Below are 56248 nucleotides of genomic sequence, written 5' to 3' on the forward strand. Positions count from 1 at the left end.
GGTGTTCCGCGGTTTTGACACACCTTCGGTTCTGGGCCGCGTGCCCCCTCTCAACGGGACTTGGCCAAGCGTGGAGTTCTCGGAAACCGATAAGGAAATCCGGGTGACGGCCGAAATCCCGGGCCTCGATGAGAATGACATCGAGGTCATGCTGGATGATGGTGTCCTGACGCTTCGCGGCGAGAAGAAGGCAGAGACCGAGGACAAGGATCGCCAGTTCAGCGAACGCTATTATGGGCGCTTTGAGCGGCGCTTCAGTCTCGGCCGTGAGGTTGAAGATGACAAGGTCGCGGCCGCGTTCAAGAATGGTGTGCTCACCGTGACACTGCCAAAGACCACAAAGGCGCAGGCAAACGCCAAGCGCATTGCGATCAATGGCAGCAAATGACTGTCGCGAAAGAGTGCCGGGGCTCGACTAGCCCCGGCACTCGCAGATAGCGAGATGGTCAAATGACGTCCATTGAATGCCCATCTGCTTCGGGGGTATTTCGACCGGAAGGAAAAGGATAACCATGACACGCCAAGACGTTGTCTCGGTCCTCGGGCCTGTAGACGACGTGACAATTGCGGAGATCATCGCGTCCGGTGCCTCGCTCGAGGAATTGAGAGAGGCGTGGGCCTGGGCCTTTGGTGACGAGGCGCCGATGAGCCAGGGGCGACCGCTGCCGGGAACACGGGTGGCAGCGCTAATCGACCTGATCGAGCCCGATGACGAAGGCGACGTGGCAGATCCGGCATCCGGGCATCGGTAGTTGATCAGAGATGCATGGATCGCCACGCTATTCCAGCGATTCCAAGCGCGCCGTTTAAGGTCCGAGGATGCTTGCGGACTTGGGCGGCCTCGCCCGACAACGGCGTGTCGTTGGCATGACAGTTCGCGAGGCCGTCGCTGCAAGTGTCTTGCCAGCTTCGAGCCCTTGTTCCTGAAAGACTGCGAAGACGACTACTGGCCGACGTGTAGGCGGCCCACGAGAAGGCGGAGGGGCGACCTGCACTAGCCTGTCAGTTCATTTGCAAGCAGCCAGGTCCTTCAATGCCTTGTCGGCATTGGCCTTGCTTGTATACGTCTTATTGCCGGCATCGGTCAGTTTGCGCCGTCCGGTTTTTTTGGTCACCACCTCACTCTTCTTGGTCGCCGCATCCTTGGCTACCCAGTACTCCTCCTCCCCATGGCACTAGTGACGCGTCGACCGATGCGGCGGCGGTACGACCTGCCGCCGCAAGCGAAATCAACCGTCAATTTCTGTAGGATGGTCTGCAGCGCTAATCTTAGGCCCTGTCATCCAAGGCGGCGCCACGGGAATATCCTCAATGACACCGACCCTGCGTGCCCAAGTCGTGAATGTCTTGTGTGCCGCATCGACGGACTTTCGACCATCATATGCCGAGTAGCAAGTGTCACTCGCCGCTGCGTGAAGCAGGCCGCGCCTTTCGAGGGGCCATTCCTCAAGAAACTCTATCGCATCCATGACACAAGCGATCCTTCTGAGAGCGAAGCCATCGTCTCGTACGAAGATCGTCTGTTTGAACATTCCATCTTCCATGTGACCTCCCTTCAAACTGCGTGACAACCGATCCTGCCTCGCCTGCGTGTGGCAAGGATCTCAGTTCCGGCAAGTCGACGAGCTTGGGCGAATACCATAGCAAACAGGGCAGAGTTCGACTTGAGATCCGCCAAGCCGCCGCCGGACATAGTACCGGACATAGTAAAGAGATTGGAGACACCTCTTTTAGGTTCAAGGGGTGTTGGCAACCAGACAGCCAGAACCTTCTTCAAAGCACCGTGACAACAACAAAGGGCGTCTCTCCTGTCGCCCGTTCAGGCGTTAAGTCTTTGCGGGCGTTCTCGAGCCTGCCATTCCTCGCGGTCACAGCCTACCTCGGCGCGACTGTCGTCCAGTCGGCGAAGTGCATCCATCACGGCGTCGAACGTCACCGGGCTAGCAGCGCCGGTGGCTTTCGCAGCGCAGGCATGGAGTCGACGGCGCAAGCATCAGAAGCCCATGAGGCAAGAATGGCGCGCTTTTCCTGAGTGTCGAGCGTGCGGTCGCCCACCACCTCATTGGGGTGACTAAAGTGCCGCGCCGGAAACAGCAGGCGGTCAAGCGAAGGATCAGAGGCCTCAGGGGCGATCGAGGGGATGTTTTTCGGGAAAGTTCGTTCCATCGATAGTCTCCACTTCCTAACAAATCTCCTTGGCATCGGTTTTGCGCTCGAGCCCTTTTTCAGGACTCCAGCGCCGAAAAAATTTCGTAGAGTCCCTGCGGAATTTCAAGATCTGAAAGTCGCGCGTCCTAGCGAAAATAGCTGCATGAATTCATGTCACTAGCGCTCTTGTATGCAGAGTGCCAAAATTTTTCCAGCGACCCCTTGAAACTCGAAAATTCCAAAACTAGCTCGATATCCGCGCGATGCCTGAAAAAGGGTCGTGGCGCCCCGCACCGGCCCGATATCGCCGGTCCGGTGTGGAGGAACCTCAAAAATCTGTTTGTCCCGAAGGAGAACGATATGACGTTCCGTCCATTGCATGATCGTGTCCTGGTCCGCCGCATCGAAGCCGAGGAGAAGACGGCCGGCGGCGTCATCATCCCCGATACCGCCAAGGAGAAGCCGCAGGAGGGCGAGGTGATTGCCATCGGCCCGGGCGCCCGCGACGAGAGCGGCAAGCTCACGCCGCTCGACGTCAAGATCGGCGACCGCATCCTGTTCGGCAAGTGGTCCGGCACGGAGATCAAGCTCAACGGCGAGGATCTGCTCATCATCAAGGAAACCGATGTGATGGGCGTGATCGACCGGGCCGCGACGATCAAGAAAGCCGCCTGATCGATGCTTCAGCGCCACAGCAACCCAGTCAATGAAGCTGCCTATTGAAGGAATGATCCAATGGCTGCCAAGGAAGTGAAATTCCATTCCGACGCCCGTGAGCGCATGCTGCGCGGCGTCAACATCCTCGCCGATGCGGTGAAGGTGACGCTCGGCCCCAAGGGCCGCAACGTCGTCATCGACAAGTCGTTCGGCGCTCCACGCATCACCAAGGACGGCGTCACCGTCGCCAAGGAGATCGAGCTCGAGGACAAGTTCGAGAACATGGGCGCCCAGATGGTGCGCGAGGTCGCCTCGAAGACCAGCGACCTTGCCGGCGACGGCACCACCACTGCAACGGTGCTTGCCCAGGCGATCGTCAAGGAAGGTGCGAAGGCCGTCGCCTCGGGGATGAACCCGATGGACCTGAAGCGCGGCATCGATAAAGCCGTGGAAGCGATTGTTCAGGAGTTGAAGACCAACGCCCGCAAGGTGACCAGGAATGACGAGATCGCCCAGGTCGGCACCATCTCGGCCAATGGCGACGCCGAGATCGGCCGCTTCCTGGCCGAAGCGATGCAGAAGGTCGGCAACGAAGGCGTCATCACCGTCGAGGAAGCCAAGACCGCCGAGACCGAACTCGAAGTCGTAGAGGGCATGCAATTCGATCGCGGCTATCTCAGCCCGTACTTCATCACCAATCAGGACAAGATGCGCGTCGAACTCGAAGAGCCCTATGTGCTGATCCACGAGAAGAAGCTGTCCAATCTGCAGGCACTGCTTCCGGTGCTGGAAGCCGTCGTTCAATCGTCCAAACCGCTGCTGATCATCGCCGAGGATGTCGAGGGCGAGGCATTGGCCACCCTGGTCGTCAACAAGCTGCGAGGTGGGCTGAAGGTCGCCGCCGTCAAGGCGCCCGGCTTCGGCGACCGCCGCAAGGCGATGCTGGAAGACATCGCCATTCTGACCGGCGGCACGGCCATCAGCGAGGATCTCGGCATCAAGCTGGAGAACGTCACGCTGGAGATGCTCGGCCGCGCCAAGAAGGTGGTGATCGAGAAAGAGAACACCACCATCGTCGACGGCGCCGGCTCGAGGAGCGACATCCAGGGTCGCGTCAGCCAGATCAAGGCGCAAATCGAGGAAACGACCTCCGACTACGACAGGGAAAAGCTGCAGGAGCGGCTGGCCAAGCTCGCCGGCGGTGTCGCCGTCATCCGCGTCGGCGGCTCGACGGAGGTCGAGGTCAAGGAGCGCAAGGACCGTGTCGACGATGCCATGCATGCGACGCGCGCTGCGGTCGAGGAAGGCGTGTTGCCGGGTGGCGGCGTGGCGCTTCTGCGTGCGGCCAAGGCACTGGACAGGGTGCAGGCCGAGAATGAAGACCAGAAGCATGGTATCGAGATCGTGCGCCGCGCGATTGAAGCGCCAGTGCGCCAGATCGCTGAGAACGCCGGCGCGGAAGGCTCGATCATCGTCGGCAAGTTGCGTGAGAAACCGGAGTTCGGCTGGGGCTGGAACGCACAGACCAACGCGTTCGGCGACCTCTACAACGAGGGCGTCATCGATCCGGTGAAGGTGGTGCGAACCGCACTCCAGGATGCGGCATCGGTTGCCGGCCTGCTAGTAACGACGGAAGCGATGGTTGCCGAGAAGCCGAAGAAGGAACCCGCCGTTCCGGCAATGCCGGCTGGTGGCATGGACTTCTGATGGCAACGGCTGTGTCCGCGCCCGGTGGGCCCGGACACCCTGACAAATGGGTAGAGCCATGAACGTGATGAACTTGAACGTAATCCCGCCGCCGGCGCGTGCGGCCACCGATCTGAACTACGAAGCAGACCTGAAGGTTGCGCTTGACCCGATACTGGTCGACTTGCTCGACAGAGCGGAGGCCGCGGGTTGGGACCGGCGCAAAGCAGCATACACGGTGATGTTTCTGGCCGCGCGGAATCTTACCGACAGCAAAGGTCCTCCTGGAAACGGGAGTTCGGCAGGCTAAGGCGCGACGCCCGCAATCTATCGCGCACGCGCCGTGGGAAAGGCTTCCGATCGATTGAGCTAATCGCGTGAAACGGAGGAAAATATGGAACACAATCAATTTCAGCATCCCGTGAGGGTGCTGGTGGGTCTTGGGTTTCCGACCGACATTCAAAGCGTAAAAGACGCCTTCGTCCTGTTGGATGAATGGCCGCCATCGAAGCGAAACTCTGCTCATGGCGTCGCGCTCAATGCCTGTCGGGCAGCCCTCGCCGGCGAGGTGGATGCCGAAACCGCTCGCAGCACATTTGTTGCCTTCGCCCGCCGCATGGATTTGCTTGTACAGGCCGCAGGCGACATCGTCGCGGCCGAGGCAGTTGGCGCTTTCGGAGCGGCTTCGAGAGGCCCCTACAACAAGTCGATGTAATCGGTCTGCGGGAGCGCACAAAGCTATGAGGGATATTCGATTTTCCGAACCAGTGAGACTGCGCGTGAGACCCTCGAGGGAGCGGGTGGTTGCCAGCAGTTGGGAAGCACTTGAGTGCCTTCATGACCAATGGCCGGAATGGGCGAGAGGACCAAGCTATCGAGCTGCCCGCCGCACCTGCCGCGACGCCTTGGACGGATGGCGGGCTCCGCAACAAGCAAGACGGGCATTTTTGAAGGCGGCCCGTCGTGCAGGTTTGATCCAGGTCTCATAGTGAGCCCGGCGCTGAGGTAAGTCTTTGCTTTGCGAGCGACGCAATCTGACCGATTGCACGCCTCCCTCGGATCTGCAAGGAGCGGATATGACCCGGCGGCCCAGGTCGGAACCAGCCTGCACGTCGTTGTCGCCGCCTATCGCAAGCATCGTTCCCAAGCCTTTAGAAAACGGCGAGTCATGAGCTGACGAGTGCCATCATTTGCCGGACAGGACTGACGAAAAGGCCCCCAAAATCATTTCGCCTACAACTTATGGACTTACGCGATAGCGCTCAATTCAAACTGGAAGAATTGAGCGTGTATGGGGCAGAAATGCACGTTGCACCGACCGCGATCACCGGACTTCACTGGGGCGAGACGTCACGGATGGTCTGAGCGAGCAAGCGGACGCTGGAAGCAATCGCGCTGTCGGGAATTCGGCCGTAGCCGATGAACAAGCGCCGTGGCCCGGCCGCGGTTTGAGAATATCGTCCGAGCGCTTCGGTCGCCACGCCCCGTTTTCGCAGAAGCGCGACGATGTCGGCCTCACCGGCTCGACCAATGGTTGCGGGCAGTCGCACCGTTACGTGGAGACCCGCTGCCGCGCCCTCAACCTCGACGTCCGGGAGTTCGTCCCTCAAGCAGCTCAGCAGACTGTTGCGGCGATCACGGTAGATACGGCGCATCTTCCGCAAGTGCCGATCATAGGCGCCTGACTGCAGAAGGTGCGCAAGTGCGTCCTGATCGATGCGCGGAGGTCCTTCGCTCCAGCGCCGCAGCTCGCGGTTCATCGGTGCGATCAGCTGCGGCGGAACCACGAGCCAGCCGAGGCGCAGCGCCGGCGCCAGTGTCTTGCTTGCGGTGCCTGCATAGACGACCCGATCGGCAGCGAGGCCCTGTAGTGCCCCGACCGGCGCCTGATCGTAGCGGAACTCCGCATCATAGTCGTCTTCAAGAATATAGCGGTCCGTTTCATGAAGCCATTTCACCAGGCGCTGTCGCCGAACCGCGCTGAGCACGCCGCCAACCGGAAACTGGTGCGACGGGGTAACCAGCGCGCCATCGGCGCCGGTCGCGATGAGCTGGTCGACGTCGATCCCATCCTCGTCCACCGGCACGGGGACTCGCAGGAGCCCGGCTTTGTCGACCGCGACCCAATCGCTGTAACCCGGATCCTCGACCGCAACGCTGCGCGCTCCGACGGCATGCAGGACAACACAGGCCAGGGCGCGCCCTTCGGCAAAGCCGCTGGTGATGAAGATGCGTGAGGGGTCGGCGATGAGGCCGCGCACGCGGCCGAGATAATCGGCGAGCGCAGCCCGGAGGACCGAACTCCCGCGAAGGTCGCCATAGCCGAGATCGCTCGCCGGAAGGGTCTGGAGCACCTGCCTGACGGCGCTCAGCCAGGCCTTGCGCGGGAAATGCCCTACGTCCGGCATGGCCGGCCGCAGATCGTAGCGGATCACCTCATCGGCGGACCGCTGCTCTGCCGAGGCGGCGACGTTCGCCAAGCCGGCGGCGACCATCGGCCGTGCGCCCTGACGCACGGTCAGGAATCCCTCGGCGGCGAGTTGCGCATAGGCGTCGACCACAAGTGGGCGCGAGACACCCAGTTGGGCGGCGAGCGCGCGGGTCGAGGGAAGGAGGACGCCCGGGCGCAAGGCCCCGGTTCGAATTCGGGTCAGCAGGCCGCGGCGCAGCTGACTGCCGAGGCTCTCATTGATCGAGCGGTCAAGGCTGAGAGCGATATCCGCGTTCAAACTGGTCAACTAAATTCCTCAACAACTGGCCATATCGTCAAGACCAGTAGCACGGTAAGCCAGGCCTCGTCATCTGTGAGGACAAGACCATGGCGACAACCGCAATTACCGCACCGCGGGCACGAACCGCTCCTGAGCCGATTTTGACGGCTCCCATGCTGAGCATTGCAGGCGTGATGCTTTCGGCAATGAGCAGCTTCTATCTGCTTCTGTCGGCCATTCCCGCGCATGCGTCGGCTGTCGCAGGGACCAGCGGCGCAGGCGCCGCAACCGGCGCCTTGATGGCAGCCACCATCGTCGGCGAAATTGCCGCGCCACAGGTGATCAACCGCGCCGGTCGTAAGAGCGCGCTTGCGCTCGCCCTCGGCTTGCTCGGTCTAGCCTGCCTTACGGCCTTTCCTGCTTCGCTCGCGCTGCTGCTCCTCAATTGCGCAGGTCGCGGGCTTGCACTTGGCGTGCTGCTCGTCGCCGCCTCCGGTCTCTCGGCCCAGATTGCACCGCCGTCGCGGCGTGCCGAAGCCATGAGCATATCTGGGGTCGCGTCTGCGGTTCCGGCGATCGTGGCCGTTCCCCTTGGCCCTTGGGTGCTGACGAATCTCGGTGCACCGGGGACAGCCGTCTGCGCGGCGGCGCTTGCCTTTGCCGCCATTGCCGCGACCGCGGTTCTTCCTTCCGAGCGGAAGATCGAAACGCACGAGGCCCATCGCCTTCCGCCTTTGGGCGTGGCGATCGGGCCGGCAATCTCGCTCGGCTGCGGCGCGGTCCTTGTCGGTGCAACGGTCACCTTCCTTCCTCTCGCCCATCCGGAGGCGACCAGCGGGACGATCATGCTGGGCCTGCTGCTTCAGGGTTTGGGCGCAACCGTTGCCCGCTGGCTTTCGGCACGGCATGTCGACAGGCACGGCACGCGCCTGCCTATGCTCGCTGGCCTCGCCGCGTGTGTCGTCGCCGCAATCGGCCTGGCGGCCACGGGCGAGGCAGAGGTGCTCTGCGGCATGCTCTTGAGCGGGATAGCCTTCGGCGTGCTGCAAACCGCGACTCTCGCCGAGCTGCTCGCCCGCGCGGCTCCCTCGCAGGTGGATGGCGCAGGCGCACTGTGGAACGGCGCTTATGACGCGGGCCTCGGTATCGGCGGAATTGCGTTCGGCGGCCTTGCGACAGCGGTCGGGTTCAGCACGGCGTTCGTCGCGACAGCTGGCGTTTTCACGCTCGTTGCGCTCCTCCATCTCGCCACAACGAAAGGGAACCATGCATGCTGAGGCGCCAATTTCTTTCCGATATTGTCTGCGGACTTCATGGCCGGCTGGATGCGATCCCTGAACTGAATGGGGCCGCAACGCACCAGGGGCGCCGGCTGATCGATGTTCGCCACAGCGACGTTCATGCGCCGGTCGCTACCGGCGCGCTGAGGCGCCGTAGCCAATCCGTTTCGCAAAAAGGGCGGCGGGTGACCGGCGATGGTTGGCGCAATCGAGCATTCCTCGCCGACGGCAGGTGGACAGATTTAGACGGCGCGATCCTGATGGGTCCGCCCGTGTTTTGGCATCCAACATAAGGAGCGACTGACATGAGAAAACTAATGGTTTCGAGTTTCATCTCACTCGACGGCATCGTCGAGTCGCCGATGACCTGGGCGTCACGGTTTTTCGACGACGAGGTCAGGGCGTTTGCCCTTCGGAAGCTGGACGATGTCGAGTTCTTCCTTCTCGGCCGCAAAGCCTATGAGTACTTCGCTCCGGTTTGGCCTAACGCGACCGGAAGCGCCTACATGGATCGAATCAACGGGCTGAAGAAGCTGGTGGCGTCAACGACGCTCGACGAGGTCGGGTGGAATGCATCGCTTATCAAAGGCGATGTGGCCGAAGGACTTGCCATGCTCAAGAGGCAGGCCGGCGGGCATATCCTGAAATACGGTATCACGGAACTGGACAGAACGCTGTTGGACAACAACCTCGTCGATGAATACGACCTTTTAGTCTTGCCTACCAAAGTCGGTCAGGGCAAACGCGCTTTTGCGGACATCGATGCGGACAAAATAAACATGGAACTCGTCCGCACGCACCGCTTCGCCAATGGTGTCGTGGCGCTCACATATCGACCGCACTGACTGCTATCCGAACAGCGAAAGCCGCTATCTGTGGGCGGCGCCTAGCCTCGCCCCAGATCCATTGGGTTTGTTCCGATACCCTTGATCGCACAACTAGCCGAGCCAATACGACAGCACAGATGCAATTATGGGACGACGTTTTGGCGATCCGCATTTTGGTCGACGGCCGAGAGAATCTTCTCGAGAGATGGCGACTGTCGACGGCGCTCCTCCGGCACCCACTGAAGAAAGCCGCCGATACGCCGTTGAACCTTGGTCAGGTGCCCAGCGGCGATGTCGCTCAGACGATGATCAAGAAAAGGGTTGTCGAACCGCTCAAGCGTGGTGGCTACGTATGCTGTCGCTTCCTGCTCCAGGCCCCGGGCCTTGAAGCCAGGAACGACCTCGGAACCATAGATCTCCGTCAGCAAGCTGCGATATCCATCGACTTCCAGCATTTCGCGCACCGTCAGGTTGGGTCTCAGCCCATCGGCCATCCAGTATTGTGCGAGCACCGTGTGACCGAGGTTCAAGATGTGCAGCTTCAGTCTCTCGATGCGGTCGAGATCATCGACAAGCGCGATCGCGGGGTGACGGCAAGGCAGCCTCAGCCCAGCTTGCTTTTCAATCGCCCATAGCGCGTATGGCTCCGCGACTGCCCCGACGGGCTCGATGGCCGACGAGACGATGCGGTCGACCAGCGAGTTGGCAAAGACGCAATCGTCGGCGATGAACGACAAAAGGGCGTCGGAGGCGCCGCTTCGCTTGGCCAAAGCGATCAACGCTTCCTTCAGCGTGTCGCCATTGCGCGGAACCAATTCGGTTGGAAGCACCACGACGGGCCTTGCCGACACCGCAAATCGGTGCGCGAGCAGAACGAGCAATTTTGCCGGATATCCCGCCGGCGCCGGGCCGCGGGCGTGGGTGAGGTTGACGACGAGATCGGATGGAATGGTGAGGCCCGCCTCCGTCGTGTTCGAAACAACGAATTCCGCTTGTTCCGCAAACAGCGTGGTCAACCGCGACCAGTCAAGTTCGGCATCAAGCGCGCGCCGTATGCTCTTCACGCGGATTTCATGCTCGACGCGGTGGCCCTTCTTCAGCCCGCGGATGACAACCGGGTAGCCCTCATCGCGGGCGAGCCCCTGCAAACGGGCTCGGCCGCTCGCCGAGCCGCTGATCGCGACCACCGTGATGGGTCCGACCGCATCGCCTGCCGACAGCGCCTCGTGCACGAAGAGCGCTGCGTGCGCCTGCAGAAAGCGGCTCGTGCCGAACTGGAAAATGGGCGTGACGATTTCGTTGGTCAACGATCTTCCTCGTTCTCTAGAAGCTTGGTGAGGGTACGCATCGGCCGCCGGTCCAAATATGATCCGTCTGCTGCGGGTCCGACAATCAGCGTTTGCTTTAAGTCAGCCAAGTTCCGCCACGCCGATAACGGCCTTGATCAGGCCGGATTTCTGCCGAGCCCAGATCGCGATATCGCGGGGGCTGTCATGCAGGGTGGTGCGGTGGGTGACGAGTTGGTCGATTGGTATTTTTCCGGCGTGGATCGAGGCGATGACGTGCTGGAAGTCGGCGTGCGTCGCGTTGCGACTGCCGATCAGAATCATTTCGCGCTTGTGGAATTCGGGATCGGAGAAGCTAACCTCGTCCTTGATGACGCTGACCAATATCATGGCGCCGCCATGGGCCACGTAGCTGAATGCGGCTTGGATCGAGGCCTTGCTGCCGCTCGCGTCGAAGACGAGGTCAAAACCGTCACCATCGGTTCGCTCCCGCACCAGCTCGACAGGCGAGGCCGATGCATTGTCGATGACAGGAAAACCGAGTTGACGTTCGGCGAAGTCGAGCCGCTCCCTGCTCATGTCCATGATCGTCACCGCCTGGCCTGCAAGACGGGCAAACAATGCCGTACCCAATCCAATCGGCCCAGCGCCGATGACCAGCGTACGGACGCCAGCAGCAAGCTTGGAGCGCCTCACCGCGTGGGCCCCGATCGCCAGAAATTCCACGGCTGCCGCGTCAACGGCTGAGAGTCCTGCGGCCGGGTAAAGGTTGCCGGCAGGCACCAACAATTGTTCACACATGCCACCGTCGCGATGAACGCCCAACACTTCTATCGACACGCAGCAATTGGGCTTGTCGTGACGGCACGCAATGCATTTGCCGCAGGCGAAATAGGGATTTACGACGACCCGTTCTCCGGCCTCGATGGCGACGCCTTGACCAACCGCCTCCACAGTGCCGGAGAGTTCATGCCCCATGATCCGCGGATAGGCCAGGTAGGGGTGCTTGCCTTCAAAGATATGGTAGTCGGTGCCACAGATGCCGACATGGCTGATGTTGATCAATGCCCATCCGGCTTCCGGCCGCCCCGGCGCCGGGCGATGTTCGAAGATCAATTCGCCGGGCTTTCGGCATACGAGCGCTTTCATTCGGGCATCTTCCTGAAATGTTCCAAAAAAAGACCCGGCGGTTGGGGTAGCCGCCGGGCCGAGGTGTGAGTGCCTATTCGAAGTCCTTGACGTTCTTCAGCGTCACGAGCCCGGCGCCGGTATCCACATTTGCCTCCACAGCTTCCCCACGGATCGCCTTGACGACAGTGTCGATGCCCAGCTCGCCCATCTTTGCCGGAAATTGTGCAACACTGGCATCTTCCGCGCCCGACTTGATGGCTTCGATCTCACCGCAGCAGGCGTCGAAGCCGACCAGGATGATCTTGTCGTTGGCAATGCCCGCATTGCTGATCGATTTGACGGCTCCCGGGATTGGCGGGCCGCAGGCCGAGTAGATCGCCTTGAGGTCGGGATTGGCGGTCAGGATGTCTTCGGTCACTGACGTTCCAAGTTCGAGCGTGCAATTGGTTGCGCCCTTGCCAACCACCTCGACCTTGACGTCGCCAAGGCCCTCCATCATCCCGGTGACCCGGTCGTCCAGCGCCGGCACACCTGGGACGCCTTGCAGAATGCCGATCTTGTCGCCGCTCTTGAGCACGGTCTTCAGGTACTCTCCGGCGATCTTGCCGCCGTTGAGATTGTTGGTCGAGACCAGTGCGGTCTGGCCCTTCCAGTTTGGGATGCTGTTGTCGACGAGAACCACCTTGATGCCTGCAGCGACGGCCTTGTCGAGCGCCGGTGCAACGGTCGGATCGACCGGAGTGATCGCCAGACCCTTGACGCCTTGCGTGATCATGGACTCGATCAGAGCGATCTGACCCTCAATGTCGGTTGCTGCCTGGCCCTGGCCGGTGACCAGTTCGATCTCGGGATGGGCGGCCGCGTATTTCTTGGCGGCGTCCTCCATGGTCGAGTAGAACGGCACCGGGAACTTCGTAATCAAGCCGACCTTGGTCTTGTCGGCGGCAGAAGCGGGCATCGCAAACGCAATGGCGATCGCCAGCCCAGCGAACAGTTTTCGGTTCATTGGCATTCCATTCCTCCCTTGGAATTTGAGGCGTCTTCCGGCGGAAGTCGCTTCAGGCATTTGCGGACCGGAACGGCCCCCAAATCTCGAACGGATCAGGCTCCAACGATCATGGAAACCAGCTCCTGCTTGTTGTCCTTGGTCGGAACAAGTTCACCAACCTTGCGGCCCTGGCGAAGCACCACGGCGCGATCGGCAAGCTCGACGACATGCTCCATATTGTGGGTGATGAGGATGACTGCGTTGCCCTGGTCACGCAGGGCAGCAACGAGGTTGAGCACCTGGCGTGATTCGCGCAGGCCAAGTGCTGCGGTCGGCTCGTCGAGGATCACAACCTTGCGGGCAAAAACGGTCGACCGCGCCACTGCGATGGCTTGCCTTTGGCCGCCCGACATCATGGCAACGACGGCGTCGAGCCGCGGCAAGGTGACCTTAAGGTTTGCCAGCAGAACGCGGGTCTCGGCATCCATCTTGCGCTGTTGAAGAAATCGCAGGCCGCGCGGAAGCCATGGCGGCCAGGCCAGTTCGCGACCGGCAAAGAAGTTCTGTCCAGGCGTCAGATTGTCGAACAGCGCCAGGTCCTGGTAGACGGTCTCGATGCCGGCGAAGCGCGCATCCGCGGGGGAGCGTACCTGCGTCGGCGCACCGTCCAGAAGGATCGCGCCGGCATCGAGTTGGTGCACCCCGCTGATGCATTTGGTCAACGTCGACTTGCCGGCGCCATTGTCGCCGAGAAGCCCGAGGATCTCGCCGCGCCGGACCTCGATGCTGACATCGTCCAGCGCCATGACCGAGCCGAAACGCTTGGTCGCGCCACGCACCGCCAGCACAGGACGGTCGGCAGAGGCTGTATGATCGACGCTGGCCGCAACGGCACTCATGACTGCCTCCCGGCCTGCATGACGCGCACACGCCCTTCGAGGTAGTTGCGCAGCACGTCGGACTCGACCGCTATGACAATGACCACGCCGATGACGATGAGCTGGAAGAAGACGTTGACGTTAAGCAGATTCAGCGCGTTGCGGATGACGCCGATCATGATGGCACCGATCAAGGCATGGCCAAGATGGCCGCGGCCGCCGAGAAAACTGGCACCGCCGATGATCACCGCCGCGATCGTGTCCAGTTCCAGCAGATTGCCGAACAAGGGCGAACCGGCGTCGGTACGGCCGGCGAGGATGACCGCGCCGATGCCGGCGCACAGCCCTGAGATCACATAAACCGAAACCAGGACCCAGGACACGGGAATGCCCATGCGCACGGCGGCGTCAGGTCGGCCGCCGACGGCATAGATCCAGCGCCCCCAGACCATCGTCTTGGCCATGACGAAAAGGACCGCTGCAACGCCGGCAACGACGAAGACCGAACCCGGCAGACCCCAGACCGCCTCGCGGCCCAGCGCATCGATGGCCTCCGGCATTCCAGGAATGGCGCGCCCATCGGCCAATTGGAGCGCCAGGCCCTTGGCGATGCTCAATGTCGCCAGCGTAATGATAAAAGGATGCGGCAACCGGCCGAAGACATAGAAAAGCCCGTTGATGGCCCCGACCGCCGCCCCGCAGCCAACCATCACCGCGATCACCGCGACTGCGGGAGCACCGGCGTGAAAGCTGAGCGCGCCGACGACGGAAGCCAGTGCAACGTTCGAGCCTACGGAAAGATCGATCCCGCGTGTCAGGATGACCAGATGCTGCCCCATTGCGACAACCGAGATAACGGCGGTCTGGGCGAGGATGTTGCTGAGGTTGCGCCCTGTCAGGAAATAGGGTGACAGAAAGCTAAGCAAGACGATCAGCAGCACCAGGATGACGACCGGACCAGCACTCAGCAGGGCCAGCCCAAGCGCAAGGCCTGGAACGGCTTCCTGCTTCCCGGACTCCGGCAATGCGGCCTCGCCGGCAGTGGTGCCGGTGTTTCCCGATTCAGGCAAAGTTCTCCTCCCCGCCGAAAGCTCGTCGAGCCCTCGCCGTCAAAACTTTTGCTGTATTTCAGCTTCTTCTTATCGATAAAAAACAACCACCATCACTTGGTCAAGTTGTTTTTTATGGATAAAGTTCATGCTAGAAAGGACAAGGTGTTGCTCCGAGGAAGAACCGATGCGAACCGACACTGTGTACAAAAAGGCCTTCAACCGCGCCGCCACCATGCTGCGGGATGGACAATTAAGCGGGGAGCTCCCCTCCGAAAATGAGCTGAGACGGCGGATGGGAGTGAGCCGTACGACCGTTCGAAAGGTTCTGGGAGAACTTGCCCACCGCGAACTCGTCGCGGAGCGCGGCGGCGTCCGGACGGCAGGCCGCGCGGTCGAGGATAGCGACTACTATCCCGACGCCGAAACCACGTCGCGGGCCAACCATGTCGAACAGCAGTTCATGGAGTGGATGCTGCGGGGTGACACCAGGCCTGGCACCAGTATCAACGAGCTCGAACTTGCCCGGCAGTTCGGTGTCGCGACCAACGGTATTCGTGAGTTCCTGATCCGGTTCAGCCGATTTGGGCTGCTCGAGAAAAGGCCGAACACCGGCTGGCTTTTCAAGGGCTTCACGGAGGATTTCGCTCTTGAGCTGTTCGAGATCCGGGTGATGTTCGAGCTGCGCTCGGCGCATCTCTTTTCACGGCAACCCAACACGTCTCCGCTGTGGGATAAGCTCGCCGCGCTCAAGGTCGCACATACCGAATTGCTGAAGCGGATTGAAAGCCGCTATCACGACTTCTCCGGCCTCGACAACCGCTTTCATCGGCTCATAAACGAGGCTTCTCCGAACCGCTTCATCGACGATTTCTACGACATCATCAGCTTCATTTTTCACTACCACTATCAGTGGAACAAGCATGATGAACAGCAGCGCAACCAAGCTGCGATTCTGGAGCATCTGGCCTATATCGATGCACTCGAAAGCCGCGATCCCGAGCGCATCAGACGGGCCTGCCAGGCGCATCTCGCTTCGGCAAAGGCAACGCTGATGCGCTCGCTGGTCTGAACTTTGTGGATGGCGGAAGCTCCGCTGAGGAATCGATGCATCCGTCAGGAAGTTGGTGGACCGTCGCTTCAGCCTCGGCGAATGCATTGGCGATGCCGTTTCCAGTGCTTTCCATAAACCCGACCCGATCGTGAACGACCGGTCGTCTCAGAGTCAGCCCTTGCGCTCCTGAAGGCTGTTGCCGCCGTCGACCACCAGCAGGGCGCCGTTGACGTAGCTCGCGCCTTCCGATGCCAGGAACATCACCGCTGCGGCAACCTCGTCCGGTCGCCCGGCCCGCGCCGGTGGCGTGTGCAGGGCAGCTTGCCGTTCCATCTCGCTCGACGAACCTGTTTCGATCCAGCCGGGCGCCACGGCGTTGGCCGTGATGCCGCTTTTTGCCACTTCGAGCGCCAGCGTGCGCGTCAGGCCGACCATGCCGGCTTTGGCGGCGGAATAGGCTGATGTGCCTTCGAAAGCCACCAATGGCCCGGTGACCGACGCCACATTGATGATACGCCCATAGCCTGCCTTTACCATCGCCGGCAAAAACGCCCGGGTGACCAGGAAGGCCGTCTTCAGGCTGACGGCAATCCCTTGGTCCCAGTCGGCCTCCGTCATGGCGAGAAACGCCCTGTCGGCCGAGGGCGATGCCAGCGAGCCCATGCCGGCATTGTTGACCAGGATGTCGACAGCGCCGACATCCGCCCGCAGCCGCGCGACTTCGACTGCGATGGTGAGATCGGCGACCGCGGCTTTGGCATTGATGTCTTCGGCGCAAAGCTCGGCGGCGCGATCGAGTACACGCGCGCTGGCACCGCTCAGGAAAACGGCATGACCGGCAAGGCCAAGCTGCCGCGCGATGGCAAAGCCGATGCCGTCGGCAGCACCCGCCCCTGTGATCAGCGCACGCTTGTTGGTAGACGAAGGCAAGGTCAAATCAGGCTCCCCTGGTTGCGCGGCCGCTGCCTCACCGCGCACTTGGCGGCCGTGCCGCGAAGATTTGCTCGCAACATTCCGCGCCACTTTGCGTTCTCGAAATGCCGAAACCGGTCGCTCAGTGGTGTCCGCTCTGCTGCCGGAAGCTTTCTCCTCAGACTTCATCCGACTAGGATGAGACCACAGGCCGAACTATGCAAGAGTGCGATCTTTCTAAGGAAAATCAATGGTTTAGCGGATTGTTAGCCAGCCCATATCCTTCGTACGATCTCGTATGGTCTGGCGAACCCGAAAACAACGAACGAGATTGATTACTGGCTCGACATACCAATTTAGCCCGAGTGGCCCAGGACTCACTTTGTGATTGGCCGAAATGTGGCCGGACACGGACGGCCCGCTTTCGGAGCAGCCCAAAGAGAATGCGGTAGTTTGGGCCCGAGATCGCCCTTGGCCGAGGATTGCATTCTCCAGGGGACGGTGGACGAATGAGATAGGGGCAACCTTTCGGGTCGCGAACCCTAAGGCCGACGCGGTCCCGGGCTTATCGATGATGATGGGTTGCAGAGAGCGGGCAGATCAAACAGCCAATCTTAAGATGTGACGAAATCACGGTAGATCGACCTGGGTGAGCGCTACCGATTTTCGACGAGAAGACGTCTCGTGCCGCATGAGAAAGCGTTCAAGGACGCGGACAATCGCGATCAGCAGCAGGTTGATCACCAAGTAGAGCACCCCGGCAATGGCGAATATCTCGAAGATCGCGAAGGTCTGGCTCATCAGCCGCTTGGCGTAACCGGTGATTTCGAGCACCGTGATCGTCGAGGCGAGGCTGGTGCCTTTGACGACAAGGATCAGCTCGTTGCCATAGGCCGGCAGCGCCTGGCGGATGGCGAGCGGGAACTCGATGCGGCGGAACCGCAGCATGCGCGACATGCCGCACGCCTGGGCTGCTTCGACGAGACCGACCGGAACCGACATCAATCCGCCGCGCAGGATTTCTGACGTGTAGGCGGCCGTATTCAATGCAAGCGCCAGCACGGCGCAGCGTGCGCCGTCGCTGATCACCCACCACAAAGCCGCATTGTCCTTGATCAGCGAAAGCTGGCCAAGCCCGTAGTAGAATATGAATATCTGCACCAGCAGCGGAGTCCCGCGAAAAACATTGCTGTAGTATTTGGCGAAACCTGACAACAGCCGGTTCGACGACAGCCGCATCAGTGCCAGACCGAGGCCCAGATTGAAGCCGATCAGCACCGAAACGAAGGTCAGCGCTGCCGTGACCCATAGGCCCTTCAGCAGAACGGGAACCGCAAGCTGGATGAGGTCTATCATACCGCTTTTCTCGTCCGCAGCCTGACCAGGCGTTCGATCCCGTCGAAGCCGGCCTGGCTTACAAGGGTGATGAGCAGATAAACCGCCGCCGCGATCAGGTAGAAAATAAATGGATGGCGCGTGGAATTCGCGCCGATGAAGGAAACGCGCATCAACTCCTGAAGACCGACCACGGAAACCAGGGCCGTATCCTTGATCGTCGTCTGCCAGACATTGTTGATGCCGGGAACCGCGATGCGCAGCATCTGCGGTGCGATGATGCGGCGAAAGATCCGCCAACCCGACAGTCCCAGCGCGCGAGCGGCCTCGATATGCCCATCGGGGATCGCGCCGAGCCCCCCGCGCACGACCTCGGTCGAATAGGCGCCGGAGATCGCGCCGATGGCGATGACCGCGATGACGAACGCATAGCCGCTCTCCGCGACACCGGCATAGCCGAACGCTGTCACGACCTTGGTCACGAATTCAACCGAACTGAAGAACAAGAGATAGATAATGAGCAATTCGGGCACGCCACGCACCAGCGATGTATAGGCATCGACCAACAGTGAAAGCGGAAATATCCGGGCCCATTTGATGAGACCGCAGACGATGCCGATCACCAGACCGGCCGCCATGCTGACGAGACCGACGAGGATCGTTATCGACGCGCCGCGCAGTATGGCGGTGACCCAACCCGCTTCCCAAACCTGCCAGAGACCGAATTCCATCTGAGTTCCCTAGATGTGCCGCGTGAATGAGACGCATGCGCCCGGCAGCCCGGACGCATGCGAGAGCTTTTCAGCGTTTATTTGCAGGGCCGGGAGATGTCGGTCTTGAACCATTTCTGGCTGGCCTTGCCGACCGAGCCGTCGGCGATCAACTCGCAAAGCGCCTTGTCGATCTTGGCCTTGAGTTCGGTGTTGTCCTGCGCGATGCCGACGCCAATGCCTTCGCCGAGCGTCGGATCGAAGGTGCTCTTGATCTCGACGCCGATCAGCTGAAAATTCTTGCCATCGGGCTTGTCCAGGAAGTCCTGCAAGGCGGATTGATCGGCGAAAGCGGTATCGATGCGGCCGCTCGCCAGGTCGATCTGCATCTGGTCGAGCGTGTCATAGGTCTTGAGATCGGCATTCGGTGCGCGCTTCTCGACGAAATGTGCGTGGGTCGTGCCGGCCTGCACGCCCACCTTCTTGCCGTCCAGCGATTTCAACAGCGTGTCGACATCAGTGATGGCGGCGAGATCCGAACCCTTGGCCGCCACGAACATGTTGGCCAGTTCGGCATAGCCGACGCTGAAATTGATCTCTTTCTTGCGGTCGGCGGTGATCGACATGCCCGAGATGATGACATCGAAGCGCTTGGCCTTCAGTGCCGGGATCAACCCGTCGAACGCCTGCACGACGAAATGGCACTTCACGTCAAGCTTGGTGCAGAGCAAGGCGCCGACATCGGCGTCGAAGCCGGTGACATTGCCGTTCGCGTCGGACATGCTCCATGGCGGGTAGGCGCCTTCCGTGCCGATGGACAGCTCGCCTTCGGCCGCCAATGCGCTGCCCATGGTTCCCGTGAGAAAGGCGAGCAGCGTCAAGACTTTCAGTTTCATGTCAGTTCCCCTTGTTGTTGGTCTTCATTGCAGTTGTCCGGTCCGAACCGGACGCTTCGAGGATGCGGCTTCCTCACAGTGTCCGGGCCAGGAATTGGCGCAGACGCTCGGAGCGCGGACTGCCGAACAGCTCCGCTGGCGCACCCTCTTCCTCCACCTTTCCCTGGTGGAGAAACAGAACCTTGTGGGAGACCTCGCGCGCGAACTGCATTTCATGCGTCACGAGGATCATGGTGTTGCCTTCCTCCGCCAGCTGGCGGATCACCCGCAGCACCTCGCCGACCAGCTCGGGATCGAGCGCCGAAGTCGGCTCGTCGAAGAGGATGACCTTGGGCCGCATCGCCAGCGTGCGGGCGATCGCCGCCCGTTGCTGCTGGCCGCCGGATAACTGGCCGGGATAGTGGGCGTGCTTGTCGGCGAGCCCGACCTTCTTCAGCAAGGCGTGCGCGTGTTCGATGGCCTTCTCGCGCGGTTCCTTCAGCACGTGCCGGGGCGCCTCGACGATGTTTTCCACCACCGTCATGTGCGGCCATAGATTGAAGTTCTGAAACACCATGCCGACGCGCGCGCGGATACGCTCGACCTGCGCCATGTCGGCCGGACCAAGACGGCCGTTCGACACCGGCTTCATCTTGATTACCTCGCCGTCGATGGCGACCTTTCCGCCGTCCGGCTGTTCCAGAAGATTGATGCAGCGCAGGAATGTACTCTTGCCCGAGCCTGACGAGCCGATCATGGAAATCACTTCGCCGGCGTGAGCGGTAAGATTGACGCCCTTCAACACCAGAAGCGAGCCGAAGCTCTTGTGAAGCTCGTCGATCTGTACGGCCGGCGTCGTGATCTTTGCTTCGTCAGCGGGCGCCGGATCGGCAACCTCAGCGCGAACGGTGGGTGGCGACGGTTCGCCCTTGATGGCTTCGTCCTGATCCAGCTCGACCGCCTTCAGGTCCGCCAGCGCACGGTCGAAATGGCGCAGACTGCTGGACAGGCAGGCGCGCTGCCAATCCGGATCATCCGGAATGAAGGCCGAGCGCAGCGTCTCCCGGATCCGCTTGCCGAGCGGCGAATCGAGCTTGCCGAACAGATGCAGCCAGTTGTCGGCCTGCACCGCTTCCATGACGGCAGGCCCCTCCAGGGTGCCGCATTCGACGACAAGCGGCAGCACGCGCGCGTTCGGCATTGCCTTGCGCACGGCGTCCGAGACATAGCCAGTCGCCGTCGCCGCGATGCCGGTGCCTGTCTTGGCGCCCGGGCCTGTCAGCACGGTCGTCAGCGCTGGCCCGAAGATGGATTTGCCCCAGGCAAGACCGGCATGCTCGGAACTCGCCACCGAAAGCAGTGCCGGATAACCGTAAGGCCCCGCTCCCGTATGCAGGTCGAAGACGATGGCCTGCCGCGCCTTGGCGGCAAAGGTCTTCAGGATTTCGTTCAACGTCCGATTCGACCAGACAGGGCCGCCGCCGCCATAGAACATCCCGTCGGCGAACTCATATTGGCCTGCCTCGATAATCGCCGCCAGCCCGGCGTGCCCAAGCCTCTTGCGCGCCGCCGCGAGCTTCTCGTCAGCCGCTATTCGATCCGGCCCTTCCCACTCGCGGTATGCCACGGCGTCGTGGAGACCGGCATAGCCGTTGTTGACCGGAGCACTCGCCGACCAGTCGATGAAGTTGCGGTTGAGGTCGACATTGTCTTCGTTGACGCGCCGCAACCACGCCGTGCCCCAGGGATTGATGAGATGGATGGCAAGGATCGCGATGTCGTCAGGCAAGCGCCGCAGGTTTTTCTGGCCAAGCCAGGCGGTCTGGCAGGTCGAGCCGAACGGTCCCTCGACGCCATGCGTGCCCGAGATGACCACGATCAGCTTGCGCGCATCGCGTCGGCCCAGCAGCGCCACATCTGTCGCCAGCGTCTCGCCATCCGGTCCGTTCAGCGGATGGACATACTCGGACAGTTCTGCGCCCGCCCGCTCCGCCGCTTCGCGAAAGCCCTGGCGCAAGGCGGCAAAGTCGCCGGGATAGGCTAGTGCCGGCTCATCATGGCGCGTCGCTGATCCCACGGGACGTCGGGTGGTTGCGGTCAATCCGTTCATTCCCTGCGGTTGCGGCATGGGGCTACTCATCGTCGAGGTCGCTCGTGTTCTTGGGGGGCAATCGGTTCTCATTGCCGGAAGGGGATGGGCTTGAGGACCGAACGAACCAGGCATCGCGGGGAAGCACCTTGTCGGGGTTCATGATCGACCGCTCGTCCAGCGCTCGTTTCACGCGCTCCATCGCGTCGAGCTTTGTCGGGTCAGCTGTCGCCAGCAGGGAATGGATGCGTTTTGACCCAACTCCGTGCTCGGCGGAAAAGGAACCGCCAATCTCCCCGAGCTGCTGATAGAGGACGCGCTCGACAGCGATCGCCACGTCAGGCGCCAGCGGGCCCCTCCGGTTGAGGATGATGTGCAGGTTCCCATCGGCGAGATGTCCGAAGACATAGGGTGCAAGATCCGGTTCGACGGCGGCGAGCCCGGGCAGGATTCTGTCGAGATAGGCCGGAATTTCCGACAATGGGACAGACACGTCGAAGGAAGGCGCGTGGGGATGAGCGCGGTAGAGCACGCTGGTGTCCTCGCGCAGCCGCCACAGGTCGTCTTCCTGCCGCCGCGAGTCGGCGATGATGCCGGTCGCTTCAGGATACTGCTGCATCGTCTCCAAATAGATCCGCTCGAAGTCCTCGCGCAGCGCGCTTTCGCGCGCGCCGCCAAGCGACAGCAGCAGGAACAGCGGCTGATCGAGCGGCACACTGCGTTCAGACCATTCATGCGCGGCGGCGGCCAGGCTGAAATACGAGGTCCACATCGCCTCGGCCGCGCGCAGATGCCCGGCATCCGATTCAAGCGCCAGCCGAGTTGTCCGCAGGGCCGCCTCGACCGATGGCAGCCCGAACAGCGCGGTCGCTGTGGCGCGCGGTGAAGGATCGAGCTTGACGGCCACTCGGGTGACGATGCCGAGCGTGCCCTCGGCGCCGATAAAGAGATGCTTCAGATCATAGCCGGCGGAATTCTTCACCACCCGTGTCAGGTCGGAATAGACCGATCCGTCGGCCAGCACGGCCTCGAGGCCAAGCACGCGGTGGCGCATGACGCCGTTGCGAAAGGCCATCACCCCACCGGCGTTGGTCGACACCATGCCGCCGATCGTCGCCGAGCCGCGCGCGGCAAGGTCGATGCCCGGCTCCAGCCGGTGTTCGCGCGCGGCCGTCTGCAAGGCTTCGAGGGTGACGCCGGCACCGACCACCGCCACGCGTTCAAGCGGATCGAGCCGCTCGATGCGATTCATGCGCGCCATGGAAAGAACGATCTCGCCTGGCCACGAAACGTCGCCGCCGACCAGGCCGGTCTTCCCGCCTTGCGGCACCACCGGAACCTCGTTCTGGCGGCAGATGCGCACCACCGCCGCGATTTCGGCGGCCGATGAAGGCGTGACGACGATGCCGGCGCCGCAATCCGCGTCACTGGTGCGTACGTTCGCGGCGCCAACGGCCTCGCGCATCGCGTCGACAACCAAAAGCGGGACCGCCCGTTCGTCGGGTATCGTTTGCCTTGGAGACACGAGGCCGCTCATTGCGCCATCAACCCCTGAAGCGCTGCGATCAGCCGGTCATTGTCAGCCGGCAGCCCGATAGTGGCGCGCAGATAGTGCTCATAAACGGCTTCGCGCCACGCCTTGACAATGATCCCCTGCTCCAGGAGGGCAGCGGCAAGGCTCGAACTGTCGCCTTTGCAGTCAAAGAAAAGGAAGTTTGTCTGCGACTGCGCGACCCGCAGGCCAAGGCCGGCAAGCCCGGTGGCGGTGCGCACGCGCTCGGCCCTGACGCGGTCGGCCGACGCCTTCATCCAGCTTTCGTCGGCGAGTGCAGCGATGGCCGCGGTCTGCGCCGCCGCATTGACGTTGAATGGCGTCTTGGCGGCGGCAATCACTCTTGCCAGCTCGAGGCCGGAGCAGACGGCATAGCCGACGCGCAGCCCCGCCAGGCCATAGGCTTTCGAGAACGTCCGCAGCACCACATGGTCGATGCCGCTGCCGCGCAGGACCTCGATGCCGTCGGGCGCGCCGGCATCGGCGAATTCGAAATAGGCTTCGTCGAGGACAAGAAGGGTGCCTGGCCGTACCGCGCCGATCAGCCGTTGCAGGCTGGAATGGTCGAGCCCCGGCCCAACCGGATTCCAGGGCGAGGATATGAAAACGAGACGCGGCCTGGCGGCGATCGCCGTTTCAAGCGCGGCAAGGTCGAACCCCATTTCGGGTGTCATCGCCACCTTGATGACATCGGCCCCTGCCGCCAGGGGCTCTATCTCATGCAAGCCGAAGCTCGGCACCGTGGTCACGACAGTGGTGCCCGGCACCAGGACGGCGCGCGAGATGGCGGCGATCATCTCCTCGGAGCCGTTGCCGGCAACGATCAGCCCGGGATCGACACGAAGTCTTTCGCCAAGTGCTGCTCGCAACGCCGTGCAGGCCGGATCGGCATAGCGCCATGGTTCGAAGGATGAGGAGGACAATGCGGCCATGACGGCCGGAGAGCAGCCATCCGGGTTCTCGTTGCTGGCCAGCCGGGCAATGTCGTGACGGCCACTCAGCTTCCGTGCCATCGCGATGTTCATGCCTGCATTGTAAGGTGGCAAGGCCGCGATATGCGGATTGAGCGGCAGGCTCGACGCTGGTTTGACCGACTGTTCCAAATCCCGACTTCCGTTTCCCCGCGCCCAGACGCGGCATCAAGATCTTGTCAAATATCCAGGACGACTGATCCGCTCGGCCTGGAGCAGCACAGCAGCACTTCGCCTGCTCCCAGCTCGTCCAGGGGTTCTTCAAAATAGGCGACTTCACCCGAAACCAGCCGCGACTTGCATGTCCCGCAGATGCCGGACCGGCAGCTGAATTCCGGCGCCAGACCCTGGTCCTCGGCAAAGTCGAGGAGCGATGCCACCTTGCCATCCCAGACCGCCGTCAGGCCCGATTTTCGGAACTCCACAGTGGCCACCTCGCCCGCCGGCTCGATCCGTGCCTGCTGCGCCAGCGCGGGAGGGGCTCGGGCGGCATCAGGCTCCAGCACTGTTGCCGGGCCGAAAAATTCGTATGCGATGCGAGGCTTCGGCACGCCAAGCCCGCGCAGCATGACGTAGACCGCCCGCATGAAAGGCGGCGGGCCGCAAAGGTAGAAATCATAGTCGTCGATCGGCAGCAGACGCTGCAGCACGTCCTTTGAAATCATGCCTTCGCTGTGGAAGTGCCCGCGGGCCCTGTCGCGCTCCGACGGAAACCGGTAACAATAGTGGGCGCGCAGACCAGGCCGTGTTGCGACAAGGCCCGCGACTTCATCACGCAAGGCATGCACATCGCCGTTCTCGCAGGCGTGAATGAAGACGGCACGGCGATCCGGCATTGCAGCCAGCGCATGCAGCATCGATACCATCGGCGTCAGCCCAACGCCGCCGCTGAGCAGCACCACCGGACGGCTGCTGGCCTTGTCGAGCACGAAATCGCCGCGTGGCCCTTCGGCCTGGAGTACATCGCCAACGTCGATCCGGTCATGCAGGAAGCACGAGCTTGCTCCGTCGGGCAGACCCGGCGCGGGTGCTGCTTCACGCTTCACGCTGATCCGGTAGCGACCCTTAGCGGCCGGGGAACAGGAGACGCTGTAGTTGCGCAGCACATATGCCTTTTCGCCGGCTCCCTGCGGCATAGGTATCTTGAACACCAGGAACTGCCCTGGCTCGAAGTCGCGCCAGTCCTCTGGATTGACCGGCTCGATATGGAACGACGTGATGATGGCGCTTTCGCGCACCTTCGCGACCACCTTCAGGTCGCGAAATCCGCTTCTTGCGATAGTGTCGCGAGCGGTGAATGCGTTCATTCGGCGGCCGCCAATTGCTGACCCTCGCTGGCGATCAGCTTGGCCAGGTTGCGGCGGAAGCGCAGTGGCCCGACATCGATCTTGAGATCGAGATTGGGTGTGCGCTTGTTGGCCATGCCCTTGTGCACCGCATTGAGCACGGTGCGATCCTCATCGAAAGCGCCGCGCACGGAGGTGGCGAACTGGCGCGAAACCTCCAGATCGTCCGGGGCGAAATTGCGCATCTGGAACCAGTAATATTTGGTCTGGTTCTCATCGACCGGCGTCATGAAATTGTAGCTGTCCATGAGGAACACGTCCTCGTGCAGCGGCTTGCCTTCGCCGCCGGTGCGGGCGGGCACGAAGATCGCCTTGATGATCGCGTTGGAGGGGTAGCGCACCTCATAGTGCTGCTTGCGGTCGCAATTGCCGGAGAATTTGAGGAAAGGCGCATAGAAGGGCGCCGGCGCGGCATCGACCACCCAGCGCCATACGGTCACGCCGTCGGCGCCCACGGTGGTTTCGAGCGGTGCATCCTCCATGGCCTGGACGCCGCCGAAGGACGACTGGTGGACCCACGACACATGCGAGGGGTCGAGCAGGTTGTCGGTCATGTAGAGATAGTTGCAATCGAGCGCCATGGACTCGCCGCGATTGACGCCCCATGCCGGATCGCCCCAATGGTCGACGGCGAAAATCAGCGCGGGGTCGGCCTTTGACGCCTCGCCCATCCAGACCCAGAGCAAGCCGTAGCGCTCGGCGATCGGATAGGAACGAACGCAGGCGACATGCGGTATCTTTTCGGCGCCCGGCACCCGCGTGCAAGTTCCCGTGCTGTCGAAGGTCAGGCCGTGGTAGCCGCATTCGACCGTATCGCCCTTGATGCGGCCCATCGACAGCGGCAGCTTGCGGTGCGGACAAGCGTCTTCGAGTGCAGCCACCGCGCCGTCGGTGCGGCGGTAGAGGACAATGTCCTCGCCAAGAATCCGCGTCGGCACCAGCCGGTCGGCAACCTCATGGTCCCATGCGGCAACGTACCAGCAGTTTCGAAGAAACATGGCGTCCTCCCAGGCTTGTGAACGCCCAAACGAATATCTTGCGGACCGGGGACGACATAGGCCTTGCATCTGCGTTCTATTTTAGAAAAACTAAACCAAGCTGACCCGAGGATCGTTGCCCAGGTGAACAAGACGCCCCCGCTGCGTGCGATACAGGCCTTTGAGGCGTTTGGCAGGCGTGGCAGCGTGACGGCCGCGGCAAACGAGCTCGGTGTATCCGTTGGCGCTGTCAGCCAGCAGATTCGCAAGGCCGAGGATGCCTTGGACGCACGGCTTCTGGAACGTCGCGGCAGGAGCGTCGCCCTTACAGCGCTGGGCCGCGTCTACCACGCGGCGGTTTCCATCGGCTTCGAAAAGATACGCGAGGCCCAGGATGTCATCGAACGGGCCCGTTTCGCCGACACTTTGACCATCTCCTGCCTGCCGTCGCTCGCCAGCAAATGGATCGGTCCGCAGCTTCTGGATTGGCAGATCGGCCATCCCGGCGCCACCGTGCGGCTGGTCGGCGCCGAGACAGAGCCAAGGCTGAGCGCCGAACAGGTCGACTTCCGCATTTCCTACGGCACCAAATATCGTGATTTCGAGCACTACACCGAGTTGTTCACCGACTGGGTGGTGCCGGCCTGCTCGCCCGCGCTGCTGGCGAAACATCCGGTCCGTAAGCCCGCCGATATCCTCGATCTGCCACTTCTCAGTATCGAATGGGCGCGCGACCATCGCTCGCCGCCTACATGGGCGGAATGGGCGGCAAGCATCGGCGCGGTGCACCGCAAGACATCAGGTGAAGTCGCCTTTTCCCTGTCGAGCGCCGCGATCGATGCTGCGGCCAACGGCAGGGGCTTCGTGCTGGCACAACTGTCGATGGCCGCCGACGACATCGCCTCGGGAAGGCTTGTGGCGCCGTTCGACAAGCGTATCAGGCTGCCGGAGCCCTATTTCCTGGCCTGGGACCGGGCAATGCTGGAGAAACCTTTTGGGCCGGAGCTGCGAACCTGGATTGTTTCAATTTCCAAGCGGCTTGGCGCAACCTTGGCAGGTTTAGCCGAGCGCTGATCTCGGGACGCACATTCCGTTCTGTTCTCACAAAGACCGAAGGTCGGATGGTCGCTGACTGAATGTCCGAAAGGCCCAAGTGGTCGGAAAAGCCCCGTCGCGCATCCGCCCTTTGCGATCGAGTTTTAGCCGACGCTCGACCTCGGCCCGCAGCCTGAAGCCGCGCCGCCATGTCCGTTCTCGCCACATCAATTCAACCTCGATGATCACGACAAGGGCAAAACTGCTCGCCCTCCCCGAGTTCTGACGGACGATCATCGGCAACGTCTTGACGCTCGCTGCCGCCATCGCCGCCTTCAACCCGCTGTGCGCCTGTCCAATCCCGAACGCGTCCCGACTGGCTCCTCAGGCGCATTAAAGACTAACGTCGTGAGCAGGACAGCGGCAGCGAGGACCCTGTAGTACCGGGCGTCGAATCCGAAGAATTTGAAAACAAACGGGGCGATGATAGACACCACCCCGACGGCCCGATTGACGCAAAGTCGAATAACAACCTACCCGAGAGTTTGGCTTGCCAGGGCATAGCTCTCCGGTCTGGTCGCACCGCCGACGGCAAAATCGGTTAGGCGTTTGCCCAGCGACATGGTCAGCACCGTGTCGAAGACTGGCATTCCAGCGTGCGACAGAAAGGTGGCGAACTCGCCAGTGTCCATATGGGTGTCGATCCGCAGGAATGACCCTAAATGGTCATGGACGTGTGGCCGGACGATCGCCACGGCATCGGCGTCGCTTTCCGCCACGACCGGCCCCACGACGTGGCCCCTCCCGAATGGCCGGCAGAGCGCGAATGCGCTCAGCCTGCCATCCTTGAAAAGACCATAGCCGGCCGAGTGTGCGAAAAGCCTTTCGATGAGCGCCGCCCGCCTCACGCCAAATCCTGCCGCGTCGAGCGCGATCGCTGCCGGAATATCCTTTGGGTCCAAGGTCCTGACATCGAGAATGTCCGCCGGGCGACCCGTCGTCTCCAGGCGGGCGATGCCCTGGCATTGATAGACGGTCTTCTCCGGCTGGAAATCGAGCGAGAGATAGAGCCGCCTTGCCGCGCGCGTTGCATTGAGACGCAGATCGCAGCCGACGACGTTCTCGAAAACCCGCTTCATCAGCCATTGCCCCGCCCCCAGCGTCTGAAGTCGCGGCGAGGTGATCACCATGCCCACGGTCGCGAAATCGGTACCATGCGCGAACCACATGGCCGAACCAAGAACCCGGCCGATCTCATCGAGCGCCACGAACCCGTGTCCCGACTGCCGCAGGAATTGCCAGTCTTCAGCGCGATGCGGCCATCCCACGGAGAGCGAGAGTGCATGCAAGCGGTCCAGCTCAACGCCTTCGATGTCGCCTATCCGCATCGAGAAGGTATCGATTTTCAAGCTTCCGGACGGCTTCAATTCCATGCCCCTGAAAGATTATCGTACTAGAAGGCGACGTGTCGCTGGCTACTTTCCGGCTGCCAACGCTAAACAAGCAGACCGATACGATTTGCTCGAAAGCCATGCGGCAACGCTAGATTCAACTGAAACACTTCCGCTTTCGGCACGCAATCGCGAAAGAACGCGCACATCCTCTGCCGAAATCGAGTAGCCGACGGCATCGATCCCGGCAAACCCGAAATGCCAAACCCGAAATGCTTTGAGGGCTGGAATGGACGTCTTCGACATCCTGGACCGACTTGTCGCCTTTCCGTCGGTCGCCGGCAAGCCGAACGGCGATATCGCCGGCTGGATCGAGGCCTATCTCGCAGAGCACGGGACGCAGGCTGCCCTGCTCCGAGGGCCGGAAGGCGACCGGTCCAATCTGTTCGCGACGATCGGCCCCGCCAACGTCCCTGGCTATATTCTGTCCGGCCACATGGACGTCGTCCCCGCCAGCGAGCCGCGATGGAGTTCTAGCCCTTTCGCGCTGCGCAAGGAGGGCGAACGGCTCTATGGACGCGGCACCACTGATATGAAGGGGTTTCTTGCCGCGGTGCTCGCGACGGTGCCTCTCTTGGCGAAAATGCACCTTGCCAGGCCGATCCATCTCGCCTTCTCCTATGACGAGGAGGTGGGGTGCCGCGGTGTACCGCATTTGATCGCCCGCCTTCCCGGACTTTGCGCGAAGCCGCTCGGCGTTATCGTTGGCGAGCCGAGCGGCATGCGCGCCGTGCGCGGCCACAAGGGCAAGGCGGCCGCCCGCGTGATCATCAACGGGCGCTCCGGCCATTCCTCCCGACCCGATCTTGGGCTCAACGCCATCCATGCCATGGCCGATGCGCTGAGCGCGGCCGTGACCGAGGCCGAACAGCTGACGCACGGTCCGTTCGACCCTGCCTTCGAGCCGCCCTACTCCTCGCTGCAAGCCGGCGTGGTGACTGGCGGACATCAGGTCAACATCATCCCCGACACCTGCAAGCTGGACCTCGAGGCGCGCGCCATACCCGGCGTCGACCCCGCCAGCCTGCTGGCGCCTGTAAGGGCGCGAGCAGAGGCCCTTGCGGCCCACGGCTTTCGCATCGAATGGGCGCCGCTGAGCGCCTATCCGGCGATGTCGCTGCCGCCAGATGCGCCGCTTGCGGGACTGCTGCACGCCTTGACCGGCGAGGCGCCGCTTGCCGCCGTCAGCTACGGCACGGAGGCCGGGCTTTACCAGGCCGCCGGGTTCGATGCGATCATCTGCGGACCGGGCGACATCGACCGCGCCCACAAGCCGGACGAATACATACTCACCAGCGAACTCGCCACCTGCCAGCGATTGATCGAGGCGCTGGGCGCCCGCTGCGCGGCTTGAAGGGAACCGGAATGACATTCCTGTTCAATTCCGATGCGCGGCGCGGGGCGATCTTCGCCGATGCCTTCGCCAAGGAGCTGCCGGACGTCCCCTTCACGATGGACCCCGCAACGGTCGATCCCGACGCCGTGCGCTATCTCATTACCTGGACCGCGCCAGAAGACCTCGCCCGCTACAGGAACCTGGAGATCCTGTTTTCCATTGGCGCCGGGGTCGACCAGTTCCGCCTCGATAGCGTACCGGAGCAGGTGAAGATCGTGCGTACGATCGAGGAAGGCATCGTGCGCATGATGCAGGAGTATGTGGCGCTGGCCGTGCTCGCCCTGCATCGCAGCCTGCCTGCCTATCTGGCGCAGCAGCGCGCCGGCGAATGGCGGGACATCCCCCAGCTGCAGGCCGGGTCGCGCCGGATCGGCGTGCTCGGCCTCGGGCAGCTTGGCCAGGCCGTCCTTGACCGCCTGAAGCCCTTCGGCTTTCCGCTCGCCGGTTGGAGCCGCTCTCCACGGCAGATCGAAGGCGTGACCTGCCATCACGGCGAACTCGGGCTGGAGGAGATGCTCGCGGCCAGCGACATACTGGTCTGCCTGCTGCCGCTGACCGAGGAGACACGCGGTTTCCTCGATGCCCGCCTGTTTGCGAAACTGCCCAAGGGCGCGGCCCTCGTCCACACCGGCCGGGGCCCGCAGCTCGATCACAAGGCGCTTGTCGCCGCTCTCGACAGCGGCCACCTTTCGGCGGCGATGATCGACGTGACCGATCCCGAACCGCTGCCGGCCTGCCATCCTTTCTGGCGGCATCCAAAGATCGTGCTGACCCCGCATGTCGCCAGCGTCACCCAACCCGTGACAGCCGCGCTGGCCGTCATCGAAAACATCCGCCGCCACCGCGACGGGCTCGACCCTATCGGGCTCGTCGACCGGTCGCGCGGCTATTGAAATCCAAGCTGAAAGGCCATCCCTTGTCCCTGCTCAAGACCGTCGATACCAGCCCTGCATTTCCCCCGCGCGAATCCGGGGCGCTGCCTGAACGGCTGATTGCCGGCAACCCCGCCTTCAAGACCTGGGCGCAGGACGTCGCCAAGGACGACCTCGTCCATACCGGCGTCTGGGAGGCGACGCCTGGGGAAACGCGCTCAATCAAGGGCGACACTTTCGAGTTCTGCCACATCCTCTCGGGCGTGATTGAAATCACGCCCGATGGCGGCGAGGCGGTGACCTACCGCGCCGGCGATAGCTTCGTGATGAAGCCTGGTTTCACCGGTGTCTGGAAGACCATCGAGACGGTGCGCAAGATCTACGTGACGGTCGGATAGCGGAACCTGCATGACGTACTGGCCTGCGCCGAAGAATTTGCCGTCTCTTGCCTCGAGCACACAACATTCATCGGCAACGGATCACCGAACAGCGCATGCTGCCTGGCAGTACGCGCTACGCTCCAGTCAATGCTGGAAAGCGGTCACCCTATGAACCGAGCCTCGATATGAGCCTGAGCTTCGATCCGGATACGGTTCCCCTCCCGATTGGCCATTTCATCGGCGCAGAGCTTATCGCGGGCGATGGTGCGATCGAGATGCGCCGTCCGTCCGACGGCAAGGTCTATGCCGACTGTCCCGTGGCCGACGCGGATATCGTCGACCGCGCTGTGGAAAGCGCCAAGGCGGCGCTGAAGGCCAGCAACTGGGGGGGCGTCAGGCCGCGCGAGCGCACAAGGGCGCTGCACGCTTGGGCCGACCTGATCGAGGCGGAAGCGGCAACGCTGGCTCGGATCGAGGCGCTGTGCTCGACCCGGCCCGTCGGCCAGCTCATCGCCGGCGACATCGCCGTCACCGCCGAGCAGATCCGCTTCTTCGCTGAGTTCGCCGACAAGGAAGGCAGTGAGCTGGTGCCTACCGACGACACCACTCTCGGCATGATCATGAGCGAGCCCTACGGCGTGGTCGGCGCGATAACGCCGTGGAATTTCCCCATCTCGATGGCCGGCTGGAAGCTCGGCCCGGCGCTGGCCGCAGGCAACGCGGTCGTGCTGAAGCCCTCCGAGATGACGCCGTTTTCCGCTGTCTGTTTGGCGCAACTCGCGGTGAAGGCAGGCCTGCCGGCAGGGCTCGTCAACGTGGTGCTCGGCGACGGGCCGACGACCGGCACGGCGCTGACCGGCCATGCCGAAATCGCCAAGGTCTCCTTCACCGGCTCTACCCGCGCCGGCTCAGCCATCATGGAGAACGTCGCCCGCACCGGCGTCAAGTCGATGACGCTGGAACTGGGCGGCAAGAGCCCGCAGATCGTCTTTGCAGACGCCGATCTCGACAAGGCGGCGACGGCGATCGCCGGCAGCGTCACCTTCAACGCCGGCCAGGCCTGCGTGGCCGGCACGCGTCTGATCGTCGAGAAAAGCGTCGCCGACAAGCTGACGGCCGCGATCCTGGAGAAGATGAAGGCGGCACGCCCCGGCCCGACCTGGGACGAGGCGACGCACTATTCACCTGTTATCTCGGAACGGCAGCGGGCGCGTATCGACGGCATCGTGCGGGCCGCGATCGGGGCCGGCGGCGAATGCCTGAGCGGCGGCAACGTTATGGACGACCCCGGCTATTTCTATGAGCCGACGCTGATCGCCAATGTCGATCAGGCCAATCCGGCGATCGTCGAGGAAATCTTCGGCCCGGTCCTGACAGTCCAAACCTTCGAGACCGAGGACGAGGCGCTGGCGCTGTCCAGCCATCCGACCTATGGGCTGGCTTCCGGCCTGTTCACCTCGGACCTGTCCCGCACGATCCGGTTCGCACGCAAACTCGAAGCAGGTACCGTCTGGGTCAACCGCTACAGCCGCTCGCGAGACCATATTCTGCCCACCGGCGGCTACAAGCGCTCCGGCATCGGCAAGGACCTTGGCCGCGAAGCCTATCTCGCCAACCGCAGGACAAAGAGCGTCCTGATCAGCCTGTAAAGAGATGCCGATGAAGTCCTATTCGATCGCCCTGATCCCCGGTGACGGCGTCGGACGCGATGTGACCGCCGCCGCCTGGTCCGTGCTGGAGACAGCGGCCGGGCAGGCCGGCTTTGCCTTGACCGGAACCGAGTTCCCCTGGTCCTGCAAATTCTACAAGGAAACCGGCCGCATGATGCCGCAGGACGGCATTGAGACTTTGCGCAGCTTCGACGCGATCCTGCTAGGCGCGGTGGGCTGGCCGGCGGAGGTGCCGGATTCCGTTTCGCTGCATGGCCTGCTGCTGCCGATCCGCAAGGCATTCGTGCAATATGCCAACATCCGGCCGCACCGCCTGCTGCCAGGCGTGACAGGCCCGCTGCGGGCCGAGAGCTTCGACATATTGTGTATCCGCGAGAACACCGAAGGCGAATATTCGGGCGCCGGCGGGCGCGTGCATCAAGGCACGCTGGACGAGGTGGCTGTCGAGACCTCGATCTTCACCCGCGCCGGCGTCGAACGCATCCTGCGCTTCGGCTTCGAGCAGGCGCGGACACGGCGCGGCAAGCTCGCCTCCGTCACCAAGTCCAACGCGCAGAAATACTCGATGGTGTTCTGGGACGAGATCGCGCGAAAGCTGGCCGCGGAGTACCCTGACGTCGCCGTGACCAGCTATCACGTCGACGCGCTCGCCGCGCGCATGATCATGGCGCCGGAGAGCCTCGACGTGGTCGTCGCCTCCAACCTGTTCGGCGACATCCTCACCGACATCGGCGCGGCGATCCAGGGCGGGCTCGGCTACGCCGCCTCGGCCAACATCGATCCCGATCGCTCGGCGCCGTCCATGTTCGAGCCGGTGCACGGCTCGGCGCCCGACATCGCGCATCTGGGCATCGCCAATCCGATCGCCGCCATCTGGTCCGGCGCCATGATGCTCGACCATCTCGGCGAAGCGGCCGCCGCCGACCGGGTCATGCAAGCGGTCGAAGCGACAACCGCGCGCGGCATTGGAACCACTCCGGGCAAAGACAGAACGGAGGCCATCACGGCCGCCGTCGTCGCCGCGCTCTCCTGATTGCAAGGTCGTTCTCGATGAAAAACCTCAAAGACAAAAGTCTCTTCCGCGAAGTCGGCCTGATCGGCGGTGAATGGGTCGCTGCCGGCTCCCGCAAGACGGTCGATGTTGTCGATCCAGCGACCCAGGCGGCGATCGGCACGGTGCCCGATATGGCCGGTCCGGAGACTCGCGCGGCCGTAGAGGCCGCAGCGTCCGCCTATGGGGATTGGAGGAAAAAGACCAACGCTGAGCGCGCCGGCCTCCTGGAGGCCTGGCATGGCCTCATGCTTGCGCATCTGGACGATCTCGCGCTGATCCTGACGACCGAACAGGGCAAGCCGCTGGACGAGGCCAGGGGCGAGATCCGCTACGGCGCTTCCTTCGTCAAATGGTTTACGGAGGAGGCACGCCGCATCAATGGCCACACCATCCCCTCGCCGACGCCGGACCGGCGCATCATCGTGCTGAAGGAACCGGTCGGTGTGTGTGGCATCATCACGCCGTGGAACTTCCCCAACGCGATGATCACCCGCAAGGTCGCGCCGGCACTGGCCGCCGGCTGCACGGTGGTGATCAAGCCGTCCGAGTTCACGCCCTATTCGGCGCTGGCGCTCGGCGTGCTTGCCGAACGGGCAGGCATCCCCGCCGGCGTCATCAACATCGTCACCGGCATGCCGGCCGAGATCGGCAATGAGATCATGGCGAACGAGACCGTGCGCAAGATCTCCTTCACCGGCTCGACGCGGGTCGGTTCGCTGCTGATGCGCGGGGCGGCCGACAGCGTGAAGCGGCTCAGCCTCGAACTCGGCGGCAACGCACCCTTCATCGTCTTCGACGACGCCGATCTCGACCTCGCTGTCGAGGGCGCTCTCGTCTCCAAGTTCCGCAACGGCGGCCAGACCTGTGTGTGCGCCAACCGCATCCTCGTGCAGTCCGGAGTCTATGAAACCTTCGCAGCGAAGCTTTCCGCCCGTGTCAACGCCATGACGGTTGGACCCGGCACGCAGCCCGGAGTCGCCATCGGGCCGATGATCAACATGGCAGCGGTCGAGAAGATAAACCGCCATGTCGAGGACGCGCTCGCCAAAGGTGCAACGATTATCACCGAGAGGCCGGGATTGCCGGACGGCCCTCAATATGTCGCGCCGCTGGTGCTGACCGGCGCCACAAAGGACATGCAGCTCGCCGGTGAGGAAACGTTCGGCCCGGTCGCGCCGCTTTTCCGGTTCGAGACGGAAGAAGAAGCGATCACGCTGGCCAACGGCACGCCCTACGGGCTTGCTTCCTACTTCTACACCGAAAACCTGAAACGCGCCTGGCGCGTCGGCGAGGCGCTGGAATTCGGCATGGTGGGTCTCAACACCGGCTCGGTCTCGATGGAGGTCGCCCCCTTCGGCGGCGTCAAGCTGTCCGGCCTCGGGCGAGAGGGCGCGCAGGCCGGCATCGAGGAATATCTCGAGATGAAGAGCTTCCACATGGGAATAGGCAGTAGGTAATTGGCAGCAGGGAATTGGGAGATTCTGCCTACTGCCTACCTCACCCGGTCAAGCGCCTTGTAGTAGAGGCCGACCATCGGCAGGAACCAGGGCTTGCCGGAATAGCCGGGAATGGAAGGCCACTCGAGTCCCTTCAGCGGATTGCGGTCCTCGCGGCCGAGCATGGCATCGGCCATGATCATGCCAAGGTGCGTGGAAAGCTGCGCGCCATGGCCGGAATAGCCCATCGCGTACCAGACGCCGTCATGGTAGCCGGCGCGTGGGAAGCGGTCCTTGGTCATGTCGACCAGCCCGCCCCAGCAGTAATCGATCTCGACCTTGGCGAGTTGTGGGAAGATCGCCGCGAGGCCTGCCTGCAGTATCTGTCCGCTCCTGGCGTCGGAGCGCTGGTCCGATGTCGCCGAAAAGCGCGCGCGGCCGCCGAAGATCAGGCGCCTGTCGGGCGAAAGTCGGAAATAGTTGCCGATGTTCATCGAGGTCACGCATGTCCGGTTGCCCGGCATGGTCGCGGCAATCTCGACGTCGCTCAACGGCCGCGTGGCGATGATGAAGCTGCCGACGGAAATGATCCTGCGGCGGAAGTAGCCGAAATTCGGAGTGGTGTAGGCGCCGGTCGCCAGCAGCACATTGTCGGCGCTGATGCGGCCACGCGAGGTGGTCAGTTGGTGCCTGCCGCCGGCCTGCTTGCGATCGGTGACCGCCGCATTCTCGTGGATCACGGCGCCGTGGCGGACGGCTGATGTGGCGAGACCAGCCACATAACGCCCCATATGCATCATGGCGCTCTTCTTCGACAGCATCGCGCCGTGGAAGGGCGAGCCGATCTCGGACTTGAGATCCGCCGCCGACAGCAGCGCCGTATCCGGATCCACCTCGGCATGCAGGGCTTCGAAGTTGCGGGCGATTGATGCAAAATGCTGCGGCTTCGAGGCGAGCTTCAGCTTGCCGGCGCGGCGAAAATTGCAGTCGATGCCTTCCTCGGCGACCAGCGCCTCTATGGTGTCGACGGAGTCGTCCAGCGCCCGGTAGAGGGCGATTGCGCGTTCCTTGCCGAGCTCCGCCTTGGCGGAGAGGTAGCTGTGGGCGAGGCCGTTGTTGAGGTGCCCGCCATTGCGGCCGGATGCGCCCCAGCCGACCCGCTCCGCCTCCAGCACGACCACCTTGGCGCCGGCCTTCGCCAATTGGCGCGCGGCGGCGAGACCAGTGAAGCCGCCGCCGATGACGGCGGCATCGTAGTGCCCCTCGACCGGGCCTTGCGCCCCGCCGGAAAAGACGGGGGCCGTGTCGTGCCAGTAGGAGACGAACTTCATTGGCAATCCGCCTGTTTCAGAGACCGACGACGCCTGCAAGACCCGAAATGTCCGATATCTCGACATAGCCGTAATACGGGTTGGCCGGTTCGTGGCCGCGATTGACCCAGACCTTGTTCTTGATGCCGAGATCGTGTGCCGACATCAGGTCGTAGCGGAAAGAGGACGAGCAGTGAAGAACGTCCTCCGGGCCGCAACCCAGCCTGTCGAACATGTATTCGAAAGCCTGGAAACGCGGCTTGTAGGCCTGCGCCTGCTCTGCCGTGTAGACGGCATGGAACGGCGCGCCGAGCTTTTCGACATTGGACATGATCTGAGCGTTCATCGCGTTGGAAAGGATGACCAGCGGAATTTCCTTGGCGACCTTCGCCAGGCCCGCCGGGACGTCGGCGTGCGGTCCCCATGTCGGCACGCGCTCGTAGACCATCCTGGCGTCGTCCGGGCTGAAGGCGACGCCGTTGCGCTTGCAAGCGCGCTCGAGCGCATTGTGGACCACGTCGGCATAAGGCTTCCAGTCGCCCAGAATCTCGTCCAGCCGGTACGCCGCGAAATTCTTGATGAACTCCTGCATGCGCGGTTCGTCGAGCCGGCTGCCATAGAGGTCGCGCGCCGCTTCCGCCATCTGGAAAAAGGTCAACGTGCCGTAGCAGTCGAAGGTGATGTATTTGGGCCTGAAGGAAGCCATGTCCGTCGATCTCCGGTGGAAGCACATCCGCGCTGGGATGTATTTCATCATAGAGCGGCAGGCCGCGACCCACCTGACCGAAATCGCCCTTCCGAAAGCAGAAAGTTCCGTATCCGCCATCCGCTTTGGCACGCTGTAGCATCTGGCATGCCGATAGCTGCGCCGCGCGCGGCGTGAAGCGCCCCCGCCGCGGACGGTGCCAGCACAAGATGCGGCACACCCCTCGCGCTACGGCGAAAGATACTGTCCAAGCCAAAGCCTTCAGATGATCTGCGGCACGCCGATGGCCGAAACTTGTCGTCAGACGGAAGGATGCCTCATGCCGCAGGGCGACATTGAACTCCGAGCCTTCGGGCCCGACCATATCGAGGGAGCCGTAGTGCTTTCCCGCCAGGAGAATTGGCCACATCGCCCGCAGGACTGGCAGATGGCGCTGCAGCTCTCGAACGGTGCGGTCGCGCTCGACGATCAGGGCCGCGTCACCGGAACTATCCTGGTAACGCCCTACGGCGCGGATTGCGCCATGATCAACATGGTGATCGTCGACAGGAACGCGCGCGGCAAGGGGCTTGGGCGCCGGCTCATGGATCAGGCCTTCGCCTTGGCCGGGGACCGTCCGCTGCGGCTCGTCGCGACGGCGGACGGCATGCCTCTCTATGAGAAACTGGGGTTCGTGCCCTCCGGCGCCATTCTGCAGCATCAAGGCAAGGTTGCGGAGCTTGGCGAGCCCGATGGCGTAGAGGCCGCAAGCATCGGCGATCTGCCTGAAATCAAGGCGCTGGACCGCGACGCCTATGGCGCCGACCGTGAAGCACTGATCGATGCGCTGGCCGAGCGCGGCCAATTCGCCGTCATCCGCCGCGACGGCGCCATCGAGGCCTATGCCGCGATCCGGCCGTTCGGACGCGGCGAGGTGATTGGTCCGGTCATCGCGGGAAGTATCGACGAGGCGAAGGCCCTGATCGGCTTCTTCGCCGCCCCGCGCGCCGGCGCCTTCCTGCGCGTGGATACCGGCAGCGGGACCGGCATCGCCGGCTGGCTCGAGGAAATCGGCCTCACCCATGTCGGCGGCGGCATAGCCATGGACCGTCCGCCCAAGACGGTTGCGGAGCAGGCCAGGCCAAAAGTTTACGCCCTCGCCAACCAGGCGCTGGGATAGTCGGAGGACAACAATGCTCGCCAATTCCCTGATCGAACTCGATCGCGCCCATCTCATCCACCCTGTCTCTTCATACCGTGGTCATGAGGCGCAGGGCGTGCGCGTGTTGAAATCGGCGAAGGGCGCGACCGTCACCGATGCGTCCGGCCGGCAACTTCTCGACGGTTTCGCGGGGCTGTGGTGTGTCAATGCCGGCTACGGCCATGACAGCATCGTCGAGGCAGCGGCCAGGCAGATGCGAGAGCTTCCCTACGCCACCGCCTATTTCGACCTCGGCTCGGAGCCGGCCATCCGCCTCGCCTCGGAGCTGGCCGAGCGCGCGCCAGGCAACCTCAACCACGTCTTTTTCACGCTTGGGGGGTCGGACGCGGTCGACAGTACGATCCGGTTCGTCCGCTACTACTGGAATGCCAGGGGCGAGCCGAAACGCGATCAGTTCATTTCCATCGAGCAGGGTTATCACGGCTCGTCGGTGGTCGGCGCGGGCCTGACCGCCCTGCCCGCCTTTCACGCCGGCTTCGGCATTCCCTTCGAATGGCAGCACAAGATCCCCTCCCCCTATCCCTACCGCAACCCGGTCGGCCAGGACGGCAACGCGATCATCGCCGCATCGCTCGCCGCGCTGAAGGCCAAGATCGAGCAGATCGGGCCGGAGCGGGTCGCCGCCTTCTATGCCGAGCCGATCCAGGGCTCGGGTGGCGTCATCGTTCCACCGAAAGGCTGGATCAAGGCCATACGCGAACTCTGCCGGGAGTACGGCATCCTGTTCATCGCCGATGAGGTGATCACCGGTTTCGGTCGCACGGGGCCTTTGTTCGCCTGCACCGATGAGGACATCGTTCCCGATTTCATGACGACGGCGAAGGGTCTGACCTCGGGCTATGTTCCCATGGGCGCCGTGTTCATGGCCGATCATGTCTACGACGTCATCGCCGATGGCGCGGGCGCCTCGGCCGTCGGTCACGGCTACACCTATTCCGCCCATCCCGTCAGCGCCGCCGTCGCGCTCGAGGTGCTGAAGCTCTACGAAGACGGCCTTCTGGAGAATGGCGTCAAGGCCGGCGCCCGCCTTATGGCAGGACTGGCAAGCCTGACCGACCACCCCCTCGTCGGCGAGGTGCGCGGCCGCGGCATGCTTGCCGCGATCGAACTGGTGGTCGACAAACAGAAGAAGACGCCGTTTCCGGCGTCGGCCATGCCGGCGCGGCGGGTCTTCGACAGGGCGTGGGACAATGGCCTCATCATCCGTGCCTTTGCGCATGGGGTTATCGGCTATGCACCGCCGCTCTGCTGCACCGATGCCGACATCGATGCGATCATCGAGCGCACGCGCCGGACGCTCGACCAGACGCTGGACGATCCAGACGTCCGCCAGGCCCTGGCATGATGGCGGCGAAATATGTCGTGTCTCGAAATATCGCCGGGGCAGACGATTTCGCAATTTTGTGCCGCCCCCTCACGCCTTTTCGGCGAATCCAGCGCGGGGGAAGTGCCAGACTGCTCATAAGACAAGGCCAGAAAGCCCGGATTTCCGGGCCTTCAAAAAGGGCCGACGCCCTCGACAGCACGGAATTTTGTTCTGTTCAACACATGCAATTCGGCCGTACGCAGAGGAGAGCCAGTCTTGGCCAGGGGCTTTAGCGAATTCAAATACATGACCTTCGATGTGGTCGGCACACTGATCGACTTCGAAGGCGGGATCACGACCTGCCTGGCGGGAATTGCCGCCGAGGCCGGCGTTTCGATCGATGGCGAGGAGGCGTTGGCCCTTTACCGGCAGGCCCGCTACATGCCCCATGCGAGCCTGTTTCCCGACGATCTCGTCCGTGTCTACAGAGTTATCGCGCCGCGGCTCGGCCTGCCGGCCGAGGAGAAATACGGCGTCCGCCTGCGGGATTCGGCCAGCGTCTGGCAAAGCTTCCCCGACAGCGCGGCGGCGTTGGCGGACCTTGCGAAGTCGCACAGATTGATCGCCATGACCAATGCAAGGCGCTGGGCGCTCGATCATTTCGAGAAGCAGCTCGGATCGCCCTTTTTCGCCACCTTTACCGCCGACGATACAGGCACGGAGAAACCGGACCCGGCCTTCTTCCAGAAGGTCTTCGATTTCGTGGCCTCACAGGGCGACAGCAAGGACGACATCGTGCACGTCGCGCAAAGCCAGTACCACGACATCGGCATATCCCGGGCGCTTGGTATGACCAATTGCTGGATCGAGCGCCGGCATGCCCAGAAGGGTTTCGGCGGCACGATCGAGCCCAAGCGTTTCACCGCGCCGGACTACCACTTCACGTCAATGGCGGCCCTTGCCGCCGCCGTGCGGGAAAGCCTGAAGGAACGAACCTGAGCCCAAGCCCGGAAAGCCGCAGCAAGACGAGCGACCCGGAAAAACAAACAGAAAGGGGAATGATATGACCGACAAGATCACGAACTGGACCAGCGCAGACGATGCCATGGTCGAGAATGCCATTCGGCGGGGCGCAAGCCGCCGCGAACTCCTCAAGCTGCTGCTGGCCGGCGGCGCCGCGTTCGCCGCGGGCAGCGTGGTGCTTGGCCGCGCCACCAATGCCGTCGCCGCCACGCCCGTTTCCGGCGGCAGTTTCAAGGCCGCCGGCTGGTCCTCCTCGACCGCCGACACGCTCGATCCGGCAAAGGCGTCGCTGTCGACCGACTATGTCCGCTGCTGCTCGCTCTACAACCGCCTGACTTTCCTCGACAAGGATGGCGTCACGCAGATGGAGCTGGCTGATAGCTTCGACAGCAAGGACGCCAAGACCTGGACCATTAAGCTGCGCAAAGGCGTCACCTTCCACGACGGCAAGGACCTCACCGCCGAAGACGTTGTCTTCTCGCTGAAGCGCCATCTCGACAAAGCGGTCGGCTCCAAAGTCGCCAAGATCGCCGCGCAGATGACCGGCTTCAAGGCAGTCGACAAGTCGACCGTCGAAATCACGCTGGCCGACCCGAATGCCGACCTTCCGACCATCCTGGCGCTGCATCACTTCATGATCGTCCAGGACGGCACCACCGACTTCTCCAAGGGCAACGGTACCGGCGCCTTCGTGCTGCAAACGTTCGAACCGGGCGTGCGTTCGGTCGTCACCAAGAACAAGAACTACTGGAAGTCGGGCAAGCCACATCTCGACTCCTTCGAGTTCATCGCCATCAGCGACGACAGCGCCCGCGTCAACGCTCTGCTTTCCGGCGACATCAATTTTGCCGCCTCGATCAATCCGCGCGCGATGAAGCTCATCGGCGGCCAGCAAGGCTTCGAATTGTCGAAAACCACCTCGGGCAACTATACGGACCTCAACATCCGGCTCGACATGGATCCGGGCAATAAGGCCGACTTCGTCGCTGGCATGAAATACCTCGTCAACCGCGAGCAGATCGTCAAATCGGCATTGCGCGGCCTCGGCGAAATCGGCAACGACCAGCCTGTCTCGCCGGCGAACATCTTCCACAATGCCGACCTCAAGCCGAAGGCCTTCGACCCGGACAAGGCCAAGTTCCACTTCCAGAAGTCGGGCCTGCTCGGTCAGTCCATCCCCGTGGTCGCGTCCGATGCCGCGACGTCGTCGATCGACATGGCGGTGATCATCCAGGCCGCCGGTGCCGATATCGGCATGAAGCTCGATGTCCAGCGCGTGCCGTCCGACGGCTACTGGGACAATTACTGGCTCAAGGCGCCGATCCATTTCGGCAACATCAATCCGCGCCCGACGCCCGACATCCTGTTCTCGCTCCTCTACGCCTCCAACGCGCCCTGGAACGAAAGCCAGTACAAGTCCGAGAAGTTCGACAAGCTGCTCGTCGAGGCGCGCGGCTCGCTCGACCAGGCCAAGCGCAAGGAAATCTACGGCCAGATGCAGACCATGGTCTCCGAGGAGGCCGGCACCATCATCCCGGCCTACATTTCCAACGTGGATGCTCTCTCCAGCAAGGTGAAGGGTTTGGAGGCGAACCCGCTCGGTGGCATGATGGGCTACGCAATGGCGGAATATCTCTGGCTCGAAGCCTGAGAGGCGCCTGCCAGGGACCGGACCGCCGGTCCCTGGCACCGATTGCGCAACATGGCTTGGCCGAACGCAACCGCAGGAGCGCTTCCATGACGTCTGGGGTTCTAAACCTCGTGCTGAAGCGGCTGGCAATCGCGGTCGTTACACTTCTGATCGTCCTTTTCGCCGTGTTTTTCGCCACCAGCATGCTGCCTGGCGACACAGCGTCGATCCTGCTCGGCCAGGCGGCTACACCCGAAGCCGTCGCCGGCCTGCGCGAGGCCATGCATCTCAACGATCCGGCAATCCTGCGCTTCCTGCGCTGGCTTCTCGGCCTGCTCCACGGCGATCTCGGCACTTCCTATGCCAACGAGATGCCGGTCGCGGCGCTGATCGGCGGGCGCTTCGTCAACACCATGGAGCTCGCCGGCATCACCACGCTGCTCTCGGTGCCCCTGGCGCTGACGCTCGGCATCACCGCCGCCATGTTGCGCGGCTCCCTCTACGACCGCACCGTCACCATTCTTGCGATCGGCGTCATCTCCGTGCCCGAATTCATGGTCGCGACCCTCGCGGTCCTGCTTTTCGCCGTTTATCTCAAATGGCTGCCGGCACTGTCCTCGGTCAATGAGGCGCATACGCTGACCGACCTCGTGCGCATCTATGCCATGCCGGTGATCACGCTGACCTTCGTCATCTCGGCTCAGATGATCCGCATGACCCGCGCCGCGGTGATCGAAACGCTGTCCACGCCTTATGTCGAGATGGCGCTCCTCAAAGGCGCCTCACGCGGCCGCATGGTGCTCAAGCACGCACTTCCCAATGCGCTCGGGCCGATCGTCAACGCGGTTGCGCTGTCGCTGTCCTATCTGGTCGGCGGCGTCATCATCGTGGAGACGATCTTCAACTATCCCGGCATCGCCAAGCTGATGGTCGATGCGGTCGCGACCCGCGACCTGCCGCTGATCCAGAGCTGCGCGATGATCTTCTGCCTTGGCTACCTTCTGCTCATCACGATCGCCGACATCATCGCCATCATGTCCAACCCGAGGCTCAGATGACGATGGCCCGCGTGGCAGCTTCCCAACGGTCCTTGCTGGGCCACAGCTACAATCTCGTGGGTGTCGTCGCCTCGCTGGTCATCCTGGCGTGGACGCTGATCGCCATCTTCGCGCCCACCATCATTCCCCATTCGATCGGCGACATCGTCGACGACGATTATTTCGGCCCGATGCGTCAGGGCTTATGGCTCGGCTCGGACTATCTGGGGCGAGACATGCTCTCGCGGGTGCTGATGGGTGCGCGCTACACCGTCGGCATATCGCTCGCCTCCGTCTGTATCGCCTGCTTTTCCGGCGTGGTGCTGGGAATGATCGCGGCCGTCACCGGCGGCTGGCTCGACACCTGCCTCAGCCGCTTCCTCGACGCCATGAACTCCATTCCCAGCAAGCTGTTCGGCCTTGTGGTCGTTGCCGCGGTCGGCTCGTCGATCCCGGCGCTGATCCTGACGCTCGCCGTCATCTACATACCGGGCGCCTACCGCTTCGCGCGGGCGCTCGCCGTCAACATCAACACCATGGACTTCATGACCGTCGCTCGCGTCCGCGGCGAAAGCACCGCCTATCTCATCGGGTCAGAGATCCTGCCCAATATCATGCGCCCGGTGCTGGCCGACTTCGGCCTGCGCTTCGTCTTCATCGTGCTCTTGCTGTCCGGCCTGTCCTTCCTCGGGCTCGGCCTGCAGCCGCCGCTCGCCGACTGGGGCGCGCTGGTGCGCGAGAACATAGGCGGCCTGCCCTTCGCAGCTCCCGCTGTCATCGTTCCCTCGCTGGCGATCGCTAGCCTCACCATCAGCGTCAACCTGCTGATCGACAATCTGCCGCAGAAGATCAGGGACAGGGACGCATGACCAATCTCGTCGAGGTCAGGAACCTGAGGATCGAGGCGACGACCGACGCCGGACGCGTCGTCGAAATCATCAAGGGCGTCAGCCTCGACATCGCCGACGGCGAGATCGTCGCCCTGATCGGCGAGAGCGGCTCGGGCAAGACGACAATCGCGCTCTCCCTCATGGGCTATGCGCGGCCCGGCTGCCGGATCACCGGCGGCGAGATCAATGTGAACGGCAAGAACATGGCCGCGCTTGCCGAAAAGCAGCGCGCCAAATTGCGCGGCACCGACATCGCCTATGTTCCGCAAAGTGCCGCCGCCTCCTTCAACCCTTCGTCCACCATCATGGAGCAGGTGATCGAGGTTACGCGCATCCACGGGCTGATGCCGCCGGAGCAGGCACGAAAGCGCGCGGTCGAGCTGTTCCGGGCGTTGTCGCTGCCGGACCCGGAAGGGATCGGCGCCCGTTATCCGCACCAGGTTTCAGGCGGGCAGCTGCAGCGGCTGTCGGCTGCGATGGCGCTGATCGGCAATCCCAAGCTGATGATCTTCGACGAGCCGACGACGGCACTCGACGTGACGACGCAGATCGACGTGCTGAAGGCATTCAAGTCGGTCATGCGGGCCGGTGGGATAGCGGGTGTCTACGTTTCCCACGACCTTGCGGTCGTCGCCCAGATCGCCGATCGCATCGTTGTGCTGAAGGGCGGCGAAATGCAGGAGGCCGGCACCACGGCTCAGATCCTTTCGGCAGCACAGCACCCCTACACGCGCGAACTGCTGGCTGCCTTCGAACCGAAACCGAGGCAAGCAGATGCGGACGCGGATGCCGGCACGAAGCCGTTGCTGCGTATCGACAATGTGACCGCCGGCTATGGCTCGTTGCGGGCCGACGGACTGCCGCTTGTCCGCGCTGTCAATTCCGTCAGCCTGGTCGTCGAGAAGGGGCGCAATCTTGGCGTCATCGGCGAATCCGGCTGCGGAAAATCGACGCTGGCGCGCGTCATCGCCGGCATCCATCCGGCGGCGGCCGGCGACATCGTCTTCGACGGCAGGCAACTGGAGCGCGCCGCGGGCAAACGCAGCCAGGACCAACTGCGCGAGATGCAGATCGTGTTCCAGTATGCCGATACCGCGCTCAATCCGGCCAAGCCTGTGGAGGACATCATCTCCCGGCCACTGGCCTTCTATCACCAGCTCGACCGGCAGGCGCGCTCGAAGCGCGTCGACGAACTGCTCGACATGGTTCGCCTGCCCCGGACGTTGCGCTACCGTCGCCCGTCGGAGCTCTCGGGAGGCCAGAAGCAGCGGGTGAACTTCGCGCGCGCTCTGGCGGCCGGGCCCAAGCTCATCATCTGCGACGAAATCACCTCGGCGCTCGACACGGTGGTGGCGGCCGCCGTGATCGAACTGCTCAAGGAGCTGCAGCGCGAGTTGGGTCTTTCCTACATTTTCATCAGCCACGACCTCTCCGTCGTCGAAGCGATCTGCGACGAAATCATGGTCATGTACAATGGCGAGCGGGTGGAGCAGATCACGCCCGACAGACTGAAGGCGCCCATCCACCCCTATTCGAAGCTTCTATTCTCCTCCGTGCCGAAGCTCGATCCGACATGGCTCGATGGCCTCGTCCGCGACCCCGAGCTGGTCAGCCAGTACGGTCACCGCTGATGCATTTCGCCCAGAAGTGTGCAGCGGTTCTGGGGCAAGGACAGGCATCAAAGCAAAAACTATAGGCGGCAGTGCCTCACCTCGGAAACAGGCTGGGCAGCGGCATGTGCGCCTTGACGATCGGGGACTTCAGCACCACGAAGCTGAAATACTTGTCGATGCCGATATCCATGTCGGTCAGCCGCTCCATGATGGTCTGGTACTCGGCGATGCCGGCGGTCACGAATTTCATCAAATAGTCGTAGCCGCCCGACACGAGGTGGCATTCGATGACCTGGTCAATCTTCTCCACAACGGCGAGAAAGCGGGCGAAGTCGACCTGGCGATGGTTCTTCAAGGTGATTTCGGTGAACACGGTCAGCGTCTGGCCGAGCTTGCCGATATTGACCTGCGCGGAATAGCCTTCGATGTAGCCTTCCGACTGCAATTTCTTCACCCGCATCAAGCACGGGCTCGGCGACAGATGCACCAGATCAGCCAGTTCCACATTGGTGATGCGGCCGTTCTTCTGCAATTCGTGTAGAATCTTGATGTCGATCCGATCCAGTTTCATGGCCGTCTCCGCAGAACGCATGCCGCAGCACAAAATGCTGCCTTGCTCGTAGGCATTGACACTACCACAGCCCGTTGGCCTGTCCATCCAAGTGGACAGCGCTTTGAAACGCAGTGGCTCCCGATTTCGACCGGGCTGCCGGAATAAAATTCTGCTTCAACTTCAACTGCGGCAGCGGCTGCCTGCACAACACGGTAGATTGGCGCGTCAAGACAGAGAGACCATGCGCGCACCACTGCAGCAAATCGAGACATCTGGCGAACCGCCGCGGACCGCGGACGCGGTGGTGATCGGCGGCGGCATCGTCGGCATCTTCGCGGCCTATTATCTGGCACGGCGCGGCCTGAAGGTGGCGCTTGTCGAAAAGGGCCGCATTGGCGCCGAGCAGTCCTCGAGGAACTGGGGATGGTGCCGCCAGCAGAACCGCGACGCCCGCGAACTGCCGATGGCGACCCGAAGCCTTGAGTTGTGGGACAGCTTCGCGACGGAAAGCGGCCAAGACACTGGCTTCCGCCGCTGCGGCCTGCTCTATCTCAGCAATGACGAGGCGGAACAGGCCGGCTGGGTGCGTTGGCGTGACTTCGCCAGGACGGCCGGCGTCACCACGCACATGCTCGACAGCGCCGAGGCCAGCGAGCGGGGTCGCGCCACTGGCCGGACCTGGAAGGGCGGTGTCTTCTCGCCGACCGACGGCACCGCCGATCCGTCGCGGGCCGCGCCCGCGGTCGCCCGGGCCATCCTCGAGCTCGGAAGCTCCGTGCACCAGAATTGTGCCGCGCGTGGCATCGAGACCGAGGGCGGACGCCTGAGCGGCGTGATCACCGAAAGCGGGACGATTCGGACCAGGGTGGCGGTGCTGGCCGGCGGCGCCTGGGCATCCTCCTTTTGCCGGCAGTTCGGTTTCCGCTTTCCGCAGGCGTCGATCCGCTCCTCCATTCTGTCGGTCTCGCCCGGCGCCGAGGGCCTGCCGGATGCGCTGCACACGGCAAGGATTTCGGCGACACGACGCGGCGACGGCGGCTACACGCTTGCCATAAGTGGACGCGGCCGCGTGGACGTGACGCCGCAGCAATTGCGCTTCTCCTCGCAGTTCCTGCCCATGTTCCTGAAGCGGTGGCGAAGCCTCGCGCCCGGCGGCCTGCAGGGTGTGCGCTCGGGCCACGAAACGCTCCGCCGCTGGCGGCTCGACCAGCCGACGCCGATGGAGCGGATGCGCATCCTCGATCCGACTCCGGACCAGGTGACCATCCGCCTGACCCATGCCCGGGCACTCGAACTTCTGCCCGAACTTCGAAAGACCAGGATCAGCGCGGCCTGGGCCGGCTACATAGACAGCACGCCGGATGGCGTGCCTGCCATCGGCGAGATCCATAGTGTTCCGGGTTTCTTCCTGGCTGCCGGGTTCTCGGGACACGGCTTCGGCATCGGGCCCGGCGCCGGGCACCTCGTCGCCGATCTGATGACAGGGTCGCAACCGATCGTCGATCCGCAATCCTATGATCCCAGGCGCTTCGACACTTCGGTCTGGGGAAAGGTTGCCGACTTCTAACCCAAAGTTCCGGCACTCCGGATCGCTGTGAAACCGCATCAGCCGTCCCGCAGCAAAGCGCCGACAGGCGCCGGGCGGACAGGCGCTTGCCCGCGCAACCGGCCGACAGCACCAGGCGTGCAGCCGGTCTGCGCCGCGATGAGTTCGACGGCGACCAACTGACAATAGCGTCCCTGGCATCGCCCCATGCCGACGCGCGACAGCGATTTCACCCTGTTCGCTTCGCCGCTGCCGAAATCCACACTTTCGCGTACATCTCCGGCGGTCACGTTCTCGCAACGGCAGACGATCGCATCGTCGGGGAGCGCCCGTGTCATCGCTGCCGGCCAGGGAAAGGCGCAAGCCAGGCCACGGGCAAAGCGCTCGAACCGCGCAAGCTCGCGCAGATCGGCCGCGGTGGAAGGCGCTGGAAATCCAAGATCGGCAAGGCACGCCGCTGCCGCCAGACGCCCCGCGATCTCCGCAGCGTCTGCTCCCAGAAGACGAGCTCCATCGCCCGCGAGATAGGTCCCGTTGCCAGCGCGCCCCATCTGGTCGGTCTTCGGCAGCCATTGCCGCCACTGCTCGTCATAGGTGAAGGCGCATCCCGCCAGGTCGGACAGATGCGTCTCCGCCCGCAGGTGCCAGCCCATGCCTATCATGTCGCAAGGAGTGCAGTGCTCCCAGCCGCTGGCGTCGCGCCAGCGCATCGCCGTGACACCTTTTTCGTCAGCCTCGATCCGCTCGAGCGTCACGCCCGCATGGTAGCGGCCGCCGAGCCTTGCTCGCAGGGCCAGACCGCGCAGCGCCACCAGCGGTCGGGCGGCAAGTTGCCAGAGCCCTCGCATCTGCTGATGCCAGGGAGAAGTGTCCAGCACCGCCGCCACATCGGCTCCAGCCTTGACGAGCTGGGCGCCGACCAGCGTCAGCAAAGGCCCCGATCCGATCAGGACGATGCGCCGCCCAAGCGCCACGCCCTGCGCCTTGAGCGCGATCTGGGCCGCGCCGAGGCTGTAGACGCCGGCGTTCTGCCAGCCCGGGACCGGAGCGACACGGTCGGACGCGCCGGTGGCAAGGATCAGGCGGTCATAGCTGACTAGCTGCACGCCGCCCTCCCCCAGCACATGCAGCCTACCCTTCTGCACGGCGATGACCGAGCTTCCCGCGCAATGGGTAAGGCGCCTCTCTTCGGCCAGCCGGTCGAAGAGCTGATGCAGCGCGCTGGCCTTCGCCGCCTCCGATCCGTAGAGTTGTTTCGCGGTGCGGCCGAATCCGGCAGGCGGACGGCGATAGATCTGCCCGCCCGCGCGCTGCCCCTCGTCGATCACCACCGGATGGAGCCCGGCCTCGACCAGCATGGCTGCGGCCCTTGTGCCGGCAGGGCCAGCGCCGACTATCACGATCCGAGGCGGCGTCGTCTCGCTCATGGCCAGCTCTCCGGCGGCGTCGTGCGTAACCGCAGGCCTTCCACGATAAGGGCCGAGCACGCCCGCAGGCGTGGTCCCTCGTCCTGCCACACCCAGCAATCCTGGCAGGCTCCCATCAGGCAGAACCCGGCGCGCCACTCGGGCCCGAACTCGGATTTTCGCAATACGTGGCCTGAAGCCAGCATGGCGGTCAGCACGGTGTCGCCCGCCAATGCACTGCACATCTGCCCGTCGAGATAGAAATGCACCTGTGCCCGGTCGAACTCGGCCAGCCTGACGATACGGTCGGCGATGATCATTCCGCGGCCTCTCGCACGGGGCGCGGACGCGGCAGTTCGGGGAAGCGTTCGCAGACAGCATCGAAGGCCGCCTGGACGCCCTCCGGTCCCCAGCGCCCCTTCATGCGGCGGAAAATCTCCGTCTTGGTGAAGAACCGCCAATGGATCGGCAAACCACTTAATATGGCAGTGAGCCGGTCATAGGCGTCCGGCGTCCACTGCGCTTCGTAGCCGTCGCGCTCCGGACCGAAATGGAAGTGGCCGGCGGCCGGCTCCTGCCGCGCACGCAGTTGCCCCGTTGCCTGCTCGTCGATCTCGCCGCCACGGATGACGACGCCATAGTCGTGCTCGGCAGCTGTCGTCGAGACGTAGCCGCGCCGCACATCCTGTGCGACCCGCCAGGGTTCGCGTTGATGTGGATCGCCGCGTCCGCCGCCTCCGGCGGAGCGGACCTCAAGCACATCGCCGGGCTGCAGCACAGTGGTATCAATGTTGCCCAGCCGCCGCTCGTGCTCGGTCCCTGGATTGACGATCATGTCCGACAGGCCGGCCGCCTTGCCGCCCAGCACGCCCCAGGGACGGAAGAAGCTGCGGTCGCGGTTGCGGGCCGTGATCCTGGAATCAGGAGCGAAGACGCGGAAGGCCATCTCTGTCGCCAGCCCGCCGCGCCAACGCCCCGCGCCGCCGCTGTCCCTGGCGAGCCCATATTTCAGGAATTCGACCGGGGTCTCCGTCTCGGTAATCTCGATCGGCGTGTTCTTGAGATAGGCGGCATCCGCGCCTGATCCATTGGTCCCATCGCGATGCGGCATCGCGCCGCCACCGCCCACCACGGGATTCACCGCCGTGATGACGGTCCGGCTGGTGCGCTCGTCAGTGGTCATGACGTTGACGATGCAGTTGTTGCCGGCCGGCGCCGCGGGCAGGCGCTCGGGCATCACCTGCGAGAAGGCACCGAAGATGACCGACCGCAGTCGGGCGCAAGTGAGCGAGCGCATGCCGACGGCGGCGGGATGGACCGGGTTCAGCACCGAACCTTGAGGCGTGATGCAGGTGAACGGCCGGGTCAGGCCGGTGTTGAGCAGGATCTTCGGGTTGAGCGTATAGAGCACGTAGTAGACGCCCACCAGCAGCATGGTGTGTCGCGGGTCACCGCCCGAAGGCACGTTGAGCGAGGAGCCGAGCTGCGGATCGGAGCCGGTGAAGTCGAGCACCGCCGCATCGCCCTTGATCGTCAGCCTCAGCTTCAGCCGGCACGGATTGGCCTCGGCGGAATCCTCGTCGGCATAATCGCAGAATTCCCATGTGCCGTCGGGCATGGAACGCAGCACGTCGCGCGCCTGCGCTTCCGCCTGGTCGAGAAGCGCGGAAACGCCTTCGATGAAACCGGCCTTGCCGAACTTTCGCACCATTGCCTGGATCTTGCGCTCGCCGGTGTTGAGCGCACCGACCAGCGCCTTGATGTCGCCGATGTTGAGGTCGGGCTTGCGAACATTGGTGCTCATGATCCGCAGGATCGACTCGTCAAAGATGCCCTCATTCACCAGCTTCATGGGCGGAAAGCGGATGCCTTCCTGATGGATTTCAGTCAGTGCCCGGCTGAGCGAAGCCGGCACCGCACCACCCATGTCGGTGTTGTGGATATGGCCACCGGTCCAGGCGACGATGTCGCCGTCGACGAAGACCGGCTTCCACAGATGCGTGTCTGGCGCGTGCGTGGCGACGTGGCCGGAATAGGGATCGTTGGTGAAGGCGACATCTCCCGGCCGGTAGTCGTCGACCATCGCGATCGCGCGGTGATACGAAAGCCCCGGGTACCAGGTGGCACCGAGTTCCATCGGCACGGCGAAGGTCGCGCCTGAACGGTCCATCAGCATCACCGTGAAATCCTGCGTCTCCTTGACGAAAGCGGAGTGCGCGGTGCGATGCAGCGTGTGCGCCATGTTCTCGGCGGCCGCGCGGGCATGGTTCGCCAGAACCTGTAGGTTTGTCCGGTCAAACATGGCGTTACTCCGCGAAGGTCAGCAGAAGGTTGAGATGGCGGTCGACCCTTGCCTGCGCTCCGGCAGGAATGGCGAAGGTGGTGTCTTCCTGAACGACCACGGCAGGCCCGTGGAACGTGCTGCCCGGCACAAGGGTTTGCCGGTTGTGGAGGTCGACGGTCTCGACGCTCGCGCCCGTGTAGACGGGAAGACGGCGCGCCGGGATTGCCGGAGCGTTGATCTCGTCGGTCTCCGGGAGGGAGAGCTTCGGCCCCGCGCCCACTGCGGACAGCCGGACGTTCACGAGCTCGATCTCGCCATCAACGTCGTGGAAGTCGTAGAGCTGCTGATGGGTGAGATGGAAGGCCTGCGCGATGGCGACCGCATCACCATCTGCCAACCATTGCGGCGACAGGACAACCTCGATCTCATAGCTCTGCCCGACATAGCGCATGTCGCAGGAGAAAGTGAGGTCCGCGGCCGCGTCGTGCCCCTGCGCCGCAAGCCAGTCGCGTCCCTCTTGCGCCAGCGCCTCGAAGGCCTCGCGAATTCCGGCGAGCGACACGCCCGAGAGCGGGGTGAAGATGGTGCGAATGAAATCCCCGCGCAAATCCGCCACCAGTCCGCCGAGCGCCGACACCACGCCGGGGCGGCGCGGCGCCATCACGCGCTTCATACCGAGTTCGCGGGCAAGAAAAGCGCCGAGCATCGGCCCGCCGCCGCCGAAAGGCATCAGCGTGAAGTCGCGCAAGTCGACGCCGGCGCGCGAGGCGAGCTTCTCGACCTCGACGAACATCTCCGACACCGCGATATCGAGGATCGCCTGCGCGGTCTGCTCGATGGGGCGGCCGAGCCGGGTGGCAAGCTCGCCGACCGCGCGATGCGCCAGGCTGGTATCGATTCTGAGCTGGCCATAGGCCATCTCGCTGTGACCGAGCCATCCGCACACCACCATGGCGTCCGTCACCGTCGGCCTCTCGCCGCCACGGGCGTAGCAGGCCGGTCCCGGCGTCGAACCGGCCGATTCCGGTCCAACCCGTAGCACCCCCTGCGCATCGACACTGGCGATCGAGCCGCCGCCGACACCGATCGAGCTGACCGACACGGAGGGGATATGGAGAGGAAATTCGCCGATCAGCTCGCCGGTGCCGAACTGCGCCTCGCCGCCGATAATGAGCGCGAAGTCGGCCGAGGTGCCGCCGATGTCGAGTGTAAGAATCTTGTCTTCGCCTGCCTGACGCGCCAGCCACGCGGCGCCGATGACACCGGAGGCCGTTCCCGACAAAAGCATATTCACGCAGGCGCGCTTGCCCTCGGCAGCGTTCATCAATCCGCCGTTTGACTTCGTCAGCATCGGACGGGCCGGCACGCCGCGACTTTTCAACCGCTGTTCCAGCGCCGTCAGATAGCCGGAGACGCGCGGATGGACATAGCCGTTGAGGATGGCGGTCGAGCTGCGCTCGTATTCGCGGATGACCGGCCAGACCTCGGCCGAGGAGAAGACGAAGAGGTCGGGCTCAAGACGCGCTATCGTCGCCTTCACTGAAACTTCGTGGGCGGCATTGCGCCAGGAATGGAGGAAGGACACGACAATGCCTTGCGCCCCGTTTGCTTTTGCCACTGCCACCGCCCTTTCCACCGCCGCCATGTCCGGCGCCCGGGATTCGCTCCCATCGGCACGCATGCGGGCCGGGATGCCGAAAACCATGTCGCGCGAGATCAGCGGATCCGGCCGCGCGCAGAACAGCGAATACATGTCCGGCATACGCAGCCGCGCCAGTTCGATGACGTCCTCGAAGCCGGCATTGGTGAACAGCGCGAGCGGCGCGCCCTTGCGCTGGATGATCGTGTTGATGCCAACCGTCGTACCGTGCACGAAGCGCGTCATACGGGCAGGATCAAAGCCTTCGCGTTCGGCCAGAAGCGTGAGGCCCGTCATCAGCTCGGCGCCCGGATCCTCCGGCGTCGTCAGCACTTTCAGCGAGGCGACGCGACCGGAGCGGGCTTCCAGCGCGCAGAAATCAATGAATGTGCCGCCGATATCGACGCCGACCTTCCAGTCGGTTTCGTTCCGCGCCTCGTTGGCCGTGATGACACCATCCATGATGCGTCCCTTCCTGTCAGCCAACCAAAGCTGACACGACAGGATTGCCAGGGTCCAAGACGTATGACGAGGAACGATATAAGTCTTGCTTATGCCCTGGCACCGCCCAGCACGACGGAGCAGGCGGTGCGGATCTGGTCGCGCATCATCTCATCGGCCCGCGAGAGAGCCCGTGTGCGCGACGTGAGCAGCGCGATCGGAAATTCCGGCCCATTCGCGAGCGGCCTGACGGCAAGCCCGGCAAACTGGTGCCAGGGCAGCAGCGCGTCGACCAGGGCGACACCCAGGCCGGCCTGAACGAAGCCGACCGCCGAGATGGAGACGTCGATCTCGAGCGACGGCGAAAGCGCCACACCTTGCGCGCGGGCCGCGTGGGCCAACTCGTCGGCGGGGCGGGTGTTTCCGCGATAGGATATCAACTCTTCCCCGGCGAGATCGGCGAGGCTCAACTCGGTTTTCCCGGCCAATTCATGCCCGGCGGGCAGCAGGCAGGCGAAGCCGACGCTGCCGATCACCTCCGCATCGATATCGGGAGGCAGCCGGTCGTCCAAGGCCACGCCGAGGCTGGCATCGCCGGCACGCAACATGTCGACGATTGCGGCGATCGGCGCGCTGTGGGAACGCAGCAAAATATCGGGATGCTGCGCCCGGAAGCTGGTGAATGCGCGCGGCAAGATAGCCATGGCCGGCGGCGGCGAGGCCGCGACCCGCACCAGCCCCGTCCGGCCCAAACGCAGGTCGGTGGTCTTGCGGCGCAAGCCCTCCAGCCCCGCCGACAGCCTCTCGGCATCGGCGAAGATCTCGAGTGCCTCCGGGGTCGGCCGCAGCCGGCCCTTCACCCGCTCGAACAGCGTGAAGCCGAGTTCGTCCTCGGTGTGGAGCAGGATCTGGCTGAGCGCGGGCTGGGAGATGTTCAGCATCCGCGCCGCGGCGGTCACGGTGCCCGCGCGCATGACGGCGATGAACACTTCGAGCTGACGGGCACGCATTGCCACTCCATAGGCTAAGCTTATGGCTGTTGTCCAAACGCATCTTTGACGCAATCAAGCGGTGCCGACAAGATCGGCGCCTTCAGGGATTGTCCGCTCCGCGCTGGATGAGGATGACATTTGGTCGAATAGCCATCATCCAGCTCTTTGTTGGAGCATGATCTCTGGACAAACGGAAACCGTTTGTCCGAGAAAGCCGGTTCCCACTTTTCGGGATCATGCTCTAGGGAATAACCATGGATGTGATCGTGCTGGGCGGCGGACTGATGGGGACGGCTTCGGCCTATTTCCTCGCCCGGCGCGGCGCGCGCGTGACGCTGATCGAGCGCAATCGGGTCGGCACCGGAGCGACAGTCGCCTCCTTCGGCAATATCCGGCGCACGGGACGCCATCTGTCCCAGCTTCCACTCGCCCACCGCTCGCTCCGACTGTGGGGCGAAGCCGAAAAGATGCTTGGCCGCGACGTCGAGTTCCGCGCCACCGGTCATGTCCGGCTGATCTTCGATGAAGGAAGCCTTGCCGACATGCGGGCCTATGCCCAAGCCGCGCAGCCCTGGGGCCTCGACCTGGAAGAACTCGGCCCACGCGAGATTAGCGCCCGCTTTCCCGGCCTCGGCGCCGACGCGATCGCCGCGTCATTCTCTGCGCATGACGGCAGCGGCAATCCACGGCTGATAGCGCCGGCCTTTGCCGCAGCGGCCCGCAAACTGGGGGCGCAAATCATCGAGGGAGCCGAGGTCGGGAAGACCACCTATACGGGCTCCGGTTTCCTTGTCACCAGTTCGAAGGGCACATTCGCCTCCGAGTGCCTGCTCAACACCGCCGGAGCCTGGGGCGCGCGCATCGCCGCTGGGTTCGGCGAAGAAGTCCCGCTTGACGCCCGCGGTCCGCAAATGG

The 56248-nt window shown here is 63.4% G+C and carries 55 protein-coding genes (1 of these 55 cut by a window edge); 28 read left to right on the forward strand and 27 right to left on the reverse strand.

Annotated features, from left to right (window positions below; genetic code table 11):
* Positions 1-388, forward strand: a 388-nt coding sequence (locus tag CK228_RS31885; RefSeq protein WP_143750644.1) for an Hsp20/alpha crystallin family protein, incomplete at its 5' end; no start/stop codon positions are given.
* Positions 389-512: 124 nt separating this feature from the next.
* Positions 513-752 (forward strand): hypothetical protein, encoded by a 240-nt coding sequence (locus tag CK228_RS31890; protein ID WP_143750645.1) that lies wholly within the window; start codon positions 513-515, stop codon positions 750-752.
* Positions 753-1229: 477 nt separating this feature from the next.
* Here the strand turns inward: CK228_RS31890 and CK228_RS31895 are convergent, their stop codons facing one another.
* Both CK228_RS31895 and CK228_RS31900 read right to left on the reverse strand, forming a co-directional pair.
* Positions 1230-1544, reverse strand: coding sequence for a DUF982 domain-containing protein (locus CK228_RS31895; protein ID WP_095775930.1), 315 nt, complete (start codon positions 1542-1544; stop codon positions 1230-1232).
* Between the two features lie 388 nt (positions 1545-1932).
* A complete protein-coding gene (locus CK228_RS31900) occupies positions 1933-2166 on the reverse strand; it encodes a hypothetical protein (protein ID WP_348629243.1) in 234 nt (77 codons plus the stop codon).
* Between the two features lie 342 nt (positions 2167-2508).
* On the opposite strand from CK228_RS31900, the gene CK228_RS31905 reads away from it, so the two are divergent.
* The 5 genes from CK228_RS31905 (at position 2509) to CK228_RS31925 (ending at position 5480) form a co-directional block, all read left to right on the forward strand.
* The gene (locus CK228_RS31905) at positions 2509-2823 is read left to right on the forward strand and encodes a co-chaperone GroES (protein WP_095775977.1); all 315 of its coding nucleotides are present in this window, start codon (positions 2509-2511) and stop codon (positions 2821-2823) included.
* Between the two features lie 60 nt (positions 2824-2883).
* Positions 2884-4512, forward strand: a complete 1629-nt coding sequence (gene groL, locus CK228_RS31910) for a chaperonin GroEL (RefSeq protein ID WP_095790398.1) — start codon at positions 2884-2886, stop codon at positions 4510-4512.
* Positions 4513-4570: 58 nt separating this feature from the next.
* Positions 4571-4801, forward strand: coding sequence for a hypothetical protein (locus CK228_RS31915; RefSeq protein ID WP_095775933.1), 231 nt, complete (start codon positions 4571-4573; stop codon positions 4799-4801).
* A gap of 84 nt (positions 4802-4885) precedes the next feature.
* Entirely contained in the window at positions 4886-5206 is a 321-nt protein-coding gene (locus CK228_RS31920) for a DUF982 domain-containing protein (RefSeq protein WP_095775934.1), read from the forward strand.
* A gap of 25 nt (positions 5207-5231) precedes the next feature.
* A complete protein-coding gene (locus tag CK228_RS31925) occupies positions 5232-5480 on the forward strand; it encodes a DUF982 domain-containing protein (RefSeq protein ID WP_095790399.1) in 249 nt (82 codons plus the stop codon).
* 345 nt (positions 5481-5825) lie between these two features.
* Here CK228_RS31925 and CK228_RS31930 read toward each other — a convergent pair whose 3' ends face one another.
* Positions 5826-7229 (reverse strand): PLP-dependent aminotransferase family protein, encoded by a 1404-nt coding sequence (locus CK228_RS31930; RefSeq protein ID WP_095790400.1) that lies wholly within the window; start codon positions 7227-7229, stop codon positions 5826-5828.
* Positions 7230-7309: 80 nt separating this feature from the next.
* Here CK228_RS31930 and CK228_RS31935 point away from each other — a divergent pair, with 80 nt between their 5' ends.
* The 3 genes from CK228_RS31935 to CK228_RS31940 are packed head-to-tail and all read left to right on the forward strand — an operon-like array spanning position 7310 to position 9327.
* On the forward strand, positions 7310-8479 hold the full coding sequence (locus CK228_RS31935; protein WP_095790401.1) for an MFS transporter: 1170 nt from the start codon (positions 7310-7312) through the stop codon (positions 8477-8479).
* Positions 8473-8775 carry a DUF1611 domain-containing protein gene (locus tag CK228_RS35050; protein ID WP_143750646.1) on the forward strand — a complete coding sequence of 101 codons (303 nt, stop codon included), beginning with the start codon at positions 8473-8475 and terminating at the stop codon, positions 8773-8775. The genes CK228_RS31935 and CK228_RS35050 overlap by 7 nt, the downstream gene beginning before the upstream one ends.
* Before the next feature lie 12 nt (positions 8776-8787).
* A complete protein-coding gene (locus CK228_RS31940; protein WP_095790402.1) occupies positions 8788-9327 on the forward strand; it encodes a dihydrofolate reductase family protein in 540 nt (179 codons plus the stop codon).
* Between the two features lie 125 nt (positions 9328-9452).
* On the opposite strand, the gene CK228_RS31945 is transcribed toward CK228_RS31940, so the two are convergent.
* The 5 genes from CK228_RS31945 to CK228_RS31965 all read right to left on the reverse strand — a co-directional run bounded on the left by CK228_RS31945 (position 9453) and on the right by CK228_RS31965 (position 14662).
* Positions 9453-10616 (reverse strand): mannitol dehydrogenase family protein, encoded by a 1164-nt coding sequence (locus tag CK228_RS31945; protein WP_245438161.1) that lies wholly within the window; start codon positions 10614-10616, stop codon positions 9453-9455.
* Between the two features lie 102 nt (positions 10617-10718).
* The gene (locus CK228_RS31950; protein WP_095775939.1) at positions 10719-11744 is read right to left on the reverse strand and encodes a zinc-binding alcohol dehydrogenase family protein; all 1026 of its coding nucleotides are present in this window, start codon (positions 11742-11744) and stop codon (positions 10719-10721) included.
* Positions 11745-11817: 73 nt separating this feature from the next.
* Positions 11818-12732, reverse strand: coding sequence for a sugar ABC transporter substrate-binding protein (locus CK228_RS31955; protein WP_095790403.1), 915 nt, complete (start codon positions 12730-12732; stop codon positions 11818-11820).
* A gap of 95 nt (positions 12733-12827) precedes the next feature.
* Positions 12828-13613, reverse strand: coding sequence for an ATP-binding cassette domain-containing protein (locus CK228_RS31960; protein WP_095790404.1), 786 nt, complete (start codon positions 13611-13613; stop codon positions 12828-12830).
* Entirely contained in the window at positions 13610-14662 is a 1053-nt protein-coding gene (locus tag CK228_RS31965) for an ABC transporter permease (RefSeq protein ID WP_245318382.1), read from the reverse strand. Before CK228_RS31965 ends, CK228_RS31960 begins: the two co-directional genes overlap by 4 nt.
* Before the next feature lie 166 nt (positions 14663-14828).
* Here CK228_RS31965 and CK228_RS31970 point away from each other — a divergent pair, with 166 nt between their 5' ends.
* On the forward strand, positions 14829-15713 hold the full coding sequence (locus CK228_RS31970) for a GntR family transcriptional regulator (RefSeq protein WP_095790405.1): 885 nt from the start codon (positions 14829-14831) through the stop codon (positions 15711-15713).
* 153 nt (positions 15714-15866) lie between these two features.
* On the opposite strand, the gene CK228_RS31975 is transcribed toward CK228_RS31970, so the two are convergent.
* The 9 genes from CK228_RS31975 to CK228_RS32015 all read right to left on the reverse strand — a co-directional run bounded on the left by CK228_RS31975 (position 15867) and on the right by CK228_RS32015 (position 26483).
* The gene (locus tag CK228_RS31975; RefSeq protein ID WP_245318383.1) at positions 15867-16631 is read right to left on the reverse strand and encodes an SDR family NAD(P)-dependent oxidoreductase; all 765 of its coding nucleotides are present in this window, start codon (positions 16629-16631) and stop codon (positions 15867-15869) included.
* Between the two features lie 606 nt (positions 16632-17237).
* Complete coding sequence (locus tag CK228_RS31980) at positions 17238-17963, reverse strand: ABC transporter permease (RefSeq protein WP_095790406.1); 726 nt, start codon at positions 17961-17963, stop codon at positions 17238-17240.
* Positions 17960-18673, reverse strand: coding sequence for an ABC transporter permease subunit (locus CK228_RS31985; protein WP_095775945.1), 714 nt, complete (start codon positions 18671-18673; stop codon positions 17960-17962). Before CK228_RS31985 ends, CK228_RS31980 begins: the two co-directional genes overlap by 4 nt.
* A gap of 77 nt (positions 18674-18750) precedes the next feature.
* The gene (locus tag CK228_RS31990) at positions 18751-19548 is read right to left on the reverse strand and encodes a transporter substrate-binding domain-containing protein (protein ID WP_095790407.1); all 798 of its coding nucleotides are present in this window, start codon (positions 19546-19548) and stop codon (positions 18751-18753) included.
* A 73-nt stretch (positions 19549-19621) separates the two neighbouring features.
* Positions 19622-21637, reverse strand: coding sequence for a DUF2817 domain-containing protein (locus CK228_RS36410; RefSeq protein WP_095790408.1), 2016 nt, complete (start codon positions 21635-21637; stop codon positions 19622-19624).
* Between the two features lie 22 nt (positions 21638-21659).
* The gene (locus CK228_RS32000; protein ID WP_095790409.1) at positions 21660-23153 is read right to left on the reverse strand and encodes an FAD-binding oxidoreductase; all 1494 of its coding nucleotides are present in this window, start codon (positions 23151-23153) and stop codon (positions 21660-21662) included.
* On the reverse strand, positions 23150-24271 hold the full coding sequence (gene hisC, locus CK228_RS32005; protein ID WP_095790410.1) for a histidinol-phosphate transaminase: 1122 nt from the start codon (positions 24269-24271) through the stop codon (positions 23150-23152). The genes CK228_RS32000 and hisC overlap by 4 nt, the downstream gene beginning before the upstream one ends.
* Positions 24272-24318: 47 nt before the next feature.
* Positions 24319-25446: a 2Fe-2S iron-sulfur cluster-binding protein gene (locus CK228_RS32010; protein WP_095790411.1), complete on the reverse strand. Its 1128-nt coding sequence runs from the start codon at positions 25444-25446 to the stop codon at positions 24319-24321.
* Entirely contained in the window at positions 25443-26483 is a 1041-nt protein-coding gene (locus tag CK228_RS32015; RefSeq protein WP_095790412.1) for an aromatic ring-hydroxylating dioxygenase subunit alpha, read from the reverse strand. The genes CK228_RS32010 and CK228_RS32015 overlap by 4 nt, the downstream gene beginning before the upstream one ends.
* A 123-nt stretch (positions 26484-26606) precedes the next feature.
* On the opposite strand from CK228_RS32015, the gene CK228_RS32020 reads away from it, so the two are divergent.
* Entirely contained in the window at positions 26607-27536 is a 930-nt protein-coding gene (locus CK228_RS32020) for a LysR substrate-binding domain-containing protein (protein WP_095775952.1), read from the forward strand.
* Between the two features lie 27 nt (positions 27537-27563).
* Here the strand turns inward: CK228_RS32020 and CK228_RS32025 are convergent, their stop codons facing one another.
* Together CK228_RS32025 and CK228_RS32030 are read right to left on the reverse strand one after the other, a co-directional pair.
* Positions 27564-27824, reverse strand: a complete 261-nt coding sequence (locus tag CK228_RS32025; protein WP_143750647.1) for a hypothetical protein — start codon at positions 27822-27824, stop codon at positions 27564-27566.
* 206 nt (positions 27825-28030) lie between these two features.
* Complete coding sequence (locus tag CK228_RS32030) at positions 28031-28930, reverse strand: GNAT family N-acetyltransferase (protein ID WP_095790414.1); 900 nt, start codon at positions 28928-28930, stop codon at positions 28031-28033.
* A gap of 247 nt (positions 28931-29177) precedes the next feature.
* Here CK228_RS32030 and argE point away from each other — a divergent pair, with 247 nt between their 5' ends.
* The 6 genes from argE (at position 29178) to CK228_RS32060 (ending at position 35777) form a co-directional block, all read left to right on the forward strand.
* Positions 29178-30302 (forward strand): acetylornithine deacetylase, encoded by a 1125-nt coding sequence (gene argE / locus CK228_RS32035; protein ID WP_095790415.1) that lies wholly within the window; start codon positions 29178-29180, stop codon positions 30300-30302.
* Between the two features lie 11 nt (positions 30303-30313).
* The gene (locus CK228_RS32040; protein WP_095790416.1) at positions 30314-31237 is read left to right on the forward strand and encodes a glyoxylate/hydroxypyruvate reductase A; all 924 of its coding nucleotides are present in this window, start codon (positions 30314-30316) and stop codon (positions 31235-31237) included.
* A gap of 23 nt (positions 31238-31260) precedes the next feature.
* Positions 31261-31614: a cupin domain-containing protein gene (locus CK228_RS32045; RefSeq protein WP_095775980.1), complete on the forward strand. Its 354-nt coding sequence runs from the start codon at positions 31261-31263 to the stop codon at positions 31612-31614.
* Between the two features lie 167 nt (positions 31615-31781).
* Complete coding sequence (locus tag CK228_RS32050) at positions 31782-33245, forward strand: aldehyde dehydrogenase family protein (RefSeq protein WP_095790417.1); 1464 nt, start codon at positions 31782-31784, stop codon at positions 33243-33245.
* A gap of 10 nt (positions 33246-33255) precedes the next feature.
* Positions 33256-34299 carry a tartrate dehydrogenase gene (locus tag CK228_RS32055; protein WP_095790418.1) on the forward strand — a complete coding sequence of 348 codons (1044 nt, stop codon included), beginning with the start codon at positions 33256-33258 and terminating at the stop codon, positions 34297-34299.
* Between the two features lie 17 nt (positions 34300-34316).
* On the forward strand, positions 34317-35777 hold the full coding sequence (locus CK228_RS32060; protein ID WP_095790419.1) for an NAD-dependent succinate-semialdehyde dehydrogenase: 1461 nt from the start codon (positions 34317-34319) through the stop codon (positions 35775-35777).
* A 35-nt stretch (positions 35778-35812) separates the two neighbouring features.
* Here the strand turns inward: CK228_RS32060 and CK228_RS32065 are convergent, their stop codons facing one another.
* Positions 35813-37087 (reverse strand): FAD-binding oxidoreductase, encoded by a 1275-nt coding sequence (locus CK228_RS32065; RefSeq protein ID WP_095790420.1) that lies wholly within the window; start codon positions 37085-37087, stop codon positions 35813-35815.
* A gap of 16 nt (positions 37088-37103) precedes the next feature.
* Positions 37104-37772 (reverse strand): haloacid dehalogenase type II, encoded by a 669-nt coding sequence (locus tag CK228_RS32070; RefSeq protein WP_095790421.1) that lies wholly within the window; start codon positions 37770-37772, stop codon positions 37104-37106.
* On the opposite strand from CK228_RS32070, the gene CK228_RS35540 reads away from it, so the two are divergent.
* The 8 genes from CK228_RS35540 to CK228_RS32105 all read left to right on the forward strand — a co-directional run bounded on the left by CK228_RS35540 (position 37771) and on the right by CK228_RS32105 (position 46490).
* Complete coding sequence (locus tag CK228_RS35540; protein WP_179296112.1) at positions 37771-37911, forward strand: hypothetical protein; 141 nt, start codon at positions 37771-37773, stop codon at positions 37909-37911. The genes CK228_RS32070 and CK228_RS35540 overlap by 2 nt on opposite strands.
* Positions 37912-38091: 180 nt before the next feature.
* Positions 38092-38931, forward strand: a complete 840-nt coding sequence (locus CK228_RS32075; RefSeq protein WP_095790435.1) for a GNAT family N-acetyltransferase — start codon at positions 38092-38094, stop codon at positions 38929-38931.
* Positions 38932-38944: 13 nt separating this feature from the next.
* Positions 38945-40318 (forward strand): aspartate aminotransferase family protein, encoded by a 1374-nt coding sequence (locus tag CK228_RS32080; protein WP_095790422.1) that lies wholly within the window; start codon positions 38945-38947, stop codon positions 40316-40318.
* A 237-nt stretch (positions 40319-40555) separates the two neighbouring features.
* On the forward strand, positions 40556-41278 hold the full coding sequence (locus tag CK228_RS32085) for an HAD-IA family hydrolase (RefSeq protein ID WP_095790423.1): 723 nt from the start codon (positions 40556-40558) through the stop codon (positions 41276-41278).
* A 64-nt stretch (positions 41279-41342) separates the two neighbouring features.
* Positions 41343-42953, forward strand: coding sequence for an ABC transporter substrate-binding protein (locus CK228_RS32090; RefSeq protein WP_095790424.1), 1611 nt, complete (start codon positions 41343-41345; stop codon positions 42951-42953).
* Between the two features lie 86 nt (positions 42954-43039).
* Positions 43040-43990 (forward strand): ABC transporter permease, encoded by a 951-nt coding sequence (locus tag CK228_RS32095; protein ID WP_095775982.1) that lies wholly within the window; start codon positions 43040-43042, stop codon positions 43988-43990.
* Complete coding sequence (locus CK228_RS32100; RefSeq protein WP_095775964.1) at positions 43987-44838, forward strand: ABC transporter permease; 852 nt, start codon at positions 43987-43989, stop codon at positions 44836-44838. The genes CK228_RS32095 and CK228_RS32100 overlap by 4 nt, the downstream gene beginning before the upstream one ends.
* Positions 44835-46490, forward strand: coding sequence for an ABC transporter ATP-binding protein (locus tag CK228_RS32105; protein ID WP_095790425.1), 1656 nt, complete (start codon positions 44835-44837; stop codon positions 46488-46490). The genes CK228_RS32100 and CK228_RS32105 overlap by 4 nt, the downstream gene beginning before the upstream one ends.
* 76 nt (positions 46491-46566) lie before the next feature.
* On the opposite strand, the gene CK228_RS32110 is transcribed toward CK228_RS32105, so the two are convergent.
* Positions 46567-47043 carry an Lrp/AsnC family transcriptional regulator gene (locus CK228_RS32110; protein ID WP_038644676.1) on the reverse strand — a complete coding sequence of 159 codons (477 nt, stop codon included), beginning with the start codon at positions 47041-47043 and terminating at the stop codon, positions 46567-46569.
* Between the two features lie 223 nt (positions 47044-47266).
* Between CK228_RS32110 and CK228_RS32115 the strand changes: the two genes are divergently transcribed.
* Positions 47267-48592: an FAD-binding oxidoreductase gene (locus CK228_RS32115; RefSeq protein WP_095790426.1), complete on the forward strand. Its 1326-nt coding sequence runs from the start codon at positions 47267-47269 to the stop codon at positions 48590-48592.
* A gap of 38 nt (positions 48593-48630) precedes the next feature.
* Here the strand turns inward: CK228_RS32115 and CK228_RS32120 are convergent, their stop codons facing one another.
* From CK228_RS32120 to CK228_RS32140, 5 genes are all read right to left on the reverse strand, one after another.
* Positions 48631-49998 carry an FAD/NAD(P)-binding oxidoreductase gene (locus CK228_RS32120; RefSeq protein WP_095790427.1) on the reverse strand — a complete coding sequence of 456 codons (1368 nt, stop codon included), beginning with the start codon at positions 49996-49998 and terminating at the stop codon, positions 48631-48633.
* Positions 49995-50297 (reverse strand): (2Fe-2S)-binding protein, encoded by a 303-nt coding sequence (locus CK228_RS32125; protein WP_095790428.1) that lies wholly within the window; start codon positions 50295-50297, stop codon positions 49995-49997. Before CK228_RS32125 ends, CK228_RS32120 begins: the two co-directional genes overlap by 4 nt.
* Positions 50294-52279 (reverse strand): hydantoinase B/oxoprolinase family protein, encoded by a 1986-nt coding sequence (locus CK228_RS32130; protein WP_095790429.1) that lies wholly within the window; start codon positions 52277-52279, stop codon positions 50294-50296. The genes CK228_RS32125 and CK228_RS32130 overlap by 4 nt, the downstream gene beginning before the upstream one ends.
* Before the next feature lie 4 nt (positions 52280-52283).
* Entirely contained in the window at positions 52284-54362 is a 2079-nt protein-coding gene (locus CK228_RS32135; RefSeq protein ID WP_095790430.1) for a hydantoinase/oxoprolinase family protein, read from the reverse strand.
* An 89-nt stretch (positions 54363-54451) separates the two neighbouring features.
* A complete protein-coding gene (locus CK228_RS32140) occupies positions 54452-55351 on the reverse strand; it encodes a LysR family transcriptional regulator (RefSeq protein WP_095790431.1) in 900 nt (299 codons plus the stop codon).
* A 236-nt stretch (positions 55352-55587) separates the two neighbouring features.
* Between CK228_RS32140 and CK228_RS32145 the strand changes: the two genes are divergently transcribed.
* Positions 55588-56248, forward strand: the 5' portion of a protein-coding gene (locus CK228_RS32145; RefSeq protein ID WP_095790432.1) for an FAD-binding oxidoreductase. 461 nt of this gene lie beyond the right edge of the window; only the first 661 of its 1122 coding nucleotides appear in the window; the start codon lies at positions 55588-55590; the stop codon falls past the right edge of the window.

This window comes from Mesorhizobium sp. WSM4312 (genome assembly GCF_002294875.1).
Classification (GTDB): domain Bacteria; phylum Pseudomonadota; class Alphaproteobacteria; order Rhizobiales; family Rhizobiaceae; genus Mesorhizobium.

What these genes read in the sequence shown, in the direction of transcription:
- CK228_RS31890 (WP_143750645.1), top strand. Translation starts at nt 513, where the DNA reads ATGACACGCCAAGACGTTGTCTCGGTCCTCGGGCCTGTAGACGACGTG.
- CK228_RS31895 (WP_095775930.1), bottom strand. Translation starts at nt 1,544, where the DNA reads ATGGAAGATGGAATGTTCAAACAGACGATCTTCGTACGAGACGATGGC.
- CK228_RS31900 (WP_348629243.1), bottom strand. Translation starts at nt 2,166, where the DNA reads ATGGAACGAACTTTCCCGAAAAACATCCCCTCGATCGCCCCTGAGGCC.
- CK228_RS31905 (WP_095775977.1), top strand. Translation starts at nt 2,509, where the DNA reads ATGACGTTCCGTCCATTGCATGATCGTGTCCTGGTCCGCCGCATCGAA.
- groL (WP_095790398.1), top strand. Translation starts at nt 2,884, where the DNA reads ATGGCTGCCAAGGAAGTGAAATTCCATTCCGACGCCCGTGAGCGCATG.
- CK228_RS31915 (WP_095775933.1), top strand. Translation starts at nt 4,571, where the DNA reads ATGAACGTGATGAACTTGAACGTAATCCCGCCGCCGGCGCGTGCGGCC.
- CK228_RS31920 (WP_095775934.1), top strand. Translation starts at nt 4,886, where the DNA reads ATGGAACACAATCAATTTCAGCATCCCGTGAGGGTGCTGGTGGGTCTT.
- CK228_RS31925 (WP_095790399.1), top strand. Translation starts at nt 5,232, where the DNA reads ATGAGGGATATTCGATTTTCCGAACCAGTGAGACTGCGCGTGAGACCC.
- CK228_RS31935 (WP_095790401.1), top strand. Translation starts at nt 7,310, where the DNA reads ATGGCGACAACCGCAATTACCGCACCGCGGGCACGAACCGCTCCTGAG.
- CK228_RS35050 (WP_143750646.1), top strand. Translation starts at nt 8,473, where the DNA reads ATGCTGAGGCGCCAATTTCTTTCCGATATTGTCTGCGGACTTCATGGC.
- CK228_RS31940 (WP_095790402.1), top strand. Translation starts at nt 8,788, where the DNA reads ATGAGAAAACTAATGGTTTCGAGTTTCATCTCACTCGACGGCATCGTC.
- CK228_RS31950 (WP_095775939.1), bottom strand. Translation starts at nt 11,744, where the DNA reads ATGAAAGCGCTCGTATGCCGAAAGCCCGGCGAATTGATCTTCGAACAT.
- CK228_RS31955 (WP_095790403.1), bottom strand. Translation starts at nt 12,732, where the DNA reads ATGAACCGAAAACTGTTCGCTGGGCTGGCGATCGCCATTGCGTTTGCG.
- CK228_RS31960 (WP_095790404.1), bottom strand. Translation starts at nt 13,613, where the DNA reads ATGAGTGCCGTTGCGGCCAGCGTCGATCATACAGCCTCTGCCGACCGT.
- CK228_RS31970 (WP_095790405.1), top strand. Translation starts at nt 14,829, where the DNA reads ATGCGAACCGACACTGTGTACAAAAAGGCCTTCAACCGCGCCGCCACC.
- CK228_RS31980 (WP_095790406.1), bottom strand. Translation starts at nt 17,963, where the DNA reads ATGATAGACCTCATCCAGCTTGCGGTTCCCGTTCTGCTGAAGGGCCTA.
- CK228_RS31985 (WP_095775945.1), bottom strand. Translation starts at nt 18,673, where the DNA reads ATGGAATTCGGTCTCTGGCAGGTTTGGGAAGCGGGTTGGGTCACCGCC.
- CK228_RS31990 (WP_095790407.1), bottom strand. Translation starts at nt 19,548, where the DNA reads ATGAAACTGAAAGTCTTGACGCTGCTCGCCTTTCTCACGGGAACCATG.
- CK228_RS36410 (WP_095790408.1), bottom strand. Translation starts at nt 21,637, where the DNA reads ATGAACGGATTGACCGCAACCACCCGACGTCCCGTGGGATCAGCGACG.
- CK228_RS32000 (WP_095790409.1), bottom strand. Translation starts at nt 23,153, where the DNA reads ATGAGCGGCCTCGTGTCTCCAAGGCAAACGATACCCGACGAACGGGCG.
- CK228_RS32010 (WP_095790411.1), bottom strand. Translation starts at nt 25,446, where the DNA reads ATGAACGCATTCACCGCTCGCGACACTATCGCAAGAAGCGGATTTCGC.
- CK228_RS32015 (WP_095790412.1), bottom strand. Translation starts at nt 26,483, where the DNA reads ATGTTTCTTCGAAACTGCTGGTACGTTGCCGCATGGGACCATGAGGTT.
- CK228_RS32025 (WP_143750647.1), bottom strand. Translation starts at nt 27,824, where the DNA reads ATGGCGGCAGCGAGCGTCAAGACGTTGCCGATGATCGTCCGTCAGAAC.
- CK228_RS32030 (WP_095790414.1), bottom strand. Translation starts at nt 28,930, where the DNA reads ATGGAATTGAAGCCGTCCGGAAGCTTGAAAATCGATACCTTCTCGATG.
- argE (WP_095790415.1), top strand. Translation starts at nt 29,178, where the DNA reads ATGGACGTCTTCGACATCCTGGACCGACTTGTCGCCTTTCCGTCGGTC.
- CK228_RS32040 (WP_095790416.1), top strand. Translation starts at nt 30,314, where the DNA reads ATGACATTCCTGTTCAATTCCGATGCGCGGCGCGGGGCGATCTTCGCC.
- CK228_RS32050 (WP_095790417.1), top strand. Translation starts at nt 31,782, where the DNA reads ATGAGCCTGAGCTTCGATCCGGATACGGTTCCCCTCCCGATTGGCCAT.
- CK228_RS32055 (WP_095790418.1), top strand. Translation starts at nt 33,256, where the DNA reads ATGAAGTCCTATTCGATCGCCCTGATCCCCGGTGACGGCGTCGGACGC.
- CK228_RS32060 (WP_095790419.1), top strand. Translation starts at nt 34,317, where the DNA reads ATGAAAAACCTCAAAGACAAAAGTCTCTTCCGCGAAGTCGGCCTGATC.
- CK228_RS32065 (WP_095790420.1), bottom strand. Translation starts at nt 37,087, where the DNA reads ATGAAGTTCGTCTCCTACTGGCACGACACGGCCCCCGTCTTTTCCGGC.
- CK228_RS35540 (WP_179296112.1), top strand. Translation starts at nt 37,771, where the DNA reads ATGTCCGTCGATCTCCGGTGGAAGCACATCCGCGCTGGGATGTATTTC.
- CK228_RS32070 (WP_095790421.1), bottom strand. Translation starts at nt 37,772, where the DNA reads ATGGCTTCCTTCAGGCCCAAATACATCACCTTCGACTGCTACGGCACG.
- CK228_RS32075 (WP_095790435.1), top strand. Translation starts at nt 38,092, where the DNA reads ATGCCGCAGGGCGACATTGAACTCCGAGCCTTCGGGCCCGACCATATC.
- CK228_RS32080 (WP_095790422.1), top strand. Translation starts at nt 38,945, where the DNA reads ATGCTCGCCAATTCCCTGATCGAACTCGATCGCGCCCATCTCATCCAC.
- CK228_RS32090 (WP_095790424.1), top strand. Translation starts at nt 41,343, where the DNA reads ATGACCGACAAGATCACGAACTGGACCAGCGCAGACGATGCCATGGTC.
- CK228_RS32095 (WP_095775982.1), top strand. Translation starts at nt 43,040, where the DNA reads ATGACGTCTGGGGTTCTAAACCTCGTGCTGAAGCGGCTGGCAATCGCG.
- CK228_RS32100 (WP_095775964.1), top strand. Translation starts at nt 43,987, where the DNA reads ATGACGATGGCCCGCGTGGCAGCTTCCCAACGGTCCTTGCTGGGCCAC.
- CK228_RS32105 (WP_095790425.1), top strand. Translation starts at nt 44,835, where the DNA reads ATGACCAATCTCGTCGAGGTCAGGAACCTGAGGATCGAGGCGACGACC.
- CK228_RS32110 (WP_038644676.1), bottom strand. Translation starts at nt 47,043, where the DNA reads ATGAAACTGGATCGGATCGACATCAAGATTCTACACGAATTGCAGAAG.
- CK228_RS32115 (WP_095790426.1), top strand. Translation starts at nt 47,267, where the DNA reads ATGCGCGCACCACTGCAGCAAATCGAGACATCTGGCGAACCGCCGCGG.
- CK228_RS32120 (WP_095790427.1), bottom strand. Translation starts at nt 49,998, where the DNA reads ATGAGCGAGACGACGCCGCCTCGGATCGTGATAGTCGGCGCTGGCCCT.
- CK228_RS32125 (WP_095790428.1), bottom strand. Translation starts at nt 50,297, where the DNA reads ATGATCATCGCCGACCGTATCGTCAGGCTGGCCGAGTTCGACCGGGCA.
- CK228_RS32130 (WP_095790429.1), bottom strand. Translation starts at nt 52,279, where the DNA reads ATGTTTGACCGGACAAACCTACAGGTTCTGGCGAACCATGCCCGCGCG.
- CK228_RS32135 (WP_095790430.1), bottom strand. Translation starts at nt 54,362, where the DNA reads ATGGATGGTGTCATCACGGCCAACGAGGCGCGGAACGAAACCGACTGG.
- CK228_RS32140 (WP_095790431.1), bottom strand. Translation starts at nt 55,351, where the DNA reads ATGCGTGCCCGTCAGCTCGAAGTGTTCATCGCCGTCATGCGCGCGGGC.